53 protein-coding genes (2 of these 53 only partly in view) are annotated in these 56,170 nt (G+C 60.4%); 28 read left to right on the top strand and 25 right to left on the bottom strand.

All coding sequences use genetic code 11. The features are described from left to right. The 5 genes from ACQRAX_RS06690 to ydcS form a co-directional block, all read right to left on the bottom strand. Window positions 1-19: the 5' portion of a gamma-aminobutyraldehyde dehydrogenase gene (locus ACQRAX_RS06690; RefSeq protein ID WP_412037872.1), read on the bottom strand. The gene continues 1,406 nt to the left of window position 1, outside the view; 19 of the gene's 1,425 nt are visible here — the first part of the coding sequence; the start codon lies at window positions 17-19; the stop codon falls past the left edge of the window. Window positions 20-37: 18 nt separating this feature from the next. Next, on the bottom strand, window positions 38-844 hold the full coding sequence (locus ACQRAX_RS06685) for an ABC transporter permease (RefSeq protein ID WP_412037873.1): 807 nt from the start codon (window positions 842-844) through the stop codon (window positions 38-40). Further along, window positions 834-1,784, bottom strand: a complete 951-nt coding sequence (locus ACQRAX_RS06680; protein WP_412037874.1) for an ABC transporter permease — start codon at window positions 1,782-1,784, stop codon at window positions 834-836. Before ACQRAX_RS06680 ends, ACQRAX_RS06685 begins: the two co-directional genes overlap by 11 nt. Before the next feature lies 1 nt (window position 1,785). Beyond that, a complete protein-coding gene (locus ACQRAX_RS06675; RefSeq protein ID WP_412037875.1) occupies window positions 1,786-2,826 on the bottom strand; it encodes an ABC transporter ATP-binding protein in 1,041 nt (346 codons plus the stop codon). Window positions 2,827-2,937: 111 nt separating this feature from the next. Then, window positions 2,938-4,089, bottom strand: a complete 1,152-nt coding sequence (gene ydcS, locus ACQRAX_RS06670; RefSeq protein WP_412037876.1) for a putative ABC transporter substrate-binding protein YdcS — start codon at window positions 4,087-4,089, stop codon at window positions 2,938-2,940. A gap of 216 nt (window positions 4,090-4,305) precedes the next feature. On the opposite strand from ydcS, the gene ACQRAX_RS06665 reads away from it, so the two are divergent. From ACQRAX_RS06665 to ACQRAX_RS06595, 15 genes are all read left to right on the top strand, one after another. Then, window positions 4,306-5,034, top strand: a complete 729-nt coding sequence (locus ACQRAX_RS06665; protein WP_412037877.1) for a tellurite resistance TerB family protein — start codon at window positions 4,306-4,308, stop codon at window positions 5,032-5,034. A gap of 129 nt (window positions 5,035-5,163) precedes the next feature. Beyond that, complete coding sequence (locus tag ACQRAX_RS06660; protein ID WP_427867730.1) at window positions 5,164-6,786, top strand: methyl-accepting chemotaxis protein; 1,623 nt, start codon at window positions 5,164-5,166, stop codon at window positions 6,784-6,786. A gap of 7 nt (window positions 6,787-6,793) precedes the next feature. Then, window positions 6,794-7,330: a chemotaxis protein CheW gene (locus ACQRAX_RS06655; RefSeq protein WP_412037878.1), complete on the top strand. Its 537-nt coding sequence runs from the start codon at window positions 6,794-6,796 to the stop codon at window positions 7,328-7,330. Further along, the gene (locus tag ACQRAX_RS06650; protein ID WP_412037879.1) at window positions 7,327-8,586 is read left to right on the top strand and encodes a CheR family methyltransferase; all 1,260 of its coding nucleotides are present in this window, start codon (window positions 7,327-7,329) and stop codon (window positions 8,584-8,586) included. The genes ACQRAX_RS06655 and ACQRAX_RS06650 overlap by 4 nt, the downstream gene beginning before the upstream one ends. Continuing rightward, complete coding sequence (locus tag ACQRAX_RS06645) at window positions 8,583-9,245, top strand: chemotaxis protein CheW (protein WP_412037880.1); 663 nt, start codon at window positions 8,583-8,585, stop codon at window positions 9,243-9,245. Before ACQRAX_RS06650 ends, ACQRAX_RS06645 begins: the two co-directional genes overlap by 4 nt. Further along, a complete protein-coding gene (locus tag ACQRAX_RS06640) occupies window positions 9,242-11,524 on the top strand; it encodes a hybrid sensor histidine kinase/response regulator (protein WP_412037881.1) in 2,283 nt (760 codons plus the stop codon). Before ACQRAX_RS06645 ends, ACQRAX_RS06640 begins: the two co-directional genes overlap by 4 nt. Beyond that, the gene (locus ACQRAX_RS06635; RefSeq protein WP_412037882.1) at window positions 11,521-12,534 is read left to right on the top strand and encodes a chemotaxis response regulator protein-glutamate methylesterase; all 1,014 of its coding nucleotides are present in this window, start codon (window positions 11,521-11,523) and stop codon (window positions 12,532-12,534) included. The genes ACQRAX_RS06640 and ACQRAX_RS06635 overlap by 4 nt, the downstream gene beginning before the upstream one ends. 51 nt (window positions 12,535-12,585) lie before the next feature. Next, entirely contained in the window at window positions 12,586-13,590 is a 1,005-nt protein-coding gene (locus tag ACQRAX_RS06630) for a diguanylate cyclase (RefSeq protein ID WP_412037883.1), read from the top strand. Between the two features lie 155 nt (window positions 13,591-13,745). Beyond that, window positions 13,746-14,841, top strand: a protein-coding gene (gene prfB, locus ACQRAX_RS06625; protein WP_412037884.1) for a peptide chain release factor 2 whose coding sequence is annotated in 2 segments (ribosomal slippage) — window positions 13,746-13,817 and window positions 13,819-14,841 — 1,095 coding nt in all. Because the reading frame shifts where the segments join, the coding sequence is not laid out codon by codon here. Window positions 14,842-14,951: 110 nt separating this feature from the next. Next, window positions 14,952-16,454, top strand: a complete 1,503-nt coding sequence (lysS, locus tag ACQRAX_RS06620) for a lysine--tRNA ligase (RefSeq protein ID WP_101292663.1) — start codon at window positions 14,952-14,954, stop codon at window positions 16,452-16,454. A 137-nt stretch (window positions 16,455-16,591) separates the two neighbouring features. Then, entirely contained in the window at window positions 16,592-17,296 is a 705-nt protein-coding gene (locus ACQRAX_RS06615; protein WP_412038424.1) for a TetR/AcrR family transcriptional regulator, read from the top strand. 28 nt (window positions 17,297-17,324) lie between these two features. Then, window positions 17,325-17,870 carry a hypothetical protein gene (locus tag ACQRAX_RS06610; RefSeq protein ID WP_412037885.1) on the top strand — a complete coding sequence of 182 codons (546 nt, stop codon included), beginning with the start codon at window positions 17,325-17,327 and terminating at the stop codon, window positions 17,868-17,870. A 37-nt stretch (window positions 17,871-17,907) separates the two neighbouring features. Continuing rightward, window positions 17,908-19,185: a flavohemoglobin expression-modulating QEGLA motif protein gene (locus ACQRAX_RS06605; RefSeq protein WP_045189580.1), complete on the top strand. Its 1,278-nt coding sequence runs from the start codon at window positions 17,908-17,910 to the stop codon at window positions 19,183-19,185. Further along, complete coding sequence (locus ACQRAX_RS06600; RefSeq protein ID WP_412037886.1) at window positions 19,157-20,080, top strand: alpha/beta hydrolase; 924 nt, start codon at window positions 19,157-19,159, stop codon at window positions 20,078-20,080. The genes ACQRAX_RS06605 and ACQRAX_RS06600 overlap by 29 nt, the downstream gene beginning before the upstream one ends. Further along, window positions 20,077-20,406, top strand: coding sequence for a hypothetical protein (locus ACQRAX_RS06595; RefSeq protein ID WP_412037887.1), 330 nt, complete (start codon window positions 20,077-20,079; stop codon window positions 20,404-20,406). Before ACQRAX_RS06600 ends, ACQRAX_RS06595 begins: the two co-directional genes overlap by 4 nt. 53 nt (window positions 20,407-20,459) lie before the next feature. On the opposite strand, the gene ACQRAX_RS06590 is transcribed toward ACQRAX_RS06595, so the two are convergent. From ACQRAX_RS06590 to ACQRAX_RS06580, 3 genes are all read right to left on the bottom strand, one after another. Beyond that, on the bottom strand, window positions 20,460-21,248 hold the full coding sequence (locus ACQRAX_RS06590; protein WP_412037888.1) for an OmpA family protein: 789 nt from the start codon (window positions 21,246-21,248) through the stop codon (window positions 20,460-20,462). A 50-nt stretch (window positions 21,249-21,298) separates the two neighbouring features. Beyond that, window positions 21,299-21,712 (bottom strand): DUF4398 domain-containing protein, encoded by a 414-nt coding sequence (locus ACQRAX_RS06585; protein ID WP_412037889.1) that lies wholly within the window; start codon window positions 21,710-21,712, stop codon window positions 21,299-21,301. Window positions 21,713-21,980: 268 nt separating this feature from the next. Then, on the bottom strand, window positions 21,981-22,325 hold the full coding sequence (locus ACQRAX_RS06580) for a pilin assembly protein (RefSeq protein ID WP_412037890.1): 345 nt from the start codon (window positions 22,323-22,325) through the stop codon (window positions 21,981-21,983). Window positions 22,326-22,460: 135 nt separating this feature from the next. Between ACQRAX_RS06580 and ppc the strand changes: the two genes are divergently transcribed. The 7 genes from ppc (at window position 22,461) to ACQRAX_RS06545 (ending at window position 29,603) form a co-directional block, all read left to right on the top strand. After that, entirely contained in the window at window positions 22,461-25,088 is a 2,628-nt protein-coding gene (ppc, locus tag ACQRAX_RS06575; RefSeq protein WP_412037891.1) for a phosphoenolpyruvate carboxylase, read from the top strand. Window positions 25,089-25,341: 253 nt separating this feature from the next. Beyond that, on the top strand, window positions 25,342-25,992 hold the full coding sequence (gene adk / locus ACQRAX_RS06570; RefSeq protein WP_412037892.1) for an adenylate kinase: 651 nt from the start codon (window positions 25,342-25,344) through the stop codon (window positions 25,990-25,992). Between the two features lie 87 nt (window positions 25,993-26,079). Continuing rightward, window positions 26,080-26,754, top strand: coding sequence for a tRNA (adenosine(37)-N6)-threonylcarbamoyltransferase complex dimerization subunit type 1 TsaB (tsaB, locus tag ACQRAX_RS06565; RefSeq protein ID WP_412037893.1), 675 nt, complete (start codon window positions 26,080-26,082; stop codon window positions 26,752-26,754). Between the two features lie 130 nt (window positions 26,755-26,884). Beyond that, on the top strand, window positions 26,885-27,172 hold the full coding sequence (locus tag ACQRAX_RS06560; protein ID WP_412037894.1) for a hypothetical protein: 288 nt from the start codon (window positions 26,885-26,887) through the stop codon (window positions 27,170-27,172). A 3-nt stretch (window positions 27,173-27,175) separates the two neighbouring features. Next, a complete protein-coding gene (locus ACQRAX_RS06555; RefSeq protein WP_412037895.1) occupies window positions 27,176-28,045 on the top strand; it encodes a DUF72 domain-containing protein in 870 nt (289 codons plus the stop codon). Between the two features lie 32 nt (window positions 28,046-28,077). Then, on the top strand, window positions 28,078-28,908 hold the full coding sequence (locus tag ACQRAX_RS06550) for an isocitrate lyase/PEP mutase family protein (protein WP_412037896.1): 831 nt from the start codon (window positions 28,078-28,080) through the stop codon (window positions 28,906-28,908). A 5-nt stretch (window positions 28,909-28,913) separates the two neighbouring features. Then, window positions 28,914-29,603, top strand: coding sequence for an extensin family protein (locus ACQRAX_RS06545; protein ID WP_412037897.1), 690 nt, complete (start codon window positions 28,914-28,916; stop codon window positions 29,601-29,603). A gap of 3 nt (window positions 29,604-29,606) precedes the next feature. On the opposite strand, the gene ACQRAX_RS06540 is transcribed toward ACQRAX_RS06545, so the two are convergent. Next, window positions 29,607-30,227: an energy transducer TonB gene (locus ACQRAX_RS06540; protein WP_412037898.1), complete on the bottom strand. Its 621-nt coding sequence runs from the start codon at window positions 30,225-30,227 to the stop codon at window positions 29,607-29,609. Window positions 30,228-30,322: 95 nt separating this feature from the next. Here ACQRAX_RS06540 and ACQRAX_RS06535 point away from each other — a divergent pair, with 95 nt between their 5' ends. Continuing rightward, window positions 30,323-31,105 (top strand): class I SAM-dependent methyltransferase, encoded by a 783-nt coding sequence (locus ACQRAX_RS06535; protein ID WP_412037899.1) that lies wholly within the window; start codon window positions 30,323-30,325, stop codon window positions 31,103-31,105. Here the strand turns inward: ACQRAX_RS06535 and ACQRAX_RS06530 are convergent, their stop codons facing one another. Continuing rightward, a complete protein-coding gene (locus ACQRAX_RS06530) occupies window positions 31,106-31,741 on the bottom strand; it encodes a TetR/AcrR family transcriptional regulator (protein ID WP_412037900.1) in 636 nt (211 codons plus the stop codon). It lies immediately after the preceding gene. A 192-nt stretch (window positions 31,742-31,933) separates the two neighbouring features. On the opposite strand from ACQRAX_RS06530, the gene ACQRAX_RS06525 reads away from it, so the two are divergent. Together ACQRAX_RS06525 and ACQRAX_RS06520 are read left to right on the top strand one after the other, a co-directional pair. Continuing rightward, window positions 31,934-33,034, top strand: coding sequence for an efflux RND transporter periplasmic adaptor subunit (locus ACQRAX_RS06525; RefSeq protein ID WP_412037901.1), 1,101 nt, complete (start codon window positions 31,934-31,936; stop codon window positions 33,032-33,034). A gap of 6 nt (window positions 33,035-33,040) precedes the next feature. Beyond that, window positions 33,041-36,109, top strand: a complete 3,069-nt coding sequence (locus ACQRAX_RS06520) for an efflux RND transporter permease subunit (RefSeq protein ID WP_412037902.1) — start codon at window positions 33,041-33,043, stop codon at window positions 36,107-36,109. A gap of 60 nt (window positions 36,110-36,169) precedes the next feature. Here ACQRAX_RS06520 and ACQRAX_RS06515 read toward each other — a convergent pair whose 3' ends face one another. The 5 genes from ACQRAX_RS06515 to plsB all read right to left on the bottom strand — a co-directional run bounded on the left by ACQRAX_RS06515 (window position 36,170) and on the right by plsB (window position 40,833). Continuing rightward, on the bottom strand, window positions 36,170-36,562 hold the full coding sequence (locus ACQRAX_RS06515) for a hypothetical protein (protein ID WP_412037903.1): 393 nt from the start codon (window positions 36,560-36,562) through the stop codon (window positions 36,170-36,172). A 142-nt stretch (window positions 36,563-36,704) separates the two neighbouring features. Continuing rightward, window positions 36,705-37,394, bottom strand: a complete 690-nt coding sequence (locus ACQRAX_RS06510) for a DUF4197 domain-containing protein (RefSeq protein ID WP_412037904.1) — start codon at window positions 37,392-37,394, stop codon at window positions 36,705-36,707. 33 nt (window positions 37,395-37,427) lie between these two features. Continuing rightward, window positions 37,428-37,826, bottom strand: coding sequence for a YbaY family lipoprotein (locus tag ACQRAX_RS06505; RefSeq protein ID WP_412037905.1), 399 nt, complete (start codon window positions 37,824-37,826; stop codon window positions 37,428-37,430). A gap of 106 nt (window positions 37,827-37,932) precedes the next feature. Continuing rightward, window positions 37,933-38,283: a YbaY family lipoprotein gene (locus tag ACQRAX_RS06500; protein ID WP_412037906.1), complete on the bottom strand. Its 351-nt coding sequence runs from the start codon at window positions 38,281-38,283 to the stop codon at window positions 37,933-37,935. A gap of 63 nt (window positions 38,284-38,346) precedes the next feature. Then, window positions 38,347-40,833, bottom strand: coding sequence for a glycerol-3-phosphate 1-O-acyltransferase PlsB (gene plsB, locus ACQRAX_RS06495; RefSeq protein WP_412037907.1), 2,487 nt, complete (start codon window positions 40,831-40,833; stop codon window positions 38,347-38,349). Window positions 40,834-41,054: 221 nt separating this feature from the next. On the opposite strand from plsB, the gene ACQRAX_RS06490 reads away from it, so the two are divergent. Beyond that, window positions 41,055-41,264 (top strand): cold-shock protein, encoded by a 210-nt coding sequence (locus ACQRAX_RS06490; RefSeq protein ID WP_028942973.1) that lies wholly within the window; start codon window positions 41,055-41,057, stop codon window positions 41,262-41,264. 72 nt (window positions 41,265-41,336) lie between these two features. Here ACQRAX_RS06490 and ACQRAX_RS06485 read toward each other — a convergent pair whose 3' ends face one another. The 4 genes from ACQRAX_RS06485 to ACQRAX_RS06470 form a co-directional block, all read right to left on the bottom strand. Further along, window positions 41,337-41,714, bottom strand: coding sequence for a hypothetical protein (locus tag ACQRAX_RS06485; protein ID WP_412037908.1), 378 nt, complete (start codon window positions 41,712-41,714; stop codon window positions 41,337-41,339). 18 nt (window positions 41,715-41,732) lie between these two features. Continuing rightward, window positions 41,733-42,545: a putative RNA methyltransferase gene (locus tag ACQRAX_RS06480; protein ID WP_412037909.1), complete on the bottom strand. Its 813-nt coding sequence runs from the start codon at window positions 42,543-42,545 to the stop codon at window positions 41,733-41,735. Beyond that, entirely contained in the window at window positions 42,545-43,696 is a 1,152-nt protein-coding gene (gene dapE / locus ACQRAX_RS06475) for a succinyl-diaminopimelate desuccinylase (protein WP_412037910.1), read from the bottom strand. The genes ACQRAX_RS06480 and dapE overlap by 1 nt, the downstream gene beginning before the upstream one ends. Window positions 43,697-43,858: 162 nt before the next feature. Then, a complete protein-coding gene (locus ACQRAX_RS06470) occupies window positions 43,859-46,450 on the bottom strand; it encodes a glycosyltransferase (protein WP_412037911.1) in 2,592 nt (863 codons plus the stop codon). Window positions 46,451-46,739: 289 nt separating this feature from the next. Here ACQRAX_RS06470 and tcdA point away from each other — a divergent pair, with 289 nt between their 5' ends. Then, entirely contained in the window at window positions 46,740-47,561 is an 822-nt protein-coding gene (tcdA, locus tag ACQRAX_RS06465) for a tRNA cyclic N6-threonylcarbamoyladenosine(37) synthase TcdA (RefSeq protein ID WP_045189637.1), read from the top strand. Here the strand turns inward: tcdA and ACQRAX_RS06460 are convergent. The 4 genes from ACQRAX_RS06460 to ACQRAX_RS06445 are packed head-to-tail and all read right to left on the bottom strand — an operon-like array spanning window position 47,540 to window position 50,645. After that, entirely contained in the window at window positions 47,540-47,950 is a 411-nt protein-coding gene (locus ACQRAX_RS06460) for a SufE family protein (RefSeq protein ID WP_412037912.1), read from the bottom strand. The genes tcdA and ACQRAX_RS06460 overlap by 22 nt on opposite strands. Next, a complete protein-coding gene (locus tag ACQRAX_RS06455) occupies window positions 47,947-49,152 on the bottom strand; it encodes an aminotransferase class V-fold PLP-dependent enzyme (protein WP_412037913.1) in 1,206 nt (401 codons plus the stop codon). Before ACQRAX_RS06455 ends, ACQRAX_RS06460 begins: the two co-directional genes overlap by 4 nt. A 54-nt stretch (window positions 49,153-49,206) precedes the next feature. Continuing rightward, window positions 49,207-50,241 carry a 2,3,4,5-tetrahydropyridine-2,6-dicarboxylate N-succinyltransferase gene (gene dapD / locus ACQRAX_RS06450; protein ID WP_412037914.1) on the bottom strand — a complete coding sequence of 345 codons (1,035 nt, stop codon included), beginning with the start codon at window positions 50,239-50,241 and terminating at the stop codon, window positions 49,207-49,209. A 41-nt stretch (window positions 50,242-50,282) separates the two neighbouring features. Then, window positions 50,283-50,645, bottom strand: coding sequence for an ArsC family reductase (locus ACQRAX_RS06445; protein ID WP_412037915.1), 363 nt, complete (start codon window positions 50,643-50,645; stop codon window positions 50,283-50,285). A 232-nt stretch (window positions 50,646-50,877) separates the two neighbouring features. On the opposite strand from ACQRAX_RS06445, the gene ACQRAX_RS06440 reads away from it, so the two are divergent. After that, window positions 50,878-52,524, top strand: coding sequence for a Na+/H+ antiporter (locus tag ACQRAX_RS06440; RefSeq protein ID WP_412037916.1), 1,647 nt, complete (start codon window positions 50,878-50,880; stop codon window positions 52,522-52,524). Window positions 52,525-52,592: 68 nt separating this feature from the next. Here ACQRAX_RS06440 and dapC read toward each other — a convergent pair whose 3' ends face one another. Then, window positions 52,593-53,786, bottom strand: a complete 1,194-nt coding sequence (dapC, locus tag ACQRAX_RS06435) for a succinyldiaminopimelate transaminase (protein WP_412037917.1) — start codon at window positions 53,784-53,786, stop codon at window positions 52,593-52,595. 22 nt (window positions 53,787-53,808) lie between these two features. Then, on the bottom strand, window positions 53,809-56,170 hold the 3' portion of the coding sequence (locus tag ACQRAX_RS06430; RefSeq protein WP_412037918.1) for a [protein-PII] uridylyltransferase. 338 nt of this gene lie beyond the right edge of the window; only the last 2,362 of its 2,700 coding nucleotides appear in the window; its start codon lies beyond the right edge, outside the window — the gene reads right to left on this strand; its stop codon occupies window positions 53,809-53,811.

Genomic DNA, 56,170 nt, shown 5'->3' with positions numbered 1-56,170 from the left:
TCAGCAGTCGGGTTTGCATGGCTAAGTCCTCCTAGAGTTATTTGCCGCTGCCGGCGACGCTTTCGCCACCGCGAGTCAGGTAATAGGCGCCAAGGATCGGCAGCATGGTCACCAGCATCACCAGCATGGCGACGACGTTGGTCACCGGCACATCCCGTGGTCGGCTGAGCTGGTTGAGCAACCAGATCGGCAAGGTCCGTTGGTGACCGGCGGTGAAGGTGGTGACGATGATTTCATCGAACGACAAGGCAAACGCCAGCATGCCGCCAGCCAACAGCGCCGAGCCGAGGTTGGGCAGGATGATGTAGCGAAAGGTTTGCCAGCCATCCGCACCGAGATCCATCGAGGCTTCGATCAGGCTGTGCGAGGTGCGGCGCAGACGGGCAATGACGTTGTTGTAGACGATCACCACACAGAACGTTGCGTGACCGATGACGATGGTCAGGATGCCAGGTTCGATACCCAAGGTCTTGAAGGCCGAGAGCAGGGCGATGCCGGTGATGATGCCGGGCAGGGCAATTGGCAGGATCAGCATCAGCGAGATGCTCTCCTTGCCAAAGAAGCTGCGTCGGTACAGCGCCGCCGAAGCCAGGGTGCCGAGCACCAACGCGATCAGTGTGGCCAGGCAGGCCACCTGCACCGACAACTTGATCGATTCGAGCACATCAGGCCGGGAAAATGCCACGCGGAACCACTTCAAGGTAAAACCCTGAGGTGGGAAGCTAAAGGCGGCATCCTGAGTGTTGAAGGCATACAGGAAGATGATCAGGATCGGGAAGTGCAAGAACACCAGCCCGCCCCAGGCTGACAGGCGCAGGCCCCAGGAAGCTTGTTCAGAGTGCATCGAATGCCCCCAGACGTTTGACGATCGACAGGTAGATGGCAATCAGCACGATCGGCACCAGGGTGAAGGCTGCAGCCATGGGCATGTTGCCGATGGCGCCTTGCTGGGCGTAGACCATGCTGCCAATGAAGTAGCCAGGCGGACCGACCAGTTGCGGCACGATGAAATCGCCCAGCGTCAGCGAGAAGGTGAAGATCGAACCGGCGGCAATGCCCGGTACCGAGAGCGGTAGGATCACCTGCATAAAGGTTTGCCGGGGTTTTGCCCCCAAGTCCGCCGAGGCTTGCAGCAGTGACGGCGGCAAGCGCTCCAGCGATGCCTGGATGGGCAGGATCATGAACGGTAGCCAGATGTACACAAACACCAAAAACCGGCCCAGGTGCGAGGTCGACAAGGTGCTGCCGCCAACCCCGGGAATACTGAGCATGAACTGCAACACCGGCTCCAGATTGAGCACCTGGACAAACCACTGGGCCACACCGCCTTTGGCCAGCAACAAGGTCCAGGCATAAGCCTTGACGATATAGCTGGCCCACATCGGCAGCATCACCGCAATGTAGAAGAACGCCTTGGTCTTGCCAGTGGTATAGCGGGCCATGTAGTAGGCAATCGGAAAGGCCAGAGTGGCGCTGGCAATCGACACCGCCACCGCCATGCCCAGGGTGCGCAGGATGATGTCGAAATTCGACGGGTGGAACAGGGCAGCGAAATTGGCCAGTGTCAGCGTTGGAGTGACCGCCATGGTGAAGTCGTCGAAGGTGTAGAACCCTTGCCAGAGCAGGCTCAGCAGCGAACCGAGGTAAATCGCGCCGAACCAGATCAACGGTGGGATCAATAGCAGCGCCAGGTACAGGTTGGGTCGGCGGTAAAGCAGGTTGGCGAAGCGTCGCAGCGGCGAACTGGAAGGCACCGACGAGGTTGATCCCTGGGCCAGGCTCATATCACTGCCCCTCGTTCAACAGGGTTTCCTGCAGGGAGGTCATCGCTTGCCGTGCCCAGCGTGCCTGAACGCGTTGCCCGGGCTGCCAGGGCATGGCCTGCGCTTGCCATTGGTTGTTGGCCTGGCTGACACACAGCAACTGGCCGTTATCCAGTTTCAACTCATAGCGGGTGGCGCTGCCCTGGTACTGGATATCGTGCAGCAGACCGCTGATCTGGACTTCATCACTGGCTGCTGGCTGGTCGCCCAGGCGGATGTGTTCCGGACGGATCGAGAAGGGCAGTTGGCTGCCGTTCAACTGCACCGCCAATTCACCACGCAATACATTGGATGTGCCAACGAACTCAGCGACAAAGGTGGTGGCCGGCTGCATGTACAGATTGCGCGGCGAATCGACCTGCTCGATGCGCCCACGGTTGAATACCGCAACCCGATCGGACATCGACAATGCCTCGGTCTGGTCATGGGTGACGAAGATGAAGGTGATGCCCAGCTGGCGCTGCAGTTTCTTCAGCTCGCCCTGCATTTGTTCGCGCAGCTTCAGGTCCAGTGCGCCCAGCGGTTCGTCAAGCAACAGCACCCGCGGCCGGTTGACCAATGCGCGGGCCAGGGCCACGCGCTGGCGCTGGCCGCCGGAGAGCTGCACTGGCTTGCGTTGCCCATAACCGTCCAGGGCAACCATGGCCAAGGCTTCATCGGCGCGGGCCAGGCGTTCCTGCTTGCCCACGCCCTTGACCTTCAAGCCGTAGGCGACGTTATCGCGCACGTTCATGTGCGGGAACAGGGCGTAGTCCTGGAAAACGGTATTGACGTCACGCTGGTACGGCGGCAATCCAGCGGCCTCGACACCGTGGATGCAGATGGAGCCGGCACTCGGTTGCTCGAAGCCAGCAATCAGGCGCAGGCAGGTGGTCTTGCCTGAGCCCGAGGGGCCGAGCATCGAGAAAAACTCGCCGTCATGAATGTCGATGGACACCCGGTCAACGGCCTTGACCTCGGCAAAGTGACGCGAAACGTTGGTGAATTGGACGGCAAGGGTCATTGTGCCAAGCTCCAGCGAAATGCATGTGTTCGCATCGCTGGCAACGCCAGCTCCCACAGGCGCGGTACACGCTGAACCTTTGTGGGGGCCGGCATTGCCGACGATCTGGCCTTACCGCCCACCCATGATCGCGATGTAATCCTGGGTCCAGCGGCTATAAGGCACAAATTTGCCACCCTCGGCCTGTGGGGTTTTCCAGAAGGCAATCTTGTCGAAGTTGTCAAAACCATTGGTCTTGCAGCCTTCTGCGCCGAGCAGTTCGCTGCCGCTGCAAGCCGCCGGTACCGCCGGCAGCGAGCCGAACCAGGCCGCGACATCACCCTGGACCTTGGGCTGCAGCGACCAGTCCATCCATTTGTAAGCGCAGTTGGGATGCTTGGCCTCAGCATGCAGCATGGTGGTATCAGCCCAACCGGTGGCACCTTCCTTGGGAATGGTCGAAGACACTGGCTGCTTGTCGGCCTTCAGGGTGTTGACCATGTAGCCCCAGGAGCTGGAAGCGACCACGCCTTCGTTTTTCACATCGCTCATTTGTACCGTTGCGTCGTGCCAGTAGCGATGGACCAAGGGCTGTTGCTGGCGCAGCAGGTCGAGTACGGCCTTGTATTGGCTCTCATTGAGTTCGTAGGGGTTCTGAATGCCCAGTTCAGGCTTGGCCGACTTCAGGTACAGCGCCGCATCAGCAATGTAGATTGGCCCGTCGTAGGCCTGGATCCGGCCTTTGTTCGGTTTGCCATCCGGCAGGTTTTGTGGCTCGAAGACCACGCTCCAACTGGTCGGTGCTTGCTTGAAGATGTCGGTGTTGTAGAGCAACACATTGGGCCCCCACTGGTAGGGGGTGCCGTAGACCTGATTGTTCACCACGTACCAGGCACCGTCCTTGAGGCGTGGATCGAGGTTCTTCCAGTTCGGAATCAGTGCCGTATTGATCGGTTGAATTCGTTTGCCGGCAATCAGGCGTAGCGAGGCATCGCCGGAGGCGGTGACCAGATCGTAGCCACCCTTGGTCATCAGACTGACCATTTCATCTGAGGTGGCAGCGGTCTTGACGCTGACTTTGCAACCGGTTTGCTTCTCGAAGCCGCTAACCCAGTCGTAGGCCTTGTCGCTTTCACCCCGCTCGATATAGCCGGGCCAGGCGACAATATCCAACTGACCTTCGCCGGCACCTACAGCTTTGAGCGGTTCAGCAGCCTGCACGCTGGCACTGGCCAGCAAGGCGGTAGCCAAGGTGCTGAGCAAGGTGGTGTTGTTCACGAACATGGTGTTCCCTCTTGTTCAAATTATGATCGGGGCAGTCATGAAAGCGCTGGCGTATCGCATTAAGCGTAGTGCTGAAATTCGTCTGTATTGCAGCGCTTCACTGCGCCATGTCGTTTTTGGCACTGTCCGGGCAACATCTGGAAGCAAATCCATTCAGCTTGGTTTCAGCTTGCAGCAGTACTCTTGGGGTTTGTTTACCCTCTGAGGAGATGCCCGATGAACACCCGTGGCTTGCTCGATCAACTGCTTAAATCCGGTCAGGACCTGCTGAAAAACCAGGCTGGCAAAAGTGCCGGCGGCAAAGCGGGCACAAGTGGTGGGCTTGGCGACTTGCTGGGCGGCAAAAGTGGCGGCGGCCTTGGCAGCCTGCTGTCCGGTGCCGGCGGTGGGGCGCTGGCGGCGGGCGCCATGGGCCTGCTGTTGGGCAATAAAAGTGCCCGCAAGTATGGCGGCAAGGCCCTGACTTACGGCGGCCTGGCAGCACTCGGGGTATTGGCATACAAGGCCTATGGCAATTGGCAGGCCAATCAGGGCGTCAGCGCCCAAGGTGAGCCGCAAACCCTCGATCGCCTGCCCCCAGCTCAGGTTGAGCAACATAGTCAGGCGATTCTCAAGGCGCTGGTGGCAGCCGCTAAATCCGATGGTCACGTCGATGAGCGCGAGCGGGCGCTGATCGAAGGTGAGTTCGTCAAGCTCTCCAATGATCAGGAGCTCCAGCACTGGCTGCACGCCGAACTCAACAAGCCGCTGGATCCTGCCGATGTGGCACGCGCCGCCAGCACGCCGGAAATGGCCGCCGAAATGTACATCGCCAGCGTCATGCTGGTTGATGAGGAACATTTCATGGAGCGTGCCTATCTGGATGAGCTGGCCCGTCAGCTCAAGCTTGATCCGGCATTGAAAATCGAACTGGAAAAGCAGGTGAAGCAGGCCATCGCTCAATGATTCCGGGGTAGTGGCCAAAGTCCTGGCCGTATGGCCCAGGCCCATCTAAACGTCAGCCGCAAAAGCCCAGGGTGCCTGGGCTATACTCTGCGCATTTTTCTGCTCGCGTAGAACATTTGAGGGCTGACTGTGAAAAACTGGACCTTGCGCCAACGGATCCTGGCGAGCTTCGCCGTGATTATCGCCATCATGCTGCTGATGGTGGTGGCTGCCTATTCGCGTCTGGTGGCGATCGAGACCGACGAGGAAGCGGTGCGCACCGACAGCATCCCCGGGCTCTACTACAGCTCGATGATCCGCAGTGCCTGGGTCGACAGTTACGTGTTGACCCAGCAACTGGTCGGGCTGGGCGAGCACCGTGATATGACCGCCGCCGACAAGGCCTTGTACAAAGACTTTGACGATCGGCTCAAGCAGCACATGGCCAGCTATCAGGCGACGATCCAGGACCCCAGCGATCAGGTCAGTTTCGATGAATTCGGGCGTATGGAAGAGGCCTACGACAAGGCCATCGATACGGTGCTCGAAGCCTACGAACGCAAAGACTATGCACAAGCCGAGCAACTGATCGGCGAGGTGCTGACCCCGGCTTGGGTCACTGGCCGCAGGCACCTGAACGAGGTGATCGAGCACAACCGCAAGTCGGCTGTAGAGGCGGCTGATTCGATTGTCGACGCCGTGATTACGGCCAAATTCAGCATGATCACCTCACTGGTTCTGGCGATCATTGCCGCGGGCGTTTGCGGCCTGATGCTGATGCGTGCGATCACCGCACCGATGCAACGCATCGTGCATGCCCTGGACAAGCTCAGCAGCGGCGACCTCAGCGTGCGCATGAAACTTGATCGCAAGGATGAATTCGGCGCCGTGGAAACCGGCTTCAACGAAATGATGGGTGAGCTGACCAACCTGGTGTCTCAGGCCCAGCGCTCTTCGGTTCAGGTCACCACCTCGGTGACCGAGATCGCCGCGACGTCCAAGCAGCAACAGGCGACCGCGACCGAAACCGCAGCCACTACCACCGAAATCGGTGCCACCTCGCGGGAAATCGCCGCCACCTCCCGCGACCTGGTGCGAACCATGACCGAGGTCACCTCGGCCGCCGATCAGGCGTCGATCCTCGCCGGCTCTGGCCAACAAGGCCTGGCCCGCATGGAAGAGACCATGCACCAGGTGATGGGCGCGGCTGATCTGGTCAACAACAAGCTGGCCATCCTCAACGAGAAGGCCGGCAACATCAATCAGGTGGTGGTGACCATCGTCAAAGTCGCCGACCAGACCAACCTGCTGTCGCTCAACGCCGCCATCGAGGCGGAAAAAGCCGGTGAGTACGGTCGCGGTTTCGCTGTGGTTGCCACTGAGGTCCGGCGCCTGGCTGACCAGACGGCGGTAGCCACCTATGACATCGAGCAGATGGTCCGCGAGATCCAGTCGGCCGTCTCTGCCGGAGTCATGGGCATGGACAAGTTTTCCGAAGAAGTCCGCCGAGGCATGTTCGAAGTGCAGCAGGTCGGTGAACAACTGACCCAGATCATCCATCAGGTTCAGGCCCTGGCACCGCGGGTGCTGATGGTCAACGAAGGCATGCAGGCCCAGGCCACGGGTGCCGAGCAGATCAATCACGCCTTGGCGCAGTTGGGCGATGCCAGCAGCCAGACGGTGGAGTCGCTGCGCCAGGCCAGCTTTGCCATTGACGAGTTGAGTCAGGTAGCGACCGGCCTGCGTGGCGGTGTTTCGCGGTTCAAAGTCTGAATCGCTGATGAACGACCTTCAGCCCCGCCGCAGTCAGGACGTCAATGCTCACGGCACCTTGTACCTGTTGTTCCGGATTGGTGAGCAACGCTTTGCCCTCGACGCTCATGAAGTCGCCGAAGTGTTGCCACGCCTGCCGCTCAAACCCATTGCCCAGACGCCTACCTGGGTGGCTGGGGTGCTGGCGCATCGCGGTGCGCTGGTACCGGTGATAGACGTCGGTGCTTTGAGCTTCGGCTTGCCCGCGCCCGTGCGCACCAGTACCCGCCTGGTGCTGGTGCACTACCGGCTTGAGCCGCCGCGGCCAGCGGTGTTGTTGGGTCTGATTCTGGAACAGGCCACCGACACCTTGCGTTGCCCGCCACAAGCGTTCCAACCTTACGGCCTGGACAATCAGCAAGCGCCCTATCTGGGACCGGTGCGCGAGGATGCCCAGGGATTGGTGCAGCGCATTAGCGTGCAGGACCTGCTCAATGATGCGGTGCGTGCATTGTTGTACCCCTTGCCTGAGGCGCAGGCGGTTGAGCGTGGGGAGCCGAAATGAGCAGCGAACAGCGCTTTTTCCGCTTTTTGCAAGAACGCATCGGCCTGGATGTGGCCTCGGTCGGCGCGCCTATGGTCGAGCGTGCGCTGCGTCAACGCTGCACTGCCGTTAATGCCTATGACCTGGATGACTATTGGCTACGCTTGCAGCAGTCGCGCGACGAACAACAAGCACTGATCGAAGCGGTGATCGTTCCCGAGACCTGGTTCTTTCGCTACCCGGAGTCGTTTAGCGCCTTGGCGGATCTTGCCAACAAACGCTTGGCAGAGCTGGCCGGGGCACGCCCCTTGCGGATCCTCAGTTTGCCTTGCTCCACGGGTGAGGAACCGTACTCCATTGCCATGACGCTACTGGATGCCGGCATTGGCGCCCAGGCGTTTCGTGTCGATGGCATGGACATCAGCCCTTTCTCGATCAGTCGCGCCGAGCAAGGGGTGTATGGGCGAAACTCCTTTCGCGGTTCGCACCTGGATTTCCGTGAGCGGCACTTCGACCCGAGTGACGACGGCCACGTGCTGCACTCGCGTGTACGCCAGCAGGTCAAGTTGCAGTCAGGAAATGTGCTCGACCCAGCGTTGAAAGCCTGGGCAGGCCGTTATGATTTTGTCTTTTGCCGAAATTTGCTGATCTATTTCGATGTGCCTACCCAGCAACGGGTGTTCGAGGTGCTCAAGCGCTTGATCCACGAGCAGGGCGTATTGTTCATCGGGCCGGCTGAGGGCAGTTTGTTGGCGCGGATGGGCATGCGTCCGCTGGGCATCGCGCAGTCCTTTGCCTATGTGCGCCAGACTGAAGTTGCACCAGTGTTTACCAGCAAGCCCGTGGTGGTGACGTCGATGTCGCCAACGCTGAGCAATGCGTCGCGGCCCTTCCCAGCCCCCGCACGCAAGCTCAAGGTCAATGCGCCGCCACCGGCCATTGCCGCCGCGCTGGAGCCCAGCACCGAACTGCTGGCGCAGATTGCCCGGTTGGCTAACGCCGGCAGCAGCGCCGAGGCGCAAGCGGCGTGCGCGCGCTATCTGCAGCAACACCCGCCGCATGCCCAAGTGTTCTACTGGCTCGGTCTGCTCTGTGATACCGCCGGTGACACGGGCGAAGCGCTGAGTCATTACCGTAAGGCGTTGTACCTCGATCCACAGCACGCCGAAGCATTGGCGCATCTGGCCGCATTGCTTGCCTCTCAGGGCGATGTCGCCGGTGCCCGCCGCCTTCAGGCGCGTGCAGCGCGGCGCGCGGATCGGGAGTCTGAACAATGAGGGGAGAACTACCGGTGCAAGTCTTTGCCACTGATGCCGCCGCCATCGATGACTGCTGGAACCGCATCGGTGTACGGGGTGACAAAAGCTGCCCGTTGCTGGTTGAACATGTGCACTGCCGCAATTGCGCTGTGTATGCCAACGCCGCAACGCGGCTGTTGGACCGCTATGCGTTGTCCCAGGATGTGCATGAGCAGGTGCAGGTGCAAGCGGAACGTACCGGTCGCTCGATGCTGTTGTTCCGTCTCGGTGAAGAGTGGCTGGCGCTGGCAACCCGTTGCCTGGTCGAGGTCGCCCCGTTGCAGCCGGTGCACTCGCTGCCTCATCAACGTTCTCGGGTGCTGCAAGGCGTGGCCAATGTGCGCGGCGCACTGGTGCCGTGCCTGTCGTTGGCAGACTTGCTGGACCTGGAAGTGCTCGCCAATGCCAGCGGCTCGGCGCGGGTCATGCCGCGCATGCTGATCCTGGCGGCCACCGGTGGTGCGGTGGTGGTGCGGGTGGATGAAGTTGATGGTATCCACAGCCTGGATCCTGAGCGGCTGGTGCGTGAACAGGGCGAGGCGCATTTTACCGCTGCGGTTCTGCAGTGGCGCGAGCGCAGTGTGCGGGTGTTGGATGAAGAACAGGTATTGTCTGCGGTGAATCGGAGCCTTTCATGACCCCAGAGCAAATGCGCGATGCTTCCTTGCTCGAACTGTTCGGTCTGGAGGCTGAAGCCCAGACCCAGGTGCTCAGTGCCGGCTTGCTGGCGCTGGAACGCAATCCGACCCAGGCCGATCAACTCGAAGCCTGCATGCGTGCCGCGCACTCGCTCAAGGGGGCGGCGCGGATCGTTGGCGTCGATGCCGGGGTCAGCGTGGCCCATGTGATGGAAGATTGTCTGGTCGGAGCCCAGGAAGGCCGTCTGCTGCTGCGTGCCGAGCATATCGATGCTTTGCTGCAAGGCACTGACTTGCTGATGCGCATTGCCACGCCGGGTGATGCCACGCTCGAGCCGGCAGTCCAGGCATTCCTGTTGCAAATGGCAACGCTGCTGGAACCGGCCGCCAAAGCAGGGATTCTTGTCCCGAACGTATCGATGACGCTGCCCGAGCCCGCGCCACTCTCAGCGCTTTTGTTAGAGCCAGTACTGCCTGAAATCGAGCCCGAAATCACCTCGCCGCGTACTGGCAAACGCGCCACTGAAGGCGGGGAGCGGATCTTGCGGGTGACGGCCGAACGCTTGAACAGTCTGCTCGACCTGTCGAGCAAGGCGCTGGTCGAAACCCAGCGATTGAAGCCGTATCTGGCAACTTTGCAGCGTCTCAAACGCATGCACAGCCAAAGCATTCGCGCCCTCGATGGGCTGAAAACCCAGTTGGAGGCCAGTCAGCAGAGCCCGGAAGTCCAGGATGCCCTGGCCCAGGCTCAGCAGTTGTTGGGGCAAACCCAGCAGATGCTCTTGCAGCAGGCTGCCGACCTTGATGAGTTCGGTTGGCAGGCCAGCCAGCGTGCACAGTTGCTCTATGACACGGCCCTGGCTTGTCGCATGCGCCCCTTCGCCGATGTGCTCACTGGACAGAGTCGCATGGTCCGTGACCTGGGGCGCTCGCTGGGCAAGCAAGTACGCTTGCAGATCGACGGCGACAAGACCCAGGTTGATCGCGACGTCCTGGAAAAGCTCGAAGCGCCGCTGACTCATTTACTGCGTAACGCTGTCGACCATGGCATCGAACAGCCTGAGCGTCGCGTGCTGGCCGGCAAACCGGCGGAAGGACAGATCCGTTTACGTGCCTCGCACCAGGCCGGGCTGCTGGTGCTCGAACTGAGCGATGACGGCGCCGGCGTTGACTTGCAGCGCTTGCGTAAGAGCATTGTTGAGCGTCAGTTGTCACCGGAGCAAACCGTGGCGCAGATGAGTGAAGCGGAGTTACTGACGTTCCTCTTCCTGCCTGGCTTTAGCCTGCGCGACAAGGTTACCGAGGTCTCTGGCCGCGGCGTGGGGCTGGATGCGGTGCAACATATGGTTCGCCAGCTTCGTGGCTCGATTGTGCTGACCCAAACCAGTGGGCACGGTAGCAGTTTTCACCTGGAAGTGCCGCTGACGCTGTCAGTGGTGCGCAGTTTGGTGGTCGAGGTTGGCAGTGAAGCCTATGCCTTCCCTTTGGCCCATATCGAGCGGACCCTGGAGCTGCCCGCGCAGGCCATCGTCCAAATCGAGGGGCGCCAGCATTTCTGGCATGAAGGTCGCCACATTGGTCTGGTCGCCGCCAGTCAGTTGCTCAATCGGCCGCCCAGCCAGAGCGAGGGGCAAACGATCAACGTGGTGGTCATTCGCGAACGAGACATGCTCTACGGCGTGGCTATCGAGCGCCTGATCGGTGAGCGCGTGCTGGTGGTGATGCCGCTCGACGCGCGCCTGGGCAAGATTCAGGATATTTCCTCCGGCGCGCTGCTCGATGATGGCAGCGTGGTACTGATCATCGACGTTGAAGACTTGTTGCGCTCGGTCGAGAAACTATTGAGCACCGGCCGCCTGGAGCGCATCGAGCGTGGCCAGCGTCAAACCCGCGAAGCTGCGCGAAAGCGCATTCTGGTGGTCGATGATTCGCTCACCGTGCGCGAGTTGCAGCGCAAACTGCTGAGCAATCGCGGTTATGAAGTGGCCGTCGCCGTCGATGGCATGGACGGTTGGAACGCCTTGCGCAGCGAGGACTTCGACCTGCTGATCACCGACATCGACATGCCGCGAATGGATGGTATCGAGTTGGTCAGCCTGTTGCGTCGTGACAGCCGTCTGCAGACGCTGCCGGTTATGGTGGTCTCTTACAAGGATCGCGAAGAAGATCGCCGTCGTGGACTGGACGCTGGAGCCGACTACTATTTGGCAAAGGCCAGTTTCCATGATGATGCCTTGCTTGATGCCGTTGTCGAGTTGATCGGGGGAGCACAGGGATGAAGATCGCTATCGTCAACGACATGCCGATGGCCGTGGAAGCCTTGCGCCGAGCGTTGGCGTTCGACCCGCAACATCAGGTGGTATGGGTGGCCAGCAACGGCGCTGAGGCGGTGAAGTTGTGCGCCCAACAGACCCCGGACCTGATCTTGATGGACCTGATCATGCCAATCATGGATGGGGTCGAGGCAACGCGGCGGATCATGGCCGAGACGCCTTGCGCCATTGTGATCGTCACCGTCGATCGCCAGCAGAACGTCCACCGGGTATTTGAAGCCATGGGCCACGGTGCCCTGGACGTGGTCGATACCCCGGCGTTGGGCGCTGGTGATCCCAAGGAAGCGGCTGCGCCACTGTTGCGCAAAATTCTTAATATTGGTTGGTTGATCGGCCAGCAGCGCAGTAACACACCGCGGCCGATGGCTGCGCCGTTGCGTGAGAGCGCCCTGCGTCAGGGGCTGGTTGCCATCGGTTCGTCGGCGGGTGGTCCGGCGGCCCTGGAGGTCCTGCTCAAGGGCTTGCCGCGCGAATTTCCTGCGGCAATCGTTCTGGTTCAACACGTTGACCAGGTGTTTGCCGCTGGCATGGCTGAATGGCTCAGCAGTGCCTCGGGGTTGCCTGTACGCCTGGCCTGTGAGGGAGAGCAGCCACAACCCGGGCAGGTGTTGTTGGCGGGTACCAATCACCACATTCGCTTACTGAAAAACGGCACCCTGGCCTACACCGCAGAACCGGTGAACGAAATCTACCGACCTTCGATCGACGTATTTTTTGAAAGCGTGGCCCGCTATTGGCGCGGTGACGCCGTTGGCGTACTGCTGACGGGCATGGGCCGCGATGGTGCTCAGGGCTTGAAGCTGATGCGCCAGCAAAACTTCCTGACCATTGCTCAGGACCAACACAGCAGCGCTGTCTATGGCATGCCCAAAGCGGCGGCGGCGATAGATGCGGCAGTTGAAGTTCGCCCGCTGGAGCGGATCGCTGCACGATTGATGGAGATTTTTCCAATATGACGATATGTATTGTGCCACGCCGCTCTGTCGGCAGTGACCAGGTGACAGCGCATGAATGACTTACCGCTCGACGGTTTCCCGACCACCAACGAAAACTCGGCAATGGTCCTGCTCGTTGACGATCAGGCGATGATCGGTGAGGCAGTGCGGCGAGGTCTGGCTCATGAAGAGAACATCGACTTCCACTTCTGCGCCGACCCCCATCAGGCCGTGGCTCAAGCCGTGCTGATCAAACCGACGGTGATCCTCCAAGACCTGATCATGCCCGGGCTCGATGGCCTGACGCTGGTACGCGAATATCGCAGTAACCCGGCGACCCAGGACATCCCGATCATCGTCCTGTCGACCAAGGAAGATCCTCTGGTCAAAAGCGCGGCTTTTGCCGCAGGCGCCAACGACTACCTGGTCAAACTGCCGGACAACATTGAGCTGGTGGCACGCATTCGCTACCACTCTCGCTCCTACCTGACCCTGCTGCAACGTGATGAAGCTTACCGGGCCCTGCGGGTCAGCCAACAGCAGCTTCTCGACACCAACCTGGTACTCCAGCGCCTGATGAACTCCGATGGCCTGACCGGGCTGTCCAACCGTCGCCATTTCGACGAGTACCTGGAGCTGGAATGGCGCCGGGCGATGCGCGAACAGGCGCAGCTGTCTCTGTTGATGATCGATGTTGATTACTTCAAGGCGTTCAATGACACCTTCGGTCACTTGGCCGGTGACGAGGCGTTGCGCAAGGTCGCCGAAACTATCCGTGGCTCCTGTGCACGCCCCAGTGACTTGCCTGCCCGCTACGGCGGCGAGGAGTTCGCCCTGGTATTGCCTAACACTTCGCCGGGTGGCGCGCGCCTGGTGGCGGAAAAGCTGCGCCAGAGCGTGGCCGCGATGAACATTGCCCACAACATGCCTGATGCCAACGCCTGCCTGACTGTAAGCATCGGCCTGGCGACCCAGACACCGGGTATTGGCAGTCACTGCCGGCAGTTGATTTCGGCGGCGGACAAAGGCTTGTACCTGGCGAAAAATAACGGGAAAAACCAGGTGGGCGTGGCTTGACTACAGCCACAAGCTGCACGTGTTAAGGGCCAAGACAATGGCGCAGACAAGCGGCATTTCTGCGGCCTCTTGTCGCTTGTAGCTTGCCGCTTGCCGCTGTAACTCAGCTATACTCTCCGGCTTTTCTACCGATTACGCACGAGAGCTGCCCGACCATGGAAATCAACCCGATCCTGAATACCATCAAGGACCTGACCGAGCGTTCCGAGTCAATTCGGGGGTATCTTTGACTACGATCAAAAGCATGAGCGTCTGATCGAAGTCAACCGCGAGCTGGAAGACCCAAGCGTCTGGAACAAGCCCGAATACGCCCAGGAACTGGGCCGCGAGCGCAGTGCGCTGGCACAGATCGTCGAAACCCTGGACGAAATGCACAGTGGCCTGGGCGATGCGCGTGAGCTGCTCGACATGGCTGTTGAAGAGGACGACGAAAGCGCCGTCAACGATGTCGTCGAGATGCTCGAGGGCCTTGAAGCGTCCCTCGCACAACTGGAATTCCGCCGCATGTTCAGCGGTGAAATGGACATGAACAACGCCTACCTGGATATCCAGGCCGGCTCCGGTGGTACCGAAGCCCAGGATTGGGCCAACATCCTCCTGCGCATGTACCTGCGCTGGGCGGACAAGCGCGGCTTCGAAGCCACCATCATGGAACTGTCGGCCGGTGAAGTCGCCGGGATCAAGGGTGCTACCGTGCACATCAAGGGCGAATACGCCTTTGGCTGGTTGCGTACCGAAATCGGCGTGCACCGTCTGGTGCGCAAGAGCCCGTTCGACTCCGGTAACCGTCGCCACACCTCGTTCTCGGCAGTGTTCGTGTCCCCCGAGATCGATGACAAAGTCGAAATCGAGATCAACCCGTCCGACCTGCGTATCGATACCTACCGCTCCTCCGGTGCCGGTGGTCAGCACGTAAACACCACCGACTCGGCCGTACGTATCACCCACGTACCGACCAACACCGTGGTCAGTTGCCAAAACGAACGCTCTCAGCACGCCAACAAAGACACCGCCATGAAAATGCTGCGGGCCAAGTTGTACGAGTTGGAGATGCAGAAGCGCAATGCCGCGTCCCAGGCCCTGGAAGACAGCAAGTCGGACATCGGCTGGGGTCACCAGATCCGTTCGTACGTGCTGGATGCCTCGCGGATCAAAGACCTGCGTACCAACATCGAGCGCAGCGATTGCGACAAGGTGCTCGACGGCGACATCGACGAATACCTGGAAGCCAGCCTCAAACAGGGGCTGTAACCGCGACAAAGATGCTGCGGGCGGTTCGCTCCCTTGTAGGAGCGGGCTTGCCCCGCGATCTCTCGGCCACTGGCGAGGGACAATGAACCCGTGATGGAAGATGTGACGACATGAGCGATCTCAAACTCGACCCGCAAGACCTGCAACAGGAAGAAAACACCCTGATCGCCCTGCGCAAAGAAAAACTTGCTGCAGAACGCGCCAAGGGCAATGCCTTCCCCAACGACTTCCGCCGTGACAGCTACTGCAATGACCTGCAGAAACAGTATGTCGACAAGACCAAGGAAGAGCTGGAAGCTGCAGCGATTCCGGTCAAGGTTGCCGGGCGCATCATGCTCAACCGTGGCTCGTTCATGGTGATTCAGGACATGACCGGTCGTATCCAGGTCTACGTCAACCGCAAAACCCTGCCGGAAGAAACCCTGGCCGCGGTGAAAACCTGGGACTTGGGCGACATCATCGCCGCCGAAGGCACCCTGGCGCGTTCCGGCAAAGGCGACCTGTACGTCGAGATGACCAACGTGCGTCTGCTGACCAAATCGCTGCGCCCGCTGCCAGACAAGCACCACGGCCTGACCGACACCGAGCAGCGCTACCGCCAGCGTTACGTCGACCTGATGGTCAACGAAGAAGTCCGCGACACCTTCCGCGTGCGCTCGCAGGTGATCAACCATATTCGCAACTTCCTGATCCAGCGTGACTTCCTTGAAGTCGAAACGCCGATGCTGCAAACCATCCCTGGTGGCGCTGCGGCCAAGCCGTTCGAAACCCACCACAACGCCCTGGACATGGCCATGTTCCTGCGTATCGCGCCGGAGCTGTACCTCAAGCGTCTGGTGGTCGGTGGTTTCGAGAAAGTCTTCGAAATCAACCGCAACTTCCGTAACGAAGGCGTTTCGACCCGGCACAACCCCGAGTTCACCATGCTCGAGTTCTACCAGGCCTACGCTGACTACGAAGACAACATGGACCTCACCGAAGAACTGTTCCGCGAGCTGGCGCAGCTGGTGCTGGGCAGCACCGACGTGCCGTATGGCGACAAGGTGTTCCACTTCGGTGAGCCGTTCGTGCGTTTGTCGGTGTTCGATTCGATCCTCAAGTACAACCCTGAACTGACGGCTGACGACCTCAACGACATCGACAAGGCGCGTGCCATCGCCAAGAAGGCCGGTGCCAAGGTGCTGGGCTTCGAAGGTCTGGGCAAGCTGCAGGTGATGATTTTCGAAGAGTTGGTCGAGCACAAGCTGGAGCAACCGCACTTCATTACCCAATACCCATTCGAAGTGTCGCCGTTGGCCCGTCGCAACGACGAAAACCCCAACGTTACCGACCGCTTTGAGCTGTTCATCGGTGGCCGCGAGATCGCCAACGCCTACTCCGAGCTCAATGACGCAGAAGACCAGGCCGAGCGTTTCATGGCTCAGGTGGCTGACAAGGACGCCGGCGACGACGAAGCCATGCATTACGACGCCGACTTCGTCCGTGCCCTGGAATACGGCATGCCGCCAACCGCCGGTGAAGGCATCGGTATCGACCGCCTGGTGATGCTGCTGACCAACTCGCCATCGATTCGTGATGTGATCCTGTTCCCACACATGCGCCCACAGGCCTAATTGGGCCAAGCCGCCTTCGGGCGGCGCTGCAAGCCGCAAGCTGCAAGCTGCAAGAAAAAGCAGTCTGCGGCGTTGCGGCTTTTTCATGCCACTTGAAGCTTGCAGCTTGCAGCCTTCCGGAGTTTTTCAACGTGACAATGGCCCAGCAAGGCGCCGCAGGCGTAGCTACCGCCGTGGCTGAGAGTGTTCAGTATCAAGGCCGCAAGGCCAGTCGCCAGGGCAGCGAACAGCGTCGCCAGGACATCCTTGATGCCGCCATGCGCATTGTCGTACGCGAGGGTGTGCGTGGTGTGCGCCACCGCGCCGTGGCGGCCGAGGCTGGGGTGCCGCTGTCGGCGACAACCTACTACTTCAAGGATATCGAGGACCTGCTCACCGATACCTTCGCCCAGTATGTCGAGCGCAGTGCGGCTTACATGGCCAAGCTGTGGGAGCACACCGAGGTCGTGCTGCGCCAGTTGCTCTCGCAAGGTGATCAAAGCCCCCAGTGCCGGGCACGCCTGGCCGATGAGGTCGCGACGATGACCGCCGAATACGTGCAGCGTCAGTTACACAACCGCCGCGACTTTCTCATGGCCGAGCAGGCCTTTCGCCAGGAGGCCTTGCTGTGTCCGCGCCTGGCCGGATTGGTCAAGCTGCACGAGCAGATTTTGCTCCATGGCGCCGTCCAGATGCTTGAGGTCGTGGGCTCGCGCCAGCCTCAGCAAGATGCGCTGGTGTTGACGGCGATAATCGAGCAGATGGAATATCAGGGCCTGCTCGCTGACTCACGCGTTGATACGCAAACGCAGATGCTCGCTATCCTTACCCGGTACCTGCATCTGGTGCTGGCTGCAGTGTGAGCCGCGACCCTATTTCAAGGAGAATCCGATGAAAGCCAGAAGTCTGCTGTTGGCGCTGTCGTTCCTGCTGCTGGGTGGTTGTCTGGTGACCTTCAACGAGCCGATGCCGGCCAATGAGGCTGCGCCCAAGACCTTGCTGGGTAAATGGTCCAGCAAAGACGCCTGGGGCGAGCCACTGACCCTGCAAATCAGTCGCAGCGGCGGTGACGCTTACAAGGCAGTGGCCATCGGTAAGGACAAGAAACGTGACGAGTACGTCTTCACGGTCTCCAGACACGGTAACCGCTGGTACCTCTCGGCGGGCGTGCCCAAGCGCCTGGGCGGCAACTTCCTGATTGGCGGCTTCGAGATCATCGATGGCAAGGAGCTGGTGATTTACAACCTCGATGTTGAACAGATCAACCAGGCCGTAAAGGAAAAAGAGCTCAGTGGTCGTACCTATGAGGTATCCGAGGACAATGGTGAAGGCGTGCTGATCGACAGCCCGGCCGAGCGGGTCCTGGCCTATCTGGACGACCCGGCCAACTCCGACCTGTTCATCGAAGTAGCCCGGTTCCAGCGGGCTGGCAAGTAATCAAGGTTAGCAATACAGATCAATCAAGGAGTGTAGGGTGGACGAGTACCAGCAGACGATTCGTGCCTTGTCTGATCGCATTGTCCTGGCACAAACGCCGATTCGCGTGCTCGATGCGGTGAAGTGGGACGACACCATCCGCCAGGGGTTTCTCAACGCCAAAGGCAAGGAGCCGCCGGCGGTGGACCGTGCCTATTACCAGGCACGACCGCTGTCGTTCGACTCAAGTGCAGTCAAGCTCGAGTTCCAGAACATCGAGCGTGACATCACCCGCCAGTTGGGGCAGTTCAACCCGGTCGGGCAAATCATGCGGCGCATGTGCAAGGAATACCGCATGGTGGTGCGTATGCTTGAAGCGCGCGGCACCGAGGATTTCGGCCTGATCTCCCAAGAGCTCTACGGCGCGGCCTCCGATGCTTTCCATGCCGGTGATCCGACCCTGGCCGACCTGGGCCTGATGCTCTCGGACTACCTGAACAACATCGATGGTCGCGGCGACCTCAAGGACGAGCCGAAAAATCTCACCGCCAAACAAGCCGTTGAACTGCTTCAGGGGCGCTTGAACAAGGTGTTCAACGAGGCCGAGGACACCATTCGGGTGTTCGAGTCTGACGGTATCGTCGCCGATGCTGCAGCGGGCGCCGATTACATCAAGATTCGCGCCGATGCCATGTTCAATAGCCGTGACGTGCGCGCGCTGGAGGTCCACGAAGGTTTGGTGCATGTCGGCACCACTCTCAACGGTCTGAACCAGCCGATCTGTACCTTCCTGGCCAAGGGCCCACCCTCATCGACGGTAACCCAGGAAGGCCTGGCGATACTCATGGAGGTGATTGCCTTTGCCTCCTACCCGAGCCGCCTGCGCAAACTGACCAACCGCACCCGCGCCATTCACATGGTCGAGGAGGGCGCCGACTTCATGCAGGTCTACGAATTCTTCCGCGCCCAAGGTTTCGGCATGCCGGAAAGCTATGGCAATGCCAGTCGGGTGTTCCGTGGTTCGGTGCCCAATGGTTTGCCATTTACCAAGGACTTGTCCTACCTCAAGGGCTTCATCATGGTTTACAACTATATTCAGTTGGCCGTGCGCAAGGGCAAGCTCGAGCAGATCCCTTTGCTGTTCTGCGGCAAGACCACCCTTGAAGACATGCGCACCTTGCGCCAACTGGTCGATGAAGGCCTGGTGGAACCGCCCAAGTACTTGCCGGAGCAGTTTCGCGACCTCAACGCACTGTCGGCCTGGATGTGTTTCTCCAACTTCCTCAACCACCTGAGCCTGGACCGGATTGAAGCCGATTATTCGAACATTCTCTGATGCAGGGCGCAGGCTTCTGGGCCTGCTGCTGGTGCTGCTGAGTCTGGGCGGCTGCAGTTCGCTGCTGTTCTACCCCGAACCTGGCCAGCCGTTCACCCCAGAGAAAGCCAAGCTCGAGTACCGTGACGTAACCCTCACGGCAGCCGATGGTACGCGCCTGCACGGCTGGTGGCTGCCGGCCAAGGCAGGCGTCGAGGTCAAAGGTACGGTGCTGCATCTACATGGCAACGGCGGCAACCTGGCTTGGCACTTGGGCGGCAGTTGGTGGCTGCCCAAGCAGGGCTATCAGGTGCTGTTGCTCGACTATCGCGGTTATGGTTTGTCTCAGGGCAAGCCGGCATTGCCTGAGGTCTACCAGGACATCGGTGCCGCACTGGACTGGCTGGACCAGGCGCCTGAGGTACAGGGCAAGCCCCAAGTGCTGCTCGGGCAGAGCCTGGGGGGAGCCATGGCCATTCATTACCTGGCCCAGCACCCGCAGCAGGCCAAGCGTTTCAAGGCGCTGGTGTTCGATGGCGTGCCGGCCAGCTACCGTCAGGTTGGACGCTTTGCCCTGAGTACCTCTTGGTTGACTTGGCCGTTCCAGGTGCCACTGTCGTGGCTGGTGCCCGATGGTGACAGTGCGATTTATTCGATTGCCCAGATCAAGACGCCGCCCAAGCTGTTTTTCCACAGCATCGATGACCCGATCGTACCGCTGGTCAATGGTCTGCAGCTGTACCAGGCGGCACCTCCGCCGCGGGTGCTGCAATTGACCCGAGGCGGCCATGTGCAGACCTTCGCCGACCGGACCTGGCGCCAAGTGATGCTGCGCTTTCTCGAAGATCCGGAACATTTCAATGGATTGCGGCGTTTGGCCGAAATCCCCAATTACCCTGACGAGACGTCACAATGAGTGAAGAACGTAACGCGATTCCCCTGATCATCACCGGTGTCTGCAGCATCATCGGTACTGTTGGTGCACTGTGGTACTACGGCTATCTGCATTTCGCCAAGCCTGAAGATGCGTTGTTGTTGTCGGATTTCACCATGCTCAAAACGGTGCCGGGAGAGGACTACAAAATTTCGCTCAAGCCAGCCAATCAGGTAGCGCAGTGTGTTGATGGGGTCTTGGTATTGTTCGATATGTCACAGAAGGGTCTGACCGGTGTGTTGGTCGACAACAAGAAGCAGGCTGTACGTTGCATGGGCCAGGAAACCCCGCAGGAAATTCAGGATTAACAGGTCTGTAGATAGCGTCTTGCCCGTCACCGGGCAAGACGCTATCTACAACATCAATGCGCCTGGCTCACTGCCCGCGGTGCCACCGGCTGATTGTCATTGGAAATAGTCACTTCCACCCGACGGTTCTGCGCCCGCCCCGAGTTGCTTGCGTTATCCGCTACCGGGAACTCTTTGCCATAGCCTTGGGCAACAATTCGCGCCGGGTCCACCCCGGCACGCACCAGCGCCATGCGCACCGAGGAGGCCCGGCGCTCAGACAGCGACTGGTTGTAGTTGGCACTACCTTTGCTGTCGGTGTAGCCCTCGACAATCACCTTACGGTCAGGGTTCTGCTGGAGAAACTGCGCCAGTTTGGTGATGTTGGGGTAGGCGCTGCTTTTGAGGGTGGCTTTGTCGAAGTCGAACAGCACATCGCCAAAGGTCACCAGGGTGCCGCGTTCGGTCTGTTTGGCATTGAGGCTGTCTTGCAGTTTCTTGATCTGCGCATCGCGGGCATCAAGCTGGGCCTGAGCCCGCTTGTCTGAAGCATCGTTGAGAGTGGCTTCGGCGGTGCGCAAGGCGATGGTTTGCTTGGCCACCTCGATACGCTGGTTGGTCAGATAAGCGAGCTGGTCAACCTGTTCCTGGTCTTCCTTCTCCATGTAGGCCTTATCGGCTTTGTTCAAATAGTCCTGAGCTTCCTGGGTTTCCAGGGCGGCAACTTTGCTCGCCTGTGGGTTGCTTTGCAGGGTCGAGAAGTTGGTCCGGGCCGACTCCAGGTTGGCGTTCGGCTGCGTCGAACACGCGGCCAGGCCAACGCTCAGGGCCAAAAGGGCGGGGATCATCATGTCTTTACGCATAGCAGTTTATCCTTTAATTGTTTACCAATGCACGGGTCGACAGCGCCACCTCACTGGGTGTTGCGCATACCTTCCTCACGCACGTCCTGTACGCCCTCATGGGCATCCTGTACGGTTTTTTCGGCCTTGGCGGCCTGAGCTTTGCGTTCGGCTACCCGGGCGTCCCATTCAGCCTGCTCGGCCAGGCGCTTGGCGTCGTCGTAGTGTTTGTCGTGCATGGCAATTTCAGCCTGCTTGAGCTTGTCCTGGGCCGCTTTCATTTCAACCGCGGCAAACTCGGTGCCGCCAGCGCTGACCGCGGAATTGACGGCTGATTGGCTCACGGCAAACTGCTCGCTGGGTGGGTTGCCGGCACAGCCAGCCAGCATCAAGCTGCTGCCCAGTGCCAGTGTGGCCAGTTTGAGCCCGCGCAGGGGCTTCGTTGAGGTCATTGCGGTAGGGGTCTTCATGGTGGTCAACTCCATTGGATCGCTCCTGATGAACAACGAATTCCTTAACAGTCCATTGGCGCCAATCAACTGCTGCGGGACCATGGTCCGCGCGTTTGCAGGTGGTCTTTGCCAGATGGCTACAGGTTCTGACTGAAGCATTTTTTCAATAGTTCAGAAAAATTGCCGCACGTTCGCCGGTTTTAGCAACGAATTGAACCGCCATTCTTGTGGAACTTCAGGCGCAGGCCGTGGTACCCGGGCGCCTGTTCAGGCGCCCGACAGCGGCTTGGGGCAGGGGGCGTCAGTGGGTTTGTTCGTCGTTGCGACTGCTCATGTCGTGCAGATAGCGACGCGATAGCGCCAGAAAGCGCGGGGTCGGGCCAATGTCTTCGTAAAGCGGATCACCTTCTTCATCCGTGGCGATGACCTGCTGGCCCTGGATGTAGGGAAAGCTCGCTTCCAGCTCTTCCAGTGCGGCTCCCAGTAGCTCGCCGAGCAGCTCTTCGGGGCGCCGTTTAGGGTACATCTCAGTGAGTGCGGCCAGACGCGCCGCCGATTCCACGTCCAGGTGCAGGACATGGCCGGTGGGGCTCAGGCGGCCTTTGGCGTTCTGTTCCCAATGCTGCGCAAGCTCGCGAATTTTCATGATCACCTCGTAAAACCCTGGGTACCTGATTTGAGCGTAGTCACTGTGCAGGCTTTGGTCTGCCTTGAAAGCACGACCGGTAGTGGGGCACTCTGGACCCAGAGCGGTTTTCCAGGAATGCCGGAGACAAGGCTGATGACTGATATCGATGTGCGCTTGCGTGAAGATGTTCATTTGTTGGGTGAGTTGTTGGGGGACACCATTCGTGAGCAACATGGCGAAGCGTTCCTGCAGAAAATCGAAGCCATTCGTCGCAGCGCCAAGGCTGATCGCAGTGGTGCAGCCGAGCAGTTGAGTTCGAGTCTCGACGACCTCGTCGAAGATGAGTTGTTGCCTGTGGCGCGGGCCTTCAACCAGTTTCTCAATCTGGCCAACATTGCTGAGCAGTATCAATTGATTCGTCGTCGCGATGGCGGCCAGAACGAACCCTTCGAGTCGCGGGTACTGCCTGAGCTGCTGGCACGGCTCAAGGCCGCCGGGCACAGTGACGATGCCCTGGCGCGCCAGTTGGGCAAGCTGAGCATTGAACTGGTGCTGACCGCTCACCCCACCGAAGTGGCACGCCGCACACTGATCCAGAAGTACGATGCCATTGCCGCACAATTGGCCGCCCAGGATCATCGCGACCTGATTCCAGCCGAGCGTGAGCAGGTCCGCGAGCGTCTGCAGCGTCTGATCGCCGAAGCCTGGCACACTGAAGAAATCCGCCGTACTCGGCCAACACCGGTGGACGAAGCCAAGTGGGGCTTTGCAGTGATTGAGCATTCGCTCTGGCATGCCATTCCTCATCATCTGCGCAAGGTCGACAAGGCCCTGCACGCAGCCACCGGTCTGCACTTGCCGCTTGAGGCTGCACCCATCCGGTTTGCCTCGTGGATGGGCGGCGACCGTGATGGCAACCCCAATGTTACCGCCGCGGTAACTCGCGAGGTGCTGTTGCTGGCGCGCTGGATGGCCGCTGATTTGTTCTTGCGTGATATCGATGCTCTGGCCTCTGAACTGTCCATGCAGCAGGCCAGTGAAGCGCTGAGGGCCAAGGTGGGCGACTCTGCCGAACCTTACCGCGCGCTGCTCAAGCAATTGCGTGATCGCCTGCGTGAAACCCGGAGTTGGGCGCATAGTGCGTTGACCTCGGCGCAGGTGCCTTCCGCGTTGGTGCTGCAGGACAACCATGAGCTGTTCGAACCCCTGCACCTGTGTTTCGAGTCGCTGCATGCCTGTGGCATGGGCGTGATCGCCAATGGTCCGCTACTCGATTGCCTGCGCCGGGCTGTCACCTTCGGTCTATTTCTGGTGCGTCTGGACGTACGTCAGGATGCCGCGCGGCACGCCGCAGCGCTCAGCGAGATCACCGAGTACCTGGGCTTGGGACGTTATGCCGATTGGGACGAAGACACCCGTATCGCTTTCCTCCAGCAGGAACTCAACAGCCGTCGTCCGCTGCTGCCAAGGGACTTCAAGCCTCAGGCTGACACTGCCGAGGTACTTGCCACGTGCCGCGAGGTTGCCGCCGCACCTGCCGCGTCGCTGGGTTCTTATGTGATCTCCATGGCCGGTGCTGCTTCCGACGTGCTCGCTGTGCAACTGCTGCTCAAGGAAGCCGGGGTGCGGCGACCGATGCGCGTGGTGCCGCTGTTTGAAACCCTGGCCGACCTTGATAACGCCGGGCCGGTCATGCAGCGTCTGCTCGGCTTGCCGGGCTACCGCGCTGGCTTGCACGGCCCGCAGGAAGTGATGATCGGCTATTCCGACTCGGCCAAGGACGCCGGTACCACCGCCGCTGCCTGGGCTCAGTACCGGGCACAAGAGACCCTGGTGCAGATTTGTCGTGAACAGCAGGTCGAGCTGTTGCTGTTTCATGGACGTGGCGGCACCGTCGGGCGCGGTGGCGGCCCGGCTCACGCGGCGATTCTGTCGCAGCCACCAGGCTCGGTGGCCGGGCGTTTCCGTACCACCGAACAGGGCGAAATGATCCGCTTCAAGTTCGGTCTGCCGGACATCGCCGAACAGAACCTCAACCTATACCTGGCCGCCGTGCTGGAGGCGACTCTGCTGCCGCCGCCACCGCCACAACCGGCCTGGCGTGCGCTGATGGACGAATTGGCCGCCGACGGCGTCAAGGCCTACCGCAGCGTGGTGCGTGACAACCCCGAGTTTGTCGAGTACTTCCGTCAGTCCACTCCGGAGCAGGAACTGGGTCGCTTGCCATTGGGCAGCCGCCCGGCCAAGCGTCGTGCCGGTGGTATCGAAAGCCTGCGGGCGATTCCGTGGATCTTTGGCTGGACCCAGACCCGTTTGATGCTGCCGGCCTGGCTCGGCTGGGAAGCGGCACTCAATAATGCGCTGGCGCGTGGGCAGGGGCCGTTACTGGCCGAGATGCGCGAGCAATGGCCATTCTTCCGCACCCGTATCGACATGTTGGAAATGGTGCTGGCCAAGGCCGATGCGGAGATCGCCCGTTCCTACGACGAACGTCTAGTGCAACCAGAACTGCGACCTTTGGGTGTACATTTGCGCGACCTATTGTCGCAGGCCTGCCAGGTGGTACTGGGCCTGACCGGGCAGCCGGTGCTACTGGCGCACAGCCCGGAGACCCTGGAATTCATCCGTTTACGCAACACTTACCTGGACCCGCTACATCTATTGCAGGCGGAGTTGCTGGCCCGTTCGCGTCAGCGTGAAGCCGCTCTGGATAGCCCGCTGGAGCAGGCCTTGCTGGTTACTGTGGCGGGCATCGCGGCGGGCTTGCGCAACACCGGTTGAGCGCCAGATTGTCGATGCCAGAGGCCGTTCAAGGACGGTGAGAATGCTTGCAAAGCAATAGGTTGCGCTCGGCGCAACCTGTGCTTTGCCAGCCCCGTGTGCAGAGTTTTTTCCGACTTTCGACCGCTTGTGTGGCTTGAAGGCGCTGTGTATCTTGAGCAGCCTTTTGACCGATTTGTGGTCATGACCCAATTCCGGACTTGGCCCTCTGCGCCGAATCCATTGATTTGCTTACAAAAATGAGGAGCACAATATGCGCGTGATTCTGCTGGGAGCTCCCGGGGCCGGTAAAGGTACTCAGGCAAAGTTCATCACCGAAAAATTCGGCATTCCACAGATCTCCACTGGCGACATGCTGCGCGCCGCGGTCAAGGCCGGCACCGAGCTGGGCCTCGAAGCCAAGGCGATCATGGACGCTGGCAAGCTGGTTTCCGACGAGCTGATCATCAACCTGGTCAAAGACCGCATCGCCCAGCCTGACTGCGCGAACGGCTTCCTGTTCGACGGTTTCCCACGCACCATTCCTCAGGCGCAAGCCCTGGTGACCAATGGCGTCGAGCTGGATGCCGTGGTTGAAATCGCCGTTGAAGACGAAGAGATCGTTCAGCGTATTGCCGGCCGCCGTGTTCACGAAGGGTCGGGGCGCGTTTACCACGTGGTCTACAACCCGCCGAAAGTGGCCGGCCAGGACGACGTTACCGGCGAAGCGCTGGTACAGCGCAAAGACGACACCGAAGAAACCGTGCGTCATCGCCTGTCGGTCTACCACGAGCAGACCAAGCCACTGGTCGACTTCTACCAAAAGCTGTCGGCTGCTAACGGCGGCAAGCCGAAGTACGCCCACATTGAAGGCGTTGGCTCGGTCGACGCGATTACCGCCAAGGTTCTGTCAGCCCTGGGCTGATCGCTACCTGCTGGTGCAGACAACGGCCCGCTTGCGGGCCGTTGTTGTTTATAATGCCGTTCTTTTTTCTCTCGCCTGGATACACCGATGACCACCTTGCTGGCCCTGGATACCGCCACTGAAGCCTGCTCCGTTGCCTTGCTGCATGACGGCAAGGTTTCCAGCCATTATGAGGTGATCCCGCGTCTGCACGCGCAAAAGCTGCTTCCCATGATCCAGCAGTTGCTGGCCGATGCTGGCACGACGCTGTCAGCCGTCGATGCCATTGCCTTTGGTCGTGGGCCAGGCGCCTTTACTGGCGTGCGCATTGCCATCGGTGTCGTGCAAGGCCTGGCCTTTGCCCTGGAGCGCCCGGTGTTGCCGGTATCGAACCTGGCGGTGCTGGCCCAGCGTGCAATGCGCGAGCAGGGTGTGAGCCAGGTTGCGGCGGCCATCGATGCGCGCATGGACGAGGTGTACTGGGGCTGCTATCAGCAAGTCGATGGGGAAATGCGTTTGCTCGGCAGCGAAGCGGTGCTGCCACCGGAGCGTGCCGTGCTGCCCGAGGGCGTCAGCGGTGAGTGGTTTGGCGCCGGTACCGGCTGGGGCTATGCTGAGCGTATCCCGGTGGTGCTCAGTGGCCAGGATGCAGCACTTTTGCCGCATGCCCAGGACCTGCTGACCCTCGCCACCTTTGCCTGGCAACGTGGTGAAGCAATTGCAGCAGACCTCGCCCAACCTGTGTACCTGCGCGACAACGTGGCGACGCCGAAAGCACGCTGATTACTGTTCGTCGGTTATTCCCAGGCCAAATAAAACCTTTTGCCCGAACTGTGGTCCAGTTATCAGTCGGGCATTAGCGTAGGTACTCTGATGCTGCTAAATTGCCATCATTGCTCCTGAGAAGATCGCCATGCGTATCGACGGTTTTTCCTCACAGTCCTACCCAATCAAGCGGGCCCCGCGCAAAGCGCCGGTTCGTAGCGATGATGTGGACGAGGATCTGCCTGGCGAGTTCGAAGTGCAGCACCAGGCCAGCACTGGCCAGGCCCGCAGCGGTGGCTTGCCGGTGCGTCAGCAAGACATGATCTTCCCCCGCGCGCGCAATAAACGCACAGCCCAGGCCCTGACCAGCTACCTGACCACGGCAGGTTTCGTTGATTGGGAGATGGAAGTGCTGGGGTTGGACCTGTACATTTGATGAATGAGTCTGTCCACACTGCCCTATTTTCTCGGTTGCCCGTCCTGGAGTGAAAACGCCTGGCGCGAGTACCTCTACCCGGCTGACGCTAAAACCGGGGACTTTCTTGGCCTCTACAGTCAGGTCTTCAATGCGGTAGAAGGCAACACCACTTTTTATGCCCGCCCGGCCCCAGCGACCATCGAACGCTGGGCTCAGGTCATGCCCGCACACTTTCGTTTCACCGCCAAGTTCCCTGGGGATATCAGTCATGGCGGGGACTTGCGTGAGCAATTGGTCGCTGCGCAAACCTTCATTGAACTGCTCAAGCCGCTGGGCGCGCGGGTTGCTCCGTACTGGCTGCAATTGCCTGCGACCTTCGGCCCGGCGCGCTTGGCAGAGCTGCTGGCGTTTATCGATGAGGCTGGCGTGAGCATCGCCGTCGAGGTGCGCAACCAGGCGTTTTTCGCCAAGGGTGAAGAAGAGCGCTTGCTTAATCGCTTACTGCTTGAGCGGGGTGTCGAGCGTATTTGTCTGGATCCTCGGGCCCTGTTCAGCTGCACCTCGCGTGAACCAGGCGTGCTTCATGCCCAGGCGAAAAAGCCACGGGTGCCGCCGCGTCCCACGGCTTTCAGCCAGCATCCACAGGTGCGCTTTATCGGCCACCCGGAACTGGCGGCCAACGAAACCTTTCTATTGCCATGGCTGGACAAGGTCGCTGCCTGGATCGAGGAAGGTCGCAGCCCCTATGTTTTCCTGCATACTGCTGATAATCGCTTGGCCGCGGCACTGGCGCAGCGCTTTCATCGCGGACTGATGGAGCGGCTGCCGGGGCTGCCGGCATTGCCTGAACTGGACAGGACGCCTGAGGTCGAACAGCTCGGCCTGCTCTGAACGCGTTCTGCCGCTTGCCTGGGAGTCATGTCATGGATGTACAAACCCTGCGTGCCGAAGCTTTTAAAGCCTTGCATGAGCGCGATCGCGCGTTCGTCATTCCCAACCCTTGGGATGCCGGCTCTGCCAAACTGTTGGCAAGCCTGGGCTTCGAGGCCCTGGCCACTACCAGTGCCGGCCTGGCCTTCTCCTTGGGGCGACCGGACGCCGAAGGCGCCATGACCCTGGAAGAAACCCTCGACAATGCCCGCGCCATTGTCGATGCCACGGCCTTGCCGGTGGCCGCCGATCTGGAGAACTGTTTTAGCGACGATCCCAAGGGCTGTGCCGACGCTATCTTGCAGGCAGCACAGGCTGGGTTGGTGGGTGGCTCTATAGAGGATGCCAGCGGCAACAGTGAAGACCCTATCTACAGCTTCCACCACGCCGTGGAGCGGGTTGAGGCTGCCGTCGCTGCGGCCCGCAGCCTGGACTTCCCGTTCATGCTCTGTGCTCGCGCCGAAAACCTGTTGCACGGGCGCCTGGACCTGGACGACACCATTGCTCGCCTGCAGGCTTTCGCTGAAGCTGGTGCTGATGTGCTCTACGCGCCAGGGCTGCGCAGCGCCGAGGAAATTCGCGCGGTGGTTCAAGCGGTGGCACCGAAACCTGTAAACGTGCTGATGGGCATGCGCGGCGTGGATCTGAGCGTCAATCAATTGCAGGACTTGGGCGTGCGGCGGATCAGCGTTGGCTCGTCGTTGGCCCGTGCCGCCTATGGCGCGTTCTTTCGAGCCGCTGAGGAAATCAAACAGCAGGGTAGTTTCAGCTACGCTGAGCAGGCGCTGGGCTTTGATCAGCTCAACCAGCTGTTCAGGCGCTGATCTATATGGGCAAAGGCCTGCTGCTGTGTCTGTTACTGGTAGCGGCGGTGTCAGTTGCTTGGTATCAGGGGGTGCGCTTGCCGAACGCCTGGAACCCTTGGGCGGCGCTCGATGTACGCGAGGCTCCTAATCTACTGACGCCTTACAAGCTGAGCCGCCTGGATGACGATCCGCAACGCTGTGCCCAGGCCTTGGCCACCTCCGACCTGCGCTATCGCCCACAGGCTGACAGCCCGGTACAGGCGCCTTGTCCGTTAAAAAACGTCGTGCGGGTCGAAGGTTCGTCCGTGCGTTTGAGCAGCAGCTTTCTTGCCTCCTGTCCGCTGGCGGTGGCCTACGCCCTGTTCGAGCGCCATGCCTTGCAGCCCGCAGCACAACGGGTTTTTTCCCAGGCGGTGGTGCAGGTTGATCACCTGGGCAGCTTTGCCTGTCGCAATGTCTACAATCGCAAGAACGCGCGGCTTAGTCAGCATGCTTCGGCCAATGCCCTGGACATCGCCGGTTTTCGCTTGGTGGACGGGCAACGGATCAATCTGTTGAGCGACTGGAAAGGCGAGGGCGCCAAGGCGCGATTTCTACGCGAGGTGCATGCCGGGGCCTGTGATAGCTTCAATACTGTGCTTGGGCCGGATTACAACTCCGCGCACCGCAATCACTTTCACCTGGACATGGGCCTCTGGCAGATCTGCCGCTGAGGCTCAGGCGGCGACGCGCACGTTGTTAAGCACGACCGGGCGAGCCCAACGGGTGTCGAAGTCCAACGCGGATTGTTGGGCAACCAGGGTCGGCTCATCGAATGGTTCGGGCGCCTTGTCCAGCAGATCTGTTTCAAACTCGGCAATCGGCAGATACAGTGATTTTGGCGCGGGGGCTGGTCCCGGCTCAGGCAGTGGGTGGCCCTGGCTCATGACCACTGGGCGAACCCAGGCGTTGCTGATGTCCAGCTGACGCTGCTGCTCGATCAGCTCAACTGCACTGAAGGGCGGGGCAAGTTTTTCCAGCAGTTCGGGTTCGAACTCGGCAATCGGCAGGAACAACGGCTCGGGCGGCGCGATCTCGGTTTCCTGCACGTTGCACAGACGCTGCGTGTGAATCTGTGCCAGCACCTGGCTACCGCTCAGGGGCTCACCGGTGACCTTGTCGAATTGCTCGGCGCCAATGCTGCCAGCCTGACTGCCTTCACCTTGCTGCTCGGCCAGGGCGCGGGCAAAAAAATCCTGCCACAGGTGGCTGACGCCGCCCAGTGCCTGGGTATTGTGCCGGCCATAATCGCCAACGGGCGATAAGTAACCTGAGCTGAGCTGAAGAATGTCGGTCATGGCAGTCGCGGGCCGTGAAGGTCTGGCAAAATAGCGAATACTTCGTATATCGGCCGTGGCCGACGATCATTTAATTTTTTTGAGTAGTGGGTGTGATGGTAGAGCAACTGGCGGACGGCGGAATCCGGGTCGAGGCACTGACAGCTGATTATCAGGCCAAGGCTCAGGCGTGGGCGCAGCGTCTGAATCTGCCACTAGTGGACGACAACGCCGGGTTCGCCGTGCAGGTCGGCGCCAGCGGTTTGCAGATCCAGCAGCTTGGCCCGCAGGCGCCAGGGCCGGTGCGCGTCGATTTTGTCGAAGGCGCGGCAGCGCACCGAAGGGTGTTTGGTGGTGGCAGCGGCCAGATGATTGCCAAGGCCGTGGGCATTGCCCAGGGCGTGCGCCCGCAAGTGCTCGATGCGACGGCGGGGCTCGGTAAGGATGCATTCGTGTTGGCCAGCCTGGGTTGTCAGATGACCTTGATCGAGCGCCAGCCACTGGTTGCTGCACTACTTGAAGACGGCCTGGCGCGGGCGGCCGATGATGCTGAGGTCGGGCCCATCGTGTCACGTATGCAACTGCTCACCGGCAATGCCATCGAGCACATGCGCAACTGGCAGGGCGAGCCGCCGCAGGTGATCTACCTAGACCCAATGTTTCCGCACCGCGACAAAAGCGCCTTGGTGAAAAAGGAAATGCGCGTGTTTCGCCCACTGGTAGGTGATGATCTGGACGCGCCAGCACTGCTGGAAGTAGCCTTGGCCCTGGCCAGTCACCGGGTGGTGGTCAAGCGCCCGCGCAAGGCGCCGATCATTGCTGGGCCCAAGCCCAGCCATAGCCTGGAAGGCAAGTCCAGTCGTTACGACATCTACCCGAAAAAAGCTCTCAAGGCCTGATCAAGGGCGATAGGCGCGCAAGAACATCTCGACCACTTCGGCAACGTGGGCCTGGGCAGCTTCGGCGTCCAGGGCCGGAGCATAACCGAGCAGCAGACGATAATTCGGCGCGCCCTTGAGAAGGCAGAAGAAGTGCTCCGCGGCTTTGTCGGGATGTTCGATGCGCAGCAGGCCGCGTTGGTCGACGCGTTGTAGCAGCAACTCCATTTCGCGCAGGACCCGCAACGGGCCGGCTTCGAAAAAGATCTGGTTGAGTTTGGGGTCCTGATTGCCCAGGGTCATGATCAGCCGCGTCAGTTGCACCGACTGGTCACTGCTGATCAGTGCCTGGAAGCCACAGCCAATATTGACTAGCACCTGCTCAAGCGGTGCGCCGTCGGGCAGCTCGAAGATCAGTTCCGGCAACTGCGCGGTACAGGTGGCGGAGATTGCCGCGGTGAACAGCGTCTCCTTGTCAGTGAAGTGGCTGTAGACCGTAAGTTTTGAAACACCTGCCGCTGTCGCGACCGCATCCATGCTGGTGCTGGCATAACCAAGCGTAAGAAACAGCTGCTTGGCCGCCTCGAGAATGGCCTGGCGTTTTGCCAGGTCCTTGGGCCGGCCGGGGCCGACAGGAGCGGTGAGATCGTTGGGCATGTTCAGTTATACAGATTCCAGTAAGTGCACATGGTACATCGCCGCCCCGTGTGGAGCAGGCAGATATCGTCATAAGCAAAGCCTGTTAAGACGTTTTTTCTCTTGGCCAGGCGCTTCCACGCTGTGATTGCCTGATTTAATATACTCGCGAGTATAAATATTCAAAGCGTCACTCGCGAAAGGTCATTCATCATGTTGCGCCTTGCCTTGCCCCTCGCTGCGCCCGTTGCGCTTGCCGTGTTGCTCACTGCCTGCGGGCAGGAGAGTGTGCCGCAGACTTCCCTGCGTCCTGCCATGGTGGTGCAGCCGCAACCGGCCAGCGCTGCTGCCGACAGCTATCCGGGTGAGGTACGTGCGCGCTTCGAGCCGGAGCTGGCCTTCCGCATTGCGGGCAAGGTCAGCAAGCGCCTGGTAGAGGAGGGGCAACGGGTCAAGGCTGAGCAGCCCTTGGCCGAGCTCGACCCACAGGATGTGCGTCTGCAGTTGGAGGCCAGTCGTGCGCAACTGGCGGCTGCCGAAGCCAACCTGAACCTGGTCAAGACCGAGCGCGATCGCTACAAGATCCTGCTGGAACGGCAGATGGTCAGCCGTTCGCAGTACGACAACGCGGAAAACCTCTATCGCGCTGGCCTGGCCCGGCTCAAGCAGGTCCGCGCCGAGTTTGATGTGGCCGGCAACCAGGCCGAGTATGCGGTGTTGCGTGCATCCGAAGATGGGGTGATCGCCAAACGTCAGGTTGAGGTGGGGCAGGTGGTGTCGGCGGGGCAGACAGTCTTTACCCTGGCCACTGACGGTGTGCGAGAAGTGCTGATCGGCCTGCCGGAGCAGCATTTCGGCCGTTTCAAAGTCGGCCAAGCGGTATCGGTCGAGTTGTGGTCGCAACCGGATCAACGTTTCAACGGACGTATTCGCGAACTGTCACCAGCGGCCGATCCACGCTCGCGCACTTTCGCTGCGCGGATCGCCTTCAGCGCCGGCAAAATCCCAGCGGAGCTGGGCCAGAGCGCCCGAGTGTTTATCCAGCATGAACAGCAGGTGCCGCTGTCAGTGCCACTGTCGGCGTTGACCGCCGAAAACGGCCAGACGTATGTCTGGCGCGTGGATCCCAGCAACACCCTCAAGCGCGTTCCGGTGCGGGTGGGTGCCTATGGCGAGAGCAGTGTGCCGGTGCTTGAAGGTCTCAATGCTTCGGACTGGATAGTGGCGGCCGGTGTGCATGTGCTCCAGGAGGGGCAGCAGGTACGACCGGTGGATCGTTCCAATCGTGTGGTGAATCTGGCGGCCAAGGAGTAAGTCCCGATGGGTTTCAACCTTTCCGCCTGGGCCCTGCGCAACCGGCAAATTGTGCTGTTCCTGATGATTCTGCTGGCCGTGGTCGGCGCCTTGTCTTACACCAAGTTGGGGCAGAGCGAAGACCCACCCTTCACCTTCAAGGCCATGGTGATTCGCACGATCTGGCCCGGCGCCAGTGCCGAGGAAATCTCGCGGCAGGTCACTGAACGCATCGAAAAGAAGCTGATGGAGACCGGCGAGTACGAGAAGATTGTTTCCTTCTCCCGCCCGGGTGAGTCGCAGGTCACCTTCATGGCCCGTGATTCGATGCACTCGGCCGATATTCCCGAACTGTGGTACCAGATCCGCAAGAAAGTTGCCGATATTCGTCATACCCTGCCACCTGGCATTCAAGGGCCGTTTTTCAACGACGAATTTGGCACCACCTTCGGCAACATCTACGCGCTGAGCGGCGAAGGTTTCGACTACGCCGTGCTCAAGGATTACGCCGATCGCGTGCAGATCCAGCTGCAGCGGGTCAAAGATGTGAGCAAGGTAGAGCTGCTCGGTTTGCAGGATGAAAAGATTTGGATCGAGCTGTCCAACCTCAAGCTGGCCACTCTTGGTTTACCCCTGGCAGCCGTGCAACAGGCGCTTGAAGAGCAGAACGCGGTCAGCACTGCCGGGTTCTTCGAGACCCCCAGCGAACGCTTGCAACTGCGGGTGAGCGGGCGATTTGACACGGTCGAGCAGATCGAACAGTTCCCGATCCGGGTGGGCGACCGTACGTTCCGTATCGGCGATGTGGCGCAGGTGCGTCGCGGCTTCAACGACCCACCCGCGCCACGCATGCGCTTCTTGGGCCAAGATGCTATTGGCCTTGCTGTCTCGATGAAGGCCGGTGGCGACATCCTGGTATTGGGCAAAGCGCTGGAAGTCGAGTTCGCCCGTATTGCCAACAATCTCCCGGCCGGTATGGAGCTGCGCAAGGTTTCGGATCAGCCGGCGGCGGTGAAAACCGGGGTCGGTGAATTTGTCCAGGTGCTGGTCGAGGCGCTGGCGATCGTGTTGCTGGTGAGTTTCTTCTCGCTCGGCATGCGCACCGGCCTGGTGGTGGCCCTGGCGATCCCGCTGGTGCTGGCGATGACCTTCGCCACGATGTATTACCTCGGCATCGGCCTGCACAAGATTTCTCTCGGGGCATTGGTACTGGCCCTGGGGCTGCTGGTGGACGACGCGATCATTGCAGTGGAAATGATGGCGATCAAGATGGAACAGGGCTACGACCGTTTTAAGGCTGCCAGTTACGCCTGGACCAGCACAGCGTTTCCGATGCTCACCGGTACCCTGATCACCGCAGCAGGCTTTTTGCCCATTGCTACGGCCCAGTCCAGCACCGGTGAGTACACCCGCTCGATCTTTCAAGTGGTGACCATTGCCCTGGTTGCCTCGTGGATTGCCGCGGTGGTGTTTGTGCCGTACTTGGGGCAGCGGCTGCTGCCGGACCTGGCCAAGTTGCATGCGGCCAAACATGGCACTGCTGAGGGCGGCCCCGACCCTTACGGCACGCCGTTCTATCAACGGGTTCGGCGCTTGGTCGGGTGGTGTGTGGAGCGGCGCAAGACGGTGATCGTGGCGACCATTGCATTGTTCATTGGTAGCATCGTGCTGTTTCGCTTCGTGCCCCAGCAGTTCTTCCCGGCTTCCGGGCGGCTGGAATTGATGGTCGACTTGAAGCTGGCTGAAGGGGCGTCGCTGAGTAACACCGCCGAGCAGGTCAATCGCCTGGAGGCGATGCTCAAGGACCGCGCAGGCATCGACAACTACGTCGCCTATGTCGGCACCGGTTCACCGCGTTTCTACCTGCCGCTGGATCAGCAGTTGCCGGCTGCCAGCTTCGCTCAGTTCGTGGTGCTGGCGAAGACCATCGAGGAGCGTGAAGCGCTGCGTAGCTGGTTGATTGCTACTCTCGACGAACAGTTTCCTGACCTGCGCTCGCGGGTCACGCGTCTGGAGAATGGTCCGCCTGTGGGTTATCCGGTGCAGTTCCGGGTCACTGGGGAGCATATCGAACAGGTCCGTGCCTTGGCGCGTAAGGTGGCAGCCAAGGTTCGCGAGAACCCGCATGTGGTCAACGTGCACCTGGACTGGGAAGAGCCGAGTAAGGTGGTCTACCTCAATATCGACCAGGACCGCGCACGCGCACTTGGGGTGAGCACCGCCAACCTGGCCAAGTTCCTGCAGAGTTCGTTGACCGGTTCAGTAGTCAGTCAGTTCCGTGAAGACAACGAGTTGATCGAGATCCTCCTGCGCGGTACCCAGCAGGAACGTACCGAGCTTGCCAATCTACCGAGCCTGGCGGTGCCGACGGAAAATGGCCGCAGTGTGGCCCTGTCGCAGGTGGCGACGCTGGAGTACGGTTTCGAGGAAGGCATCATCTGGCACCGCAATCGCCTGCCCAACGTCACCGTGCGTGCGGATATCTACGGCAAGGAACAACCGGTGACCCTGGTCAAGCAGATCCTGCCGACCCTGGACGGGGTGCGCGCCCAATTGCCGGATGGTTACCTGCTGGAGGTCGGTGGCACGGTGGAAGACTCCACCCGTGGACAGAAGTCGGTTAACGCCGGTGTGCCGCTGTTCATCGTCGTCGTGCTGACCTTGTTGATGCTGCAGCTGCGCAGCTTCTCGCGCACGGTGATGGTGTTCCTTACCGCGCCGCTGGGGCTTATCGGGGTGACCTTGTTCTTGTTGGTGTTCCGCCAGCCGTTCGGTTTTGTCGCGATGTTGGGAACCATTGCCCTGTCGGGGATGATCATGCGCAACTCGGTGATCCTGGTCGATCAGATCGAACAGGACATTGCCGCCGGGCTGGACCGCTGGCAGGCGATTATCGAGGCAACGGTACGGCGCTTCCGGCCCATCGTACTGACCGCACTGGCGGCAGTGCTGGCGATGATCCCGCTGTCACGCAGCGTGTTCTTCGGGCCAATGGCGGTGGCAATCATGGGCGGGCTGATCGTGGCGACGGCATTGACGCTGTTGTTCCTGCCGGCGCTGTATGCAGCGTGGTTCAGGGTCAGGAAGACGAGTTGAGCGAATGCGGCGAGGTGACAGGCACCTCGCCCTGCTCGTATTACGAAAGCCGATCAGTGATTACCACGGGAAACAAGCCCCCGTACGTCCTCGACACGGTCCATGCCCGGAGCTGAGCTTCAGCGTGATCCCTTGCGGTGTTTTATTGCACGGCTGAAGTTCGAATTGAACATCTCCCGAGATACGGTGCTTCGCGTTTACTTTGTACTTCAGCCGAAGCAGGTAGAGGGCACCCACTGTGCACTCACTGCCAATATCAATGTTGAACGTATTGGGTAGTTCCAAGGCTTCGTTCGAGTGAAAGATTATCGATGGAGGAAGGGAAAAGTCAGTGGCGTCGTACAGTTCCAGCCAATGACAGGTGGCGTCATCGAGCGAATCATCAAAACCTTTGCTATTGAGCATTCGTGGGTCGATGGTGGCGGTTATCTGTAGCGTGTTGGATTGACTCATTGAAGTACTCCTGAGTGATTACGGGTTTTGCTCAGGTATACTTTCAAAGCAGATTGGCTGTTCCAATTTGGAAATGCTGGTAGTGGAGCTTAAGTGATGCATGCGTGGAGTCTGCACCCGCACGCATGCACTCGTTACCGAATCAAATCGCGCCAAAGACCTTCTTGGCCAAACCGGTAGCCGCCGCAGCCGGATTCTGGCGAATGCCTTCTTCCTGCTTGGCGATCATTTCAAACAGGCCGTTGAGCGCCTGTTCGGTCACATAGCTTTCGACATTGGCACTCTTTGCATCCAACACACCAAATGCCGCCGCTTGCCCAGCAAAGCTGTTGTACTGCTGAGCCACGCCTACCTGATCAGTCGCCTTCTTAACGATAGGCAGGAACTTCGCACGCAGCTGTTCGCGGCTGGTCTTGCTAAGGTATTGGGTGGCCGAGTCGTTGCCACCGGCGAGAATGCCTTTGGCATCATCGACGGTCATTTTCTTCACGGCATCGACCAGTAGCGCCTGGGCCTGGGGTACGGCAGCCTCAGCGGCCTGGTTCATGCTGAGCTCAAGGGCGTCGACCTCGGCTCCCATACCGAACTGTTTCATTTTCTTTGCGACTTTGCCGAGCTTGCCCGGCAATTCGATGCGTACCTCAGGGTTGTTGCTGAAGCCGCCGGGCGCACCCAGTTGCTTGACGGCAACCTGGGCGCCCTGAGTAAGGGCATCTTTCAAGCCGCCAGAGGCGTCTTTCTGCGACAGATCGCTGAGTGACAGCGCCAGAGCGTTGGCCGACAGCAGCAGGCCGGCGCACAGGCCAGTGAAGGTTAGAGCAGGGCGGAACATGGCAGTATCCTTATCAAAAATCACCACGGGCTATCAGCGAACAGCATCGACCTTGATACGCAACGGTTGCGGATCGTTGCCATCAAGTTGCACGCCATGATGCTCGGTGTTGATGAACAGTAGCTTGCCATCCAGCTCGATCCGCGCGCTGACCGCGTAGCGGTGGCCAGGTTTGACCTGGGCTGGGTCGTAGCTCAAATGGAACGGCAGCGGGACGTTACCTTTGATAGGGCCGTTCTGACTGGCCAGGGTCACCGCCGGTGCGTCCATCAGCGAGACGTCCTGCAGGCTTACGCTCAGGGTTGCAGCTGGCGGCAGGGCGATGCGCTGCAGGTAGAAGACTTCTCCATCGAGCGAAGCTTTGGGGGCGGGGGCGTTGCTCGAACATGCAGCGAGCAGGGCGCCACAGCAAAGGGTCAGCAGTTTTTTCATGGGAACTCCGTTCAGTAAATGTCGATAGCTTCATCGACGTCGTTGAACTGTAACGGATTTCCTGTCGCAGACCAGCCATAACTGCCACTGCTTGCCGCAATGGCCCTTAACCGTTGGCGACGCGTTGTACAACCACGGTCAGCGGAGTGTCGGACGGATTGTTCAAATCCACCTCGTAGGCGCTGGTGTTGATGTAGAGCAGGCGCCCTTCGTGTTCGATGCGCGCACTGAGGCTGTAGGTGTGGTTGTCTTTGATCAGACTGGGGTCGTAGCGCAACGTGAAGGCGAAGGGCACATTCTTGTCGGTACGCAGGGTTTGGCTGGCCATGGTTAAGGCTGGCACGTCTTGCAGGGACACATCGTTGAGGCTGACGGTCACCAGGTTTTCGCCAATCAGCGCGATGCGCTCGAGGTAGAGCACTTCGACTTCCAGGCAGTTGTGTGTCTCGGTATTCATGATCAATCTCCAGAGTAGGGTGATGAGTTGCTGGCGTACCCTACGTCTGGAGGTCGCGTTGAGTCAGAGGGAAACCTGAGCCATCGGTTCGTCACGGTGCAAAGCCACTTGGCGGATCGACAAACGAACTTCCGCTGATAGCACGCGCTTGGCTGCACCTTCAGCCAGCTCGCTGAGTTTCTCGTGGTAACCCAGCTTGCCATTGGTATCGGGGCGCAGCACACCCTGTTTGATCTGGGTCTGGATAAAGTGGCGGAACAGGGTTTTGTCGAAGAATTCCGGCGCATTGAGCCCGTGCAGGATCGACAGGCGCTGAGCCATGATCACGCACAGGTCTTCCAGCTCTTCGGCGCTCAAGGTGTGCTGGCCGCTGTTGAGCAGCAAGGCAGTGGCCATGTAGAACCGCTGCAGGGTCTGGGTGATCGCCCGAGCCAGCAGGGTCAGCAGCACAAATTGTCGCGAGCTTGGCGCCGGGCGCAGGTACACGCCATTTTCGTAGCGCAACAGGCCTTGGTCGACAAAGGCTTGCAGCCACTGGTCAATGACGCCATCCAGCTCTTCGAGCTCCCAACGAATGAACAACTCCGATTGCAGGTACGGGTACAGCGCCCGGGTATATTGCAGGATCAGTTCACGGCTCATTCGCGAGCTACTCTGGAAGAAGCTGGCCAGCAGCGCCGGCAGGGCAAAGATGTGCAGGACGTTGTTGCGGTAGTAGGTCATCAGTACCGCATTCTGCTCATCCAGGTAGAGAATCCTACCCAGCGCATCGCTCTGCTCAGCCAGCAGGTCCATGCCCTTGACGTAGCTGATCAGAGCCAGGCCATCGCCTTCGGGCAAGGTGGTGTGCGGTGAATACGGCACGCTGCGTAGCAACGCCAGGTACAGGTCCAGCACTCGTGCCAGGGCGCGTTCGTCGAGGGCCAGGCGGCTGGTGGAGAGCAAGGCCAGGGCCACCAGATTGACCGGATTGATTGCGGCCGCTTCGTTGAGGTGGCGTGCAACCTTCTCACCCAGGCGCGAAGTGGTTTCGTTGAGCCAGCTCGGGCGGAACTGCGGCGCGTGCGCCTGTTCGCGCCAGCCAGGCTGCTGCTGATCGAGGAAGGCACCGAGACGGATCGGTTCGCCGAAGTTCACCGCCACCTGGCCGAAGCGCTGCTTGAGCGCGCCGATGACTTTGAAGATGTCGAAGATCGACTCTTTTTTCTTGCTCGCGCCCCGCAACTCGCCCAGGTAGGTACGGCCTTCAAGCACGCGTTCATAGCCGATATACACCGGGACAAAGACGATTGGCGTACGTGAGGAGCGCAAATAGCTGCGCAGGGTGATGGCCAGCATGCCGGTCTTCGGTTGCAGCATGCGTCCGGTGCGCGAACGACCACCTTCGACAAAGTACTCTACCGGGAAACCCTTGGTGAACAGGGTGTGCAGGTACTCATTGAATACCGCCGTGTACAGCGGATTACCTTTGAAGGTGCGGCGCATGAAGAAGGCCCCGCCACGACGCAGCAGGCCGCCGATTACCGGCATGTTGAGGTTGATCCCGGCGGCGATGTGCGGCGGGGTCAGGCCGTTGCGAAACAGCAGGTAGGAGAGCAACAGGTAGTCGATATGACTACGGTGGCAGGGTACGTAGATGACTTCATGGCCTGGGGCAATGCCCTGGACCTGCTCGATATGGTTGACCTTGATACCGTCGTAGATCTTGTTCCAGAACCAGCTCAGTACCACTTCGAGGAAGCGGATGGCGGTGTAGGTGTAGTCTGAGGCGATTTCATTGCCATAGCGCAGGGCTTGGGCTTCGGCCTTGGCCAGGGGGATTTTCTCGCGCTCGGCCTCATCGGCGATGGCCTGACGCACCAGTGGGTCGTGGATCAGGCCTTTGACCAGGTTGCGGCGGTGCGAGATGTCCGGGCCGATGACCGCGGTCTTGAGGTTGCGAAAGTGTACCCGCAGCATGCGCTGGGCCATGCGGACCGTGCGCTCGTGGCCTTTGTTGTGCTGGACCAGTTCGCGCAGGTGAATGGGCGCGGAGAACTGCACACGGGTCTTGCGTCCCAGAATCAGCACGGTTAGCAACCGCCGTAGGCGACCGGTAACCGCCCAGCTGTCAGCAAACAGCAGCTTCCACGGGCTTGATTCACTGGCCGGCGACTGGCCCCAGAACACACTGACCGGAATGATCTGCGCGTCTTCTTCGGCATGCTGGCTGATGGCATTGACCAGCCGCGACAAGGTCGGCGGCGCGCCGCGCTTGTCCTGGCGACCGAGCCAGTCCGGCTCCGGCGTCAGGTAGAAAAACGCGGCCGGTTCCTCCAGGCTGCCCACTGCCACCGGTAACACCGGGCGCGGCAGCCCGGCTTTGCTGCATTCACGGTCAAGTACTGCCAGGTCGGTCAACGACGGCGACTGCAGGGCATAGAACACCGGCCGGCTGCGATCGAGGTTGAGGGTGAAGGACGACTGATTGATGGTCTCGGAGCGAACCCACAGGTACAACAGGCGACGCAGAGCGCCAAAGATCAAGCGGCGCAGGGGGGAACGGGTCATACGGTGTGTGCTCTGGGTGAATTTTTCGAGTGATTGCTCAGTCGGTTAGTGTGCCGTATCTGCGCAAGTTCAGCAAAAAGCTCGCCGGTCATAAAAAATATTTCAAGGCTGACATATACTCGGTCCGCAGCTTGCAGGAGGAATCCTCAAGCTGCGTCGGCGGAGGAGGGTGATCCTCTGCTTGCAAGGCGATTCCAAAATAAAAATCCGGAGTAGTTCAGATGTCGTCTCGTGAGACTGGAAGTGTTAAGTGGTTCAATGACGCCAAAGGTTATGGCTTCATTCAGCGTGAAGGTGGCGCCGATGTATTCGTTCACTACCGTGCCATTCGCGGTGAGGGGCATCGCACCCTGATCGAGGGGCAGCAGGTCGAATACAGTCTGACGCAGGGCCAGAAAGGCCTGCAGGCCGAAGACGTTATAGGGCTGTAACGCTGCAAGTATGAAGCTGCAAGCTACAAGTTGACTATGCTCGGCTTGTAACTTGCAGCTTACAGAGGGCAGTTATTGCGTACGCCAGGTGATTTCTTCTTCACCGTCGGCACTGATGCGGATCCAGCGATCAGCATCTTCTTCACCTTCTTCTTCGATCCAGCTACCCGGTGCACAGCGCACTTCGACGTTCAGCGCAGCGAAAGCTGCACGCGCGCAGGCGATGTCGTCATCCCACGGGGTCTGGTCGCTTTCCAGGTACAGACTGTTCCATTTGCCTACAGCCTTCGGTAACCAGGTAACTGGAATGTTACCGGCCCTGCACTTGTAGGTCTGGCCTTTTTGTACCCAGTCACTGCAAGGGCCCAGGGCTTCAGTGAGCCAGCCGGCGATCTGTTTGTGGTCGACGTCGGCGTCTTTGAGGTAAATCTCGATATCGGGTTGGCGCATTGGGGGCTCCGGGTGTGCTCAGTCTTGGCGCACGAAATAGTCGTAACGCATCGATACCGTGACCTCGAAAGGTTCGGCCTGCTCGATGACGCGGGCACGTTTTTGCGCGCTGGCGCGCCAGCCATGGGGGGTCATGGCCAGCAAGTCGGCGCGGGACTTGCGATCGACCAGGCTGAGACGGAATTTAAGGGTTTCGCTATGGGCGTGCTGCATACCCGCCGGTACCAGTGCCAAGTGCTTGTCATCGGCATAATCGCGCACTTCATCATAGAGCTTGTGACGCAGCTCAATCAGGTGCTCGTTAGTGGGTCCGACGCGCATCAGGCCACCACCCGGGGCCAGCAAGCGCAGCGCCTCCTGCCAGTCGAGCGGGCTGAACACGCTGGCCAGGAACTGGCAGCTGGCATCGGCCAGCGGCACGCGTGCCATGCTCGCCACCAGCCAGGTCAGCGCCGGGTTGCGTTTACAGGCGCGTTTGACCGCTTCGCGGGAGATGTCCAGGGCGTAGCCGTCAGCGTCGGGTAGCGCCTCGGCGATCTGTGCGGTGTAGTAGCCTTCGCCACAGCCGATATCCAACCAGCGCGCGGGTGCCCGTTCGGCGGTCAATTCGGCCAGTCGGCGAGCCACCGGGGCGTAATGGCCGGCATTGAGGAAGTCACGCCGTGCCTCGACCATAGCCTGATTGTCGCCGGGGTCGCGGCTGTTCTTGTGCTGCACCGGCAACAGGTTCAGGTAACCCTGGCGAGCACGGTCGAAACGATGGCCGGCCGGGCAGGCGACACCGTTGTCGAGGGCACTCAGCGGGGCGCTGCAGATCGGGCAGGTGAGCATCAGGCGAGCAACCGGGTCAGGGTCTGGTAGTAGATCTCGGTCAGCACATCGAGGTCGCTGGCGAGAATCCGTTCGTTGACCTGGTGGATGGTAGCGTTGACGGGACCGAGCTCGACCACCTGAGTGCCGAGGGTGGCGATGAAGCGACCATCGGAGGTGCCGCCACTGGTCGAAGCCTTGGTTTCGCGACCGGTGACGGCCTTGATACTGGCTGCCACGGCATCGAGCAGGTCACCCGGCTCGGTCAGGAACGGCAGACCGGACAACGCCCAGTCTACGTGCCAGTCGAGCTGATGTTTGTCGAGGATCGCCGCGACGCGCTGCTGCAGCCCCTCAACGGTCGACTCGGTGGAGAAGCGAAAGTTGAACAGCGCGGTCAGTTCACCCGGCACTACGTTGGTGGCGCCTGTGCCCGAGTTGAGGTTGGAAATCTGGAAGCTGGTGGGCGGGAAGAATGCGTTGCCTTCGTCCCAATGCTCGGCTGCCAGTTCCGCCAGCGCCGGAGCGGCCAGGTGAATCGGGTTCTTGGCCAGGTGCGGGTAGGCCACATGGCCTTGCACGCCACGCACGGTCAGCTTGGCGCCGAGCGAGCCGCGACGACCGTTTTTGACCACATCGCCAACCAGGCTGGTGCTCGATGGCTCGCCGACAATGCACCAGTCCAGGCGCTCCTTGCGCGCCGCCAGGCGTTCGATCACCGCCTTGGTGCCGTGGTGGGCCGGGCCTTCTTCGTCACTGGTGATCAGGAAGGCGACTTTGCCGCGGTGGTTCGGGTAGTCGGCGACGAAGCGTTCGGTGGCCACCACCATAGCCGCCAGGCTGCCTTTCATGTCGGCAGCGCCACGACCGCAAAGCATGCCATCAGCATCGATCAGGGCATCGAACGGATCGTTCTGCCAGGCCTGTACCGGGCCTGTAGGCACTACGTCAGTATGACCGGCAAAACACAGCACCGGACCGTCCTGAGTGCCATGGGTGGCCCAGAAGTTGTCGACGTCTTCGATACGCATTGGCTCCAGCATGAAACCGGCATCGCCCAGGCGTTGCATCATCTGTTTCTGGCAGTCGGCGTCGACCGGGGTCACCGAGGGGCGACGGATCAAGTCGCAGGCCAGTTCAAGGGTAGGCGAGAGGTCGGCTGGGGCCGTCATTGAAGGAACTCCGGGGGCAAGGCAGGGCACGAATTCGAGGGGGGTTATCTTATAGCAAAAGCGGTGCGTGAGGACCTTGGATCTGTGCTGTTTGTCAGGGGCTCATCGTCGGCAAGGCCAGCTTCCAGAGGTTGCTGGGAGCCGGCCTTGTCAGCGATGAGGTCAGGAAGCCTGCGCCGGCTCGGCGGCATCCACAGGCTTGGGCAGTGACGACAACAGTGCCATGACCAATGCCGCCAGGTATGGCAACGACTGCACCAGCAGCATGGTCACCCAGAAGCGCATGTCATTGCTCGGCAGGCCCTGGACCAGATAGATACCGGCGGCAGCGCCCCACAGCAGCAACATAATGAACAGTTCTTCACGGGCTTCCGAAAGTGCCACCAGCAAGCCATGGCTGTCGGCATTCTTCGGTGTGCGGAAGAACGGAATGCTACTGGTGAAGAAACCGTACAGCACCGCCTTGGCAATGGTGTGCGACAGGGCCAGGCCAGCCAGTGCTGCGGCGAAGGCGTCCTTGAGGTTGACCCCGACCGCACGGCGATAGAGGAAGACGATCTTGCCGACCTTGAACACGAACAGTGCCAGCGGTGGAATGGCGAAGATCAGCAGCGGCGGGTCGACCCGTTGCGGCACGATAATCATTGCCGCCGACCAGAGCAGCGCGCCGACGGTGAAGAAGATATTCATGCCGTCGGCGATCCACGGCAACCAGCCGGCCAGGAAGTGATAGCGCTGGCCGCGGGTCAGCTCGGTATCCTTACCGCGCAATAGGCTGCTGGTATGGCGCTTAATGATCTGGATGGCGCCATAGGCCCAGCGAAAACGCTGCTTCTTGAAGTCGATGAAGGTGTCGGGCATCAGACCCTTGCCATAGCTCTCGTGCGAATAGGCGGCCGAATAGCCTTTCTCGAATACGCGCAGACCGAGTTCGGCGTCTTCACAGATACACCAGTCAGCCCAGCCCAGTTCTTCGAGCACCGAGCGCCGGGTCATGGTCATGGTGCCGTGCTGAATGATCGCGTCGCGATCGTTGCGGGTCACCATGCCGATATGGAAGAAGCCCTTGTACTCGCTGTAGCACAGCTTCTTGAAGGTGCTTTCATTCTGGTCGCGGTAGTCCTGGGGCGATTGCACCACGGCGATTTTCGGATCGCTGAAGTGCGGCACCATGTGCTTGAGCCAGTTGCGGTCGACACAGTAGTCGGAGTCAATCACCGCAATCACTTCGGCATCCTTGGCGGTGTGCGGGATCAGGTAGTTCAGCGCGCCACCCTTGAAACCGGCCAGGGGCGAGACGTGGAAGAACTTGAAGCGCTCGCCCAGCATCTCGCAGTGGGCCTTGATCGGTTCCCAGACTGCCGGATCCTTGGTGTTGTTGTCGATGATCAGGACTTCGTAGTCCGGATAATCCAGCGCCGCCAAGGCGTTGAGGGTCTGCTTGACCATCTCGGGTGGCTCGTTGTAGCACGGCACGTGCACCGAGACTTTCGGTCGGTAAGCGCTGTCAGCCTGCACCGGCAGAAACTCGCGGCGACGTTTGTGAATCCACACCGCTTCAGCCAGTTCATGGGCTTCGGTCAGCAGCACGATAAATACCCCGAGCGCGCCGAGTGCGAGCAAGAAGCCAACTGTCAGGCTGAACCAGGTGCTGTACTGCTGGCTGTAGTCGTAGCCGATCCACACCAGCACCGACCCGCAAAGGAAGGCGATAAAGGTCAGGAAGGTGCGGCCACGCTGACGCAGGGCCGAGCCATCGATCAGCAGTAAGGTCAGCGAGAGCATTGCCAACACCACTGAACCCACCGCCAAGACGCGCCACTGCGGGATGGCGACGACTGGGCCTTCGAAGTTGAACTTCTGCTGGCGGGCGGCGTTGAACACGCCCCAGTAGGCGCCGACCGAACCTTCATCGCTGGCCTTCCAGGGCTGGTCATAGGCTTCGATGACGAAGTAGTTGTAGCCTTGGCGATTGAGCTTGTTGACCAGGGTGCGCAGGTAAATGGCCTGGTCAGCCGGAGTGGCGTCGGCACCGCCACGCATGCGCCCGTTGCTCGGCCAGCCTACTTCGGAGAGCAGCAGCGGCTTGCGTGGAAACAGCTGCTTGAGATCACGGGCACGGTCGAGCACGAACTGACCGGCGTCCTTCATCGGAATGAATTCCCAGTACGGCAGGATGTGCGCGGCGACCAGGTCAGCGTGTTTGGCCAGCTCCGGGTGTTCCTTCCAGATGTGCCACTGTTCACTGGTGGTCACTGGTACTTTTACTGCGGCGCGCACGCGATCCATGTATTGGATCAGCGCTTCAGGGGTGATTTCTTCGCGGAACAAGGCTTCGTTGCCGACCATCACCCGGACGACACTGCGCGAGCTGTTGGCCAGTTCAATGGCCTTCTGGATTTCCCGCTCGTTACGCTCAAGGTCCGGGCTGATCCACACCCCCAGGGTCACGCGTAGGCCGAATTCTTCGGCCAGGCGCGGGATCTGCGCCTGGGTGCCTTCGACGGTATAGATACGAATACTGTCGGTCAGTTTGCTCAGTTGTTCGAGATCCTGACGCAGTTCATCTTCAGTAGGGTACTGGCCCTTTTGCGGGCTTTGGCCAAGACGGAACGGCGAATAGGAGAAGCCGGAAATTTGCTCCGGCCAGTTGGGCGCAGAAACCGGGCGGTTGATCAGCGCCCAGAACCCGGTGAATAGCGCGGCGATGGCCATGACTATTACCAGGTTAATACCAAATTTACGCGATGACATAGATAGTTCGGGTTCCGAAAGGTGGAACGGGCGAGCGCCTCGAGGCGCGGATTCTGCTCTTGGTCCGCCTATGCTGTAGGGATAGGTCGGCGGCAGTAGGTTAGATTGGCTTCAGGTGTTGAAGTTCTAAGGCCCGTGCTGTTGTCGTCCAGGACTAGGGGTTGCATAGGACATTAAAACAGGATTACAGCTGACTTTACTAATTCCTACGCAGTCGGCTGGTCCGAAGCGGGATGGCATAGCGCTGCAAGAGGCCTATAATGCGCGCCGGTTTTTTCGGGGTTTGGCCATGAGTACAGATGATCCACGCTTTGCCGGTGTTGCCCGGTTATACGGTGACAACGGCCTGCAGCGCCTGCGCGAAGCCCATGTGGCAATCGTCGGTATTGGTGGTGTCGGCTCTTGGGCGGCTGAGGCGATGGCCCGTAGCGGCGTCGGCGAAATATCGCTGTTCGACCTCGATGACGTTTGCGTCAGCAACACCAACCGCCAGTTGCATGCCCAAGAGGGCAATATTGGCCGCGCCAAGGCCGAGGTCATGGCTGAACGCCTGCGGGCCATCAATCCGGCGTGCAAGGTGCACGCCGTGGTGGATTTCGTGACCAAGGAAACCCTCCCGGAGTACATCGGTGAGGACATCGACTGCGTGATCGACTGCATCGACAGCGTTATGGCCAAAGCCGCGTTGATCGGATGGTGCAAACGCCACAAGGTCACCATCATCAGCACTGGCGGTGCCGGTGGGCAGATCGACCCGACGCAGATTCGTGTGGCTGACCTGAACAAGACCTTCAATGACCCGCTGGCTTCGCGGGTGCGCTCAACCCTGCGGCGTGACTATGGGTTTTCCCGGACAGTGACGCGCAATTACAGCGTGCCCTGTGTGTTCTCTACCGAGCAGCTGCGTTACCCCAAAGGTGACGGCAGTGTCTGCCTGCAGAAAAGTTTCGTCGGTGAAGGCGTCAAGCTCGACTGTTCGGGGGGCTTTGGCGCGGTGATGATGGTGACGGCGACCTTTGGCATGGTCGCCGCCAGCAAGGCGGTGGAAAAGTTGGTAGGCGGCGCGCGGCGACCCTCTGAGCGCAAGGCTCAAGTGCCAGCGGCAAGCTGAGCCATACGTTGCAGCACGGCGTTCAGACCGTTGCTGCGCGAGGGCGAGAGTTGCCGAGCCAGGCCCAGCTGATTGAACCAGGCGGGCAGGTCCAGTTGCAGCAGTTCGGCGTTGGACAGCCCCTCTACTCGTACCAGCAACAATGCCAGCAGGCCGCGAATGATTCGCGCGTCACTGGCGCCTTTGAAGTGCCACTGACCATCGCGCAGTTCAGCCACCAGCCACACCTGGCTTTCGCAGCCATGCACACGGTTGGCATCGGACTTTTCGGCGTCGTTCAAAGGTGCCAGGCGCTCGCCCCATTGCATCAACAAACGCGCCCGTTGCTCCCAGCCAGCCGCCTGTTCGAAGCTGCTGAGCGCGTCCTGTGCATGCATCGGCAGGCTCATCGCAGCAACTCCAGGGCTTGATCCAGGGCTTCGAAGAAGCGTTGCAGGTCGTCTGAATCGTTGTACAGCGCCAGGGACACCCGAATCGCACCGTCGAGCCCGAAACTTTTCAGCAGTGGCATTGCACAGTGGTGTCCGGCACGAACGGCTATGCCCTGTTCGGTGAGCATGTGCGCGAGGTCCGCGTTGTGTACCCCGTCGACCACGAAGCTGGCCAGGGCCAGTTGCGGTTGGCCGAGCAAGCGAATGCCTTCGCGATCATTCAGGCCGCGTAATAGCGTGCGGTGCAGACCGGCTTCGTGCTCAGCGACGGCGGTCGGGTCGAGCCCGGCCAGGTAGTCAAGGCTTGCGCCCAGGCCTATCACGCTGGCGATTGGCGGGGTGCCAGCTTCAAAACCCAGAGGCGCGGGGCGGAAGCTGGCGTGGTGATAGTCAGCCAACTGGACCATCTCACCGCCGAACTGCCAGTGGCGCAGTCGTGCCAAGGCCTCGGTGCGGCCGTAGAGCACGCCAACACCATCAGGACCATACAGTTTATGGCTGGAGAATACGTAGAAGTCGCACCCTAGCTGCTGCATGTCCTGGCGGCCGTGTACTACCCCCTGAGCACCGTCGACCACCGTCAGTGCCCCTTGGGCATGAGCATGCGCCAGCAAGGGGGCCAACGGCTGCCAGGCGCCGATCACGTTGGACAACTGGCTCACCGCCAGCAGTCGTGTGCGCGGGCCGATTAACTGCAAAGCCGTCTCAAGGTTGACCAGGCCGCGGTCGTCCAGGGGCAGTATCACTAGCCTGAGGCCGCGACGCTGGGCCAATTGTTGCCAAGGCAGCAAGTTGGCGTGGTGCTCCAGGGCACTGATAGCGATTTCGTCACCGGCTTCGAACAGGCCCTCAAGACCATAGGCCAGCAGGTTCAAGGCGGATGTCGCGCCGTGGGTGAATACAATCTGCTGGCGGTCACTGGCATTGAGCCAGCTGGCAACTTTTTCCCGGCTCCGTTCGAACGCTTGGGTCGCCAGGGCGCCAGGAAGGTGTTGGGCACGGTGCACATTGGCGGCGCCGTGGCCGTAATAGTGGCTCAAAGCATCGAGCAATCGTTGTGGTTTTTGCGTGGTAGCAGCGCTGTCCAGGTAGGTCTGGTGCTGGCGTTGCAGAGCGGCGATGGCTGGAAAATCAGCACGCCACGGGGAGGGCTGGAACATGATGATCGGACCTGAATATCGGGCCTGGCGTTAGGCCAGACCCGATGGTACCACTTAGTTGTGGGCGTGCAGCGCTTCGTTCAGCTCGATCGCCGACTTGTGGGTCTTGCACTCCACCGCGCCATTCAACGAGTTGCGGCGGAACAGCAGGTCGGTCTGGCCAGCCAGATCGCGAGCCTTGACCACCTTGACCAGTTGGTTGTGCTCGTCCAGCAGGTTCACCTTGGTGCCGGCAGTGATATACAGGCCGGCTTCGACGGTGTTGCGGTCGCCCAGCGGAATACCGATACCGGCGTTGGCGCCGATCAGGCAGCCTTCGCCGACCTTGATGACGATGTTGCCGCCACCCGACAGGGTACCCATGGTCGAGCAACCGCCGCCCAGGTCCGAACCCTTGCCGACGAACACGCCCGCCGAGACGCGGCCTTCGATCATGCCTGGGCCTTCGGTGCCAGCGTTAAAGTTGACGAAGCCTTCGTGCATGATCGTCGTGCCTTCGCCGATGTAGGCGCCCAGGCGCACACGGGCGCTGTCGGCGATACGCACGCCGGCAGGCACAACGTAATCGGTCATTTTCGGGAACTTGTCGACCGAGAAGACTTCCAGCAGCTCGCCTTTCAGGCGTGCTTCCAATTGCTGTTCAGCCAGTTCAGCGAGATCGACAGCGCCCTGACTGGTCCAGGCGACGTTAGGCAGCAGCGGGAAAATACCAGCCAGGCTCAGACCGTGTGGCTTGACCAGGCGGTGCGAGAGCAGGTGCAGCTTCAAGTAGGCTTCCGGGGTGGAAGTCAGGGCGGCGTCTTCGGCCAGCACAGTGGCGACCAGCGGCTTGTTGCTTTCGGCCAGACGGGTCAGCAGCGCAGCTTGGGCGCTATCGATACCTTTGAGGGCTTCGGCCAGCTGTGCGGCTTGGGCGGTGCTGAAGGCGATGGCCTGGTTGCCACCTTCATAACCCAATACAGGGGAAATTGCGGCGACCAGTTCGGCGCTCGGGTTGATCAGCGGTTGGGCGTAGAACACCTCCAGCCAAGCGCCTTGACGGTTCTGAGTGCCGACACCGAAGGCCAGGCTGAACAGGGTAGTGGACATGCAGTTACCTCTTGCGAATTTGATTGAAAGCGTGCGCCGCGTTATTGCAGGGCGGCCGCGTACAGGTCGGGCTTGAAGCCGACCAGGGTCCGCTCGCCGAGGTCGAGCACCGGGCGCTTGATCATCGACGGTTGGGCCAGCATCAGTTCGATGGCCTTGGCCTGGTCGAGGTCGGCCTTCTGGGCGTCTTCGAGCTTGCGGAACGTGGTACCGGCACGGTTGAGGATTGTTTCCCAGCCGTGTTCGTCACACCAGCGGGTCAGGCTGGCACGGTCAATGCCTTGGGTCTTGTAGTCGTGAAAGTCGTAGCCCAGGCCTTTGTCTTCCAGCCAGGTACGGGCTTTCTTCATGGTGTCGCAGGCCTTGATTCCATAAAGGTGCAATGGCGTGTCGCGGTTGGTCATGTCTTGCCCCTCCTGGGAAAAAATGGTGAAGGATTATGCCACGGTCAAGCGCCTTGGGTTGGCCTCGAAGAGGCAGTTTGTAGCATGGTGTTACAGGCTTTGGCAGCCTCTGCGACTTTTGTGCAGAGGTGCGCATGCAGCCTGAACGGCTACTATGTCGTTTCAATGGCATTGCCCAGAATGGGCGAAAGGTGCGCCGTTGACTGAGTTCGAATAGAAAGGAACACGCCACATGCAATCAGCCTACACCGTTCTCATCCTGCTGATGCTGGTGAGTGTCTCCAAACTTGTCGGCCGGGTCATCCCGTTGCCGTTGCCGTTGGTGCAGATAGGCGCCGGGGCTTTGCTGGCCTGGCCTACGTTGGGCTTGCACGTCGCCCTCGACCCGGAATTGTTTCTGTTTCTGTTCTTGCCGCCGTTGCTGTTTGCCGATGGCTGGCGCATGCCCAAACGCGACCTCTGGCGCTTGCGCGGTCCGATCCTGACCTTGGCTGTCGGGTTGGTGCTATTTACTGTGGTCGGTGCTGGCTACTTTATTCATTGGCTGCTGCCGAGCATCCCGCTGCCAGTGGCCTTCGCGTTGGCTGCAGTGCTGTCACCAACGGACGCCGTCGCCGTCTCGGCGATTACCCAGGACCGCTTGCCAACCCCCTTGATGCACATGCTTCAAGGTGAAGCACTGATGAATGACGCTACCGGCCTGGTGACTTTCAAGTTTGCCTTGGTGGCTGCCATCACCGGTGCGTTCTCCCTGGCTGAGGCCAGTGCAACCTTTGTACTGGTTGCTGTGGGGGGGCTGGCGATTGGTGTGGCGTTGAGCTGGTTGGTCGGCCGTTTGCGCGCCTGGATGATCGCTCGCGGCTGGGACGATCCTGCAACGCACGTGGTGTTCATGCTCTTGCTGCCCTTTGCCGCCTATGTATTGGCCGAACGCCTGGGGGCCTCGGGGATTCTCTCGGCAGTGGCGGCGGGGATGATGCAGAGCTGGCTCGATCTGCTGCCACGCCAGACCAGTACACGCTTGCTCAACCGTAGTGTCTGGTCGTTGTTGGAGTTCAGCTTCAATGGCCTGATCTTCCTGTTGTTGGGGCTGCAGCTGCCCGACATCATCAAGGCCGTGACCAGCCACGAGGCCTCGTTGTGGCCAACCTTGATGTGGCGTTGCCTGGATGTGGTGGCAATCTTTGCGGTACTGGTGGTGCTGCGCTTTGTCTGGGTCCAGGGTGTGTGGCGCTTGATCGGGGTGATTCGGCGCTGGCGCGGTAAGGACGACTTGGTGGAGGTCGCCGATGCCCGCTCCTGCTGGTTGCTGACCATTGGTGGCGTGCGTGGCGCCGTGACGCTGGCCGGTGTCATGTCGGTGCCGCTACTGATCGGTGCGGGCAAGGCTTTCCCTGAGCGGGACTTGCTGATCTTCATTGCCGCCGGGGTCATTCTGCTGTCACTGATATCCGCCTGCATCGCCTTGCCAGTATTGCTGCGCGGGGTGGCCAAGAGTCCTGACGATACCTTGCGCCAGGAGGCTAAAGAGGCGTGGCGAAAGACGGCAGTAGCGGCCATTCATGCGCTTGAGGCCGAAGAGTTGGCCGAGCCGGGGGCTCCTCAGGAGGCGGCCCAGGCGGCGTTGGCTGCCGAGCTCAAGGCTCGTTTGATGGCCGAGTACCGCCATCAACTGGACACGTTCAACGACAATGCCGAGGCTCAGGCCCTGGCCGAGCAAATGGACCAACTGGAGCGGCGCCTACGCCTGCGTGCACTACGGGCGCAGCGTCTGGAGCTGTATAAGCTGCATCGCCATCATCAGGTTGGCGATGATGTGGTGCGTGAGGTATTGGGTGAACTGGATCTGAGTGAGGCGAATCTTGGGGCGGTGAAATAGTCGCAGGAGCAACTGTCTGCACAGATTACGTAGGAGCCGGCCTTGCCGGCTCCTCCAGTGACTCCGGTTTACTTCTGCAGGAAAGCGCGAATTCGCTCTGCAGCCTCAACGCATTCAGCCAGCGATGCAACCAACGCCATGCGTACACGACCGGCACCCGGATTGACGCCATTGACTTCGCGAGACAGGTACGAGCCCGGCACCACTGTCACATGCTCGGCTGCATACAGGTCGCGACAGAACTCGGCATCATCCCCTGGCACCTTCGCCCAAAGATAAAAGCCGCCATCCGGACGCTGTACATCCAGCACCGGCGCCAGAATCTCCAGCACCGCATCGAACTTCTCGCGGTACAGGTCACGGTTGGCCAGTACATGCTCTTCGTCGTTCCAGGCAGCAATGCTCGCCAGTTGCGTTTGCACTGGCATCGCGCAGCCATGGTAGGTGCGGTACAGCAAGAACGGCTTGATGATCTCGGCGTCACCGGCGACAAAGCCCGAGCGTAGGCCTGGCAGGTTGGAACGCTTGGACAGGCTGTGGAATACCATGCAACGCTTGAAGTCGCTGCGGCCCAGTTCCACACAAGCGCTGAGTAGGCCTGGTGGCGGGCTTTGCTCGTCGAAATACAGTTCGCTGTAGCACTCATCGGCAGCGATCACGAAATCGTGTTCGTCGGCCAGGGCAATGAGCCTTTTCAGGGTTTCCATCGGCACCAGCGCGCCGGTAGGGTTACCTGGAGAGCAGAGGAACAGGATCTGGCAGCGTTTCCAGGTTTCAGCCGAGACGGCCTCGAAATCCGGGTTGAAGCCATTGCTGTCCAGGCACGGCAGGTAATGCGGGGTGGCACCGGCCAGCAGGGCTGCGCCTTCATAGATCTGATAGAACGGATTAGGGCTGATCACCAGTCCATCGGCGGCGCGGTTGACCACCGCCTGGGTGAAAGCAAACAACGCTTCGCGGGTGCCATTGACCGGTAATACGTGTTTGTCGGCATCCAGCCAGCCGCTCGGCACGCCGAAACGTTGCTCGCACCAGCGGGAAATGGCTTGGCGCAAGGCTGGCAGACCGGCAGTGGTCGGGTACACCGCCATCTTTTGGAGGTTGTCAGCCAGGGCCTGGGCGACGAACGCCGGCGATTCATGCTTGGGCTCACCGATCGACAGGGCGATGGCGCGTTTGTCGGCGGCAGGCTGGGCGCTGCCGAGCAAGGCGCGAAGTTTCTCGAACGGGTAGGGCTGAAGCTGAAGCAAATCGGTGTTCATCGGCGCAGGGTCTCGTCAAACGTTAAATGGTCAGGCGGGAAACGGTAGCCACGGCAGCCTGGTCGACGCGCAATTGCTCGACGATGGCATCCTGCAGGCGGCTGCACAGCTGTGGGTCGGAGAGCGGCTGGTTGTCGGCATCGGTGATGAAGAACACGTCTTCGACCCGTTCGCCGAGGGTGGCAATCTTGGCGTTTTGCAGCGACAGGTCGAACTCCAGAAAGATCTTGCCGATCCGCGCCAGCAGGCCTGGGCGGTCGGGGGCGCTGAGTTCGAGGATGGTCACTGGGCGCTGGGCGTCGTTGTGGATGGTCACCTGTGGGGCAAAGGTGAAGTGCTTTAGCTGGCGCGGTACCCGGCGCTTGATGATGGTCGGGTAATCGTCCGGGTTGCGCAGGGCGTCGGTCAGGCCGTCGCGAATTGCTTTGACCCGCTGTGGGTTGTCGCCAATCGAGCCGCCGTCGTTGTCGAGCACGATGTAGGTGTCGAGGGTGAACTGGCTGCTGGAGGTGATGATTCGCGCGTCATGGATGTTCAGATTGAGCTGGTCCATGGCCGCGACGGTCACAGCGAAGAAGTCGTGCTGGTCAGGCGCGTAGATGAAGATCTGCGTGCCGCCTTCGAATTCGCGCTGGGTAGTTTCCTTGATCAGCACCAGCGGGCCGCCATCGGCCGGCTGCTGGAGGATCGCATCGCTGTGCCAGGCCACATCGGCGGCGGTGTGGCGCAGGAAGTAGTCATCGCCCAGTTGTGCCCACAGTTGCTCGACGTCGTCCGGGTCGGTGCCTTCGCGAATCAGGATGTCCAGGGCCGCGCTTTGGGTCTGGCGGATCTGTTCTTCGCGTTCCAGCGGGTTCTCCAGGCCGCGACGCAAGGCGCGCTTGGTCTCGGTATAGAGCTGGCGCAGCAGGCTGGCACGCCAGGAGTTCCACAAGCTGGGGTTGGTGGCGTTGATGTCGGCCACGGTCAGCACGTAGAGGTAGTCCAGGCGGGTTTCGTCACCGACCTGTTGAGCGAAATCGTGGATCACTTGCGGGTCGGACAGGTCCTTGCGCTGAGCAGTGGTCGACATCACCAGGTGATTCTGCACCAGCCAGACAATCAGGCGGCTGTCCCAGGCAGGTAGCTGGTGACGTAGGCAAAAAGCCTGTGCATCCACTGCGCCCAGTTCCGAGTGATCGCCCTGACGGCCTTTGCCGATATCGTGATAGAGGCCAGCCAGGTAGATCAACTCGGGCTTGGGTAGGCGGCCCATGAGCTTGCTGGCCAGCGGGAATTTTTCTGACACCGGGGTGTACTGCAGTTTACGCAGGTGCTTGATCAGGTTCAGGGTGTGGGCATCGACGGTATAGATGTGAAACAGGTCATGCTGCATCTGCCCGATGATCAGGCCGAACTCCGGCAAGTAGCGCCCGAGAATGCCGTAGCGGTTCATCCGCCGCAGGTTGCGATGGATGCCGATTTCACACTTGAACAGCTCGATAAACAGGCTGGTATTGCGGATGTCGTTGCGAAACTCGTCGTCAATCAGGTGCCGGTGTTCGCGTAGCAGACGAATGGTATCGGCGCGCACACCCTTGATTTCCGGGTGTTGAGCCATCAGCACGAATATCTCCAGCATGGCGAACGGCGTGCGTTTGAACACGTTTGGCCGCACCGCTTCGATGTAACCATCATGCAGGCGGAAGCGTGCGTTCAGTGGCTGGGTGCTACCGCTGTCGTCGTCAAGAATCAGCTCTTCGAAATGCTGGATGATCAGGTCGCTGAGCTCGGCGATGCTCATCACCACCCGGTAGTACTGCTGCATGAACTGCTCGATGGCGCGCTTGGGGTTGTCATCGCTGAAGCCGAGCAGGGCGGCAGTACTGCGTTGATGATCGAACAGCAAGCGGTCTTCGGCGCGCCCGGCAAGCATGTGCAAGGCGTAGCGGACCTTCCACAGGAACTCCTGGGAGGAGGCCAGCAGGGCGTTTTCGCTCTCCAGCAGGAAACCTTCACCTGCCAGGGCATGTAGATTGAGGGTGCCGTACTGGCGTCGAGCGATCCACAGCACGGTCTGGATATCGCGCAGGCCACCAGGTGAGCCTTTGACGTTGGGCTCAAGGTTGTATTCGGTGTCGTTGTACTTGTGATGCCGGGCCTTCTGCTCGGCGCGTTTGGCCAGGAAGAACTCTTTGCCCGGCCACATGTGCGCGGTGCTGGTGACTTCCAGCATGCGCTGGCGCAGGCGTTCGGGGCCGGCAATGGTGCGGCTTTCCATCAGGTTGGTGACCACCGTCAGGTCGGCGCGGGCCTGCTCGGCGCATTCATCGATCGAGCGCACGCTCTGACCGACTTCCAGGCCGATGTCCCAGAGCAGGGTCAGAAAGCGTTCGATCGAGTCG

It is taken from the genome of Pseudomonas sp. UM16 (genome assembly GCF_050312595.1).
Lineage (GTDB): Bacteria > Pseudomonadota > Gammaproteobacteria > Pseudomonadales > Pseudomonadaceae > Aquipseudomonas.
The sequence above is the reverse complement of the archived record's forward strand: the minus strand, read 5'-3'. Positions and strand labels throughout refer to the sequence as shown.

Excerpts from the sequence above, each read along its gene's own strand:
- ACQRAX_RS06685 (WP_412037873.1), bottom strand. The coding sequence starts at position 844 with ATGCACTCTGAACAAGCTTCCTGGGGCCTGCGCCTGTCAGCCTGGGGC.
- ACQRAX_RS06680 (WP_412037874.1), bottom strand. The coding sequence starts at position 1,784 with ATGAGCCTGGCCCAGGGATCAACCTCGTCGGTGCCTTCCAGTTCGCCG.
- ACQRAX_RS06675 (WP_412037875.1), bottom strand. The coding sequence starts at position 2,826 with ATGACCCTTGCCGTCCAATTCACCAACGTTTCGCGTCACTTTGCCGAG.
- ydcS (WP_412037876.1), bottom strand. The coding sequence starts at position 4,089 with ATGTTCGTGAACAACACCACCTTGCTCAGCACCTTGGCTACCGCCTTG.
- ACQRAX_RS06665 (WP_412037877.1), top strand. The coding sequence starts at position 4,306 with ATGAACACCCGTGGCTTGCTCGATCAACTGCTTAAATCCGGTCAGGAC.
- ACQRAX_RS06655 (WP_412037878.1), top strand. The coding sequence starts at position 6,794 with ATGAACGACCTTCAGCCCCGCCGCAGTCAGGACGTCAATGCTCACGGC.
- ACQRAX_RS06650 (WP_412037879.1), top strand. The coding sequence starts at position 7,327 with ATGAGCAGCGAACAGCGCTTTTTCCGCTTTTTGCAAGAACGCATCGGC.
- ACQRAX_RS06645 (WP_412037880.1), top strand. The coding sequence starts at position 8,583 with ATGAGGGGAGAACTACCGGTGCAAGTCTTTGCCACTGATGCCGCCGCC.
- ACQRAX_RS06640 (WP_412037881.1), top strand. The coding sequence starts at position 9,242 with ATGACCCCAGAGCAAATGCGCGATGCTTCCTTGCTCGAACTGTTCGGT.
- ACQRAX_RS06635 (WP_412037882.1), top strand. The coding sequence starts at position 11,521 with ATGAAGATCGCTATCGTCAACGACATGCCGATGGCCGTGGAAGCCTTG.
- ACQRAX_RS06630 (WP_412037883.1), top strand. The coding sequence starts at position 12,586 with ATGAATGACTTACCGCTCGACGGTTTCCCGACCACCAACGAAAACTCG.
- lysS (WP_101292663.1), top strand. The coding sequence starts at position 14,952 with ATGAGCGATCTCAAACTCGACCCGCAAGACCTGCAACAGGAAGAAAAC.
- ACQRAX_RS06615 (WP_412038424.1), top strand. The coding sequence starts at position 16,592 with ATGGCCCAGCAAGGCGCCGCAGGCGTAGCTACCGCCGTGGCTGAGAGT.
- ACQRAX_RS06610 (WP_412037885.1), top strand. The coding sequence starts at position 17,325 with ATGAAAGCCAGAAGTCTGCTGTTGGCGCTGTCGTTCCTGCTGCTGGGT.
- ACQRAX_RS06595 (WP_412037887.1), top strand. The coding sequence starts at position 20,077 with ATGAGTGAAGAACGTAACGCGATTCCCCTGATCATCACCGGTGTCTGC.
- ACQRAX_RS06590 (WP_412037888.1), bottom strand. The coding sequence starts at position 21,248 with ATGCGTAAAGACATGATGATCCCCGCCCTTTTGGCCCTGAGCGTTGGC.
- ACQRAX_RS06585 (WP_412037889.1), bottom strand. The coding sequence starts at position 21,712 with ATGGAGTTGACCACCATGAAGACCCCTACCGCAATGACCTCAACGAAG.
- ACQRAX_RS06580 (WP_412037890.1), bottom strand. The coding sequence starts at position 22,325 with ATGAAAATTCGCGAGCTTGCGCAGCATTGGGAACAGAACGCCAAAGGC.
- ppc (WP_412037891.1), top strand. The coding sequence starts at position 22,461 with ATGACTGATATCGATGTGCGCTTGCGTGAAGATGTTCATTTGTTGGGT.
- adk (WP_412037892.1), top strand. The coding sequence starts at position 25,342 with ATGCGCGTGATTCTGCTGGGAGCTCCCGGGGCCGGTAAAGGTACTCAG.
- tsaB (WP_412037893.1), top strand. The coding sequence starts at position 26,080 with ATGACCACCTTGCTGGCCCTGGATACCGCCACTGAAGCCTGCTCCGTT.
- ACQRAX_RS06560 (WP_412037894.1), top strand. The coding sequence starts at position 26,885 with ATGCGTATCGACGGTTTTTCCTCACAGTCCTACCCAATCAAGCGGGCC.
- ACQRAX_RS06555 (WP_412037895.1), top strand. The coding sequence starts at position 27,176 with ATGAGTCTGTCCACACTGCCCTATTTTCTCGGTTGCCCGTCCTGGAGT.
- ACQRAX_RS06550 (WP_412037896.1), top strand. The coding sequence starts at position 28,078 with ATGGATGTACAAACCCTGCGTGCCGAAGCTTTTAAAGCCTTGCATGAG.
- ACQRAX_RS06545 (WP_412037897.1), top strand. The coding sequence starts at position 28,914 with ATGGGCAAAGGCCTGCTGCTGTGTCTGTTACTGGTAGCGGCGGTGTCA.
- ACQRAX_RS06540 (WP_412037898.1), bottom strand. The coding sequence starts at position 30,227 with ATGACCGACATTCTTCAGCTCAGCTCAGGTTACTTATCGCCCGTTGGC.
- ACQRAX_RS06535 (WP_412037899.1), top strand. The coding sequence starts at position 30,323 with ATGGTAGAGCAACTGGCGGACGGCGGAATCCGGGTCGAGGCACTGACA.
- ACQRAX_RS06530 (WP_412037900.1), bottom strand. The coding sequence starts at position 31,741 with ATGCCCAACGATCTCACCGCTCCTGTCGGCCCCGGCCGGCCCAAGGAC.
- ACQRAX_RS06525 (WP_412037901.1), top strand. The coding sequence starts at position 31,934 with ATGTTGCGCCTTGCCTTGCCCCTCGCTGCGCCCGTTGCGCTTGCCGTG.
- ACQRAX_RS06520 (WP_412037902.1), top strand. The coding sequence starts at position 33,041 with ATGGGTTTCAACCTTTCCGCCTGGGCCCTGCGCAACCGGCAAATTGTG.
- ACQRAX_RS06515 (WP_412037903.1), bottom strand. The coding sequence starts at position 36,562 with ATGAGTCAATCCAACACGCTACAGATAACCGCCACCATCGACCCACGA.
- ACQRAX_RS06510 (WP_412037904.1), bottom strand. The coding sequence starts at position 37,394 with ATGTTCCGCCCTGCTCTAACCTTCACTGGCCTGTGCGCCGGCCTGCTG.
- ACQRAX_RS06505 (WP_412037905.1), bottom strand. The coding sequence starts at position 37,826 with ATGAAAAAACTGCTGACCCTTTGCTGTGGCGCCCTGCTCGCTGCATGT.
- ACQRAX_RS06500 (WP_412037906.1), bottom strand. The coding sequence starts at position 38,283 with ATGAATACCGAGACACACAACTGCCTGGAAGTCGAAGTGCTCTACCTC.
- plsB (WP_412037907.1), bottom strand. The coding sequence starts at position 40,833 with ATGACCCGTTCCCCCCTGCGCCGCTTGATCTTTGGCGCTCTGCGTCGC.
- ACQRAX_RS06490 (WP_028942973.1), top strand. The coding sequence starts at position 41,055 with ATGTCGTCTCGTGAGACTGGAAGTGTTAAGTGGTTCAATGACGCCAAA.
- ACQRAX_RS06485 (WP_412037908.1), bottom strand. The coding sequence starts at position 41,714 with ATGCGCCAACCCGATATCGAGATTTACCTCAAAGACGCCGACGTCGAC.
- ACQRAX_RS06480 (WP_412037909.1), bottom strand. The coding sequence starts at position 42,545 with ATGCTCACCTGCCCGATCTGCAGCGCCCCGCTGAGTGCCCTCGACAAC.
- dapE (WP_412037910.1), bottom strand. The coding sequence starts at position 43,696 with ATGACGGCCCCAGCCGACCTCTCGCCTACCCTTGAACTGGCCTGCGAC.
- ACQRAX_RS06470 (WP_412037911.1), bottom strand. The coding sequence starts at position 46,450 with ATGTCATCGCGTAAATTTGGTATTAACCTGGTAATAGTCATGGCCATC.
- tcdA (WP_045189637.1), top strand. The coding sequence starts at position 46,740 with ATGAGTACAGATGATCCACGCTTTGCCGGTGTTGCCCGGTTATACGGT.
- ACQRAX_RS06460 (WP_412037912.1), bottom strand. The coding sequence starts at position 47,950 with ATGAGCCTGCCGATGCATGCACAGGACGCGCTCAGCAGCTTCGAACAG.
- ACQRAX_RS06455 (WP_412037913.1), bottom strand. The coding sequence starts at position 49,152 with ATGTTCCAGCCCTCCCCGTGGCGTGCTGATTTTCCAGCCATCGCCGCT.
- dapD (WP_412037914.1), bottom strand. The coding sequence starts at position 50,241 with ATGTCCACTACCCTGTTCAGCCTGGCCTTCGGTGTCGGCACTCAGAAC.
- ACQRAX_RS06445 (WP_412037915.1), bottom strand. The coding sequence starts at position 50,645 with ATGACCAACCGCGACACGCCATTGCACCTTTATGGAATCAAGGCCTGC.
- ACQRAX_RS06440 (WP_412037916.1), top strand. The coding sequence starts at position 50,878 with ATGCAATCAGCCTACACCGTTCTCATCCTGCTGATGCTGGTGAGTGTC.
- dapC (WP_412037917.1), bottom strand. The coding sequence starts at position 53,786 with ATGAACACCGATTTGCTTCAGCTTCAGCCCTACCCGTTCGAGAAACTT.